We start from the raw sequence: 57,046 nt of genomic DNA, 5'->3' as shown, positions 1-57,046 counted from the left end.
GCGACGATCTGCGCGCGACGCTGATATCGTCGCTTGGGCATGATCTGAAGACCCCGCTCACGTCGGTGCTGGCGGCAGCGGATGTCGTGGTTCGCGAGCAACCCGGCTCGGAAGCGGCGGCAACACTCAGAGCCGAAGCACAGCGACTTGCGCGGCTGTTCGACGATCTGGTCGAAATGACCCGGATCGAAGCCGGCGCTGTTGCCGTGCGTCTGGAACCGGTCGATCTGACGGATGCCGTGACAGCCGCGGTGCATGATCTCAAACCGGCGCTGGCGGCGCACAGGATCAAGCTTGATGTGCCGCCCGCGCTGCCGCTCGTCATCGCCGATCCGCGCATGTTGCATCACATGCTGATCAACCTGCTCGATAATGCCGCGAAGTTTTCACCCGTCGGCAGCGAGATCATACTGGCCGCCCAACGCGCGCCGGGTTCGCTCTCGCTGTCGGTGCTCGATGAGGGTGCCGGGCTGCCGATTGGTCGTCCTGATGATCTTTTCGAGCGATTTGCGCGAGGCGCAGGCAGCGATAGCACGGGGGGGGCGGGGCTGGGGCTCGCCATCGTGAAGGGGTTCGCCGACGCGCTTGGCCTGACGGTCAGGGCGCTGAACCGGGACGACAGGCCAGGATCCCGGTTCGATATCGATTGGCCTGAAAGCCTGATCCGACGGGTCACGGATGTTGAGCCTGCATGACCCCCCCGATCCTCATCGTTGACGACGAACTCGCCATCCGCCGCCTCGTGCGCGGCGCGCTCGAACGCAGCGGTTATACCTGCAGCGAGGCCGCCAACGCGGGGGAAGCACTGACTGCGGCGCGGCATCCGGGCTGCCAGCTCGTTCTGCTCGATCTGGGCCTCCCCGATCGCGACGGAATGGAACTGATAACGCTCATCAAAGCGATGGACCGAGCCGTTCTTATCCTCACCGCGCGCGATGCGACGGCCGAAAAGGTGGCGGCGCTCGATCTGGGCGCCGACGATTACATTACCAAGCCGTTCGATACCGATGAACTCCTTGCCCGCGTTCGGGTGGCAATGCGCCACCGTGCGGGAACGTCTGTCGATGGAAAGCTGACCGTCGGCCGGATCGAAATCGACATTGCTGCACATCGCGTGACCAGGCAGGGCAAGGTCATTCATTTGACTCCGAAGGAATTTGCGCTCCTGCTGGAACTCGCGCGACACGCGGGCAAGGTGCTGACCCATCGACACCTCCTGAGTGCCATCTGGGGCGAGGCGCATCTCGGCGATGTTGAATATCTCCGCGTCACGATGCGCGGTTTGCGGCAGAAGGCTGAAGACAATGCGGCGATGCCGACACTGCTGCTCAACGAACCGGGAATCGGCTACCGCATGTCGATTGATTGAGTGGAATGGTGCATCCGAGAGGATTCGAACCTGTGACCTCTGCCTTCGGAGCCCAAAAAGACGATATACGCCACAGTTTCTATTCGTACGCTAGACCACGCTAACCAACTGTAGGCATTGATCTTTTCTGGCGATCAACTCCGAAGCCAGTATCCTGTGATGACCCCGAATTTCCGCCTGGGTGCTTCCGCGGTGCTTCCGCGGAAGCGGTCCAACGGAAGCGGCGCAGCCGCCGGAGTATGTCACATGGCGAAGCTAAGCAAACGTAGTGTCGATCAGGCCGAAGCCGGCGACAAAGACTATTTCATCTGGGACGACGAGCTGCCCGGCTTCGGGCTGCGCGTCTTCAAATCGGGCAAGCGCAGCTACCTGGTGCAGTATCGCGCCAAGGGTCGCACACGACGCTTCACCATCGGCATGCACGGAGTCTGGACGCCGGACACTGCGCGCGTGCAGGCGCGCATCTTGCTCGGCCGCATCGCGCAAGGCGACAATCCAGCCGAAGAGCGCGAGCTCGACCATAAGGCCGTCACCATCAAGGAGCTGTGCGAGCGCTATCTCGATGACGCGAAGAACGGATTGATCCTCGGCAAGAAGCGCCGCCCGAAAAAGGCGTCCACCATCTACACCGATGAGGGACGCATCCGGCGTCACATTATTCCGCTGCTCGGCACGCGGCGCGTGAAAGACATCACCGCTGCAGACGTGACGCGCTTCATGCGCGACGTCGCATCCGGGAAGACCAAAGCCGATCAGAAGACCAAGAAGCGCGGCCGCTCGATCGTGCGTGGCGGCATCGGCACGGGCACGCGCACTGTCGGCCTGCTCGGCGCCATCCTGACTTACGCCCGCGAGAGTGGGATCATCGACGCTAATCCGGCTCACGGCATCCGTAAGGCTGCCGACCAGAAGCGCACGCGGCGTCTCTCGGAGGACGAGTATCGCTTGCTAGGAAAGCTCCTCAATAAGGCGTCTCAAGACGATCAGCTCGCAACCGCTGCGGAGATGGGGAAGGCCATCGCGCTCACGGGGTGCCGGCGTGGCGAGATCATCAATCTCATCTGGCCCGAAGTGGACAGCGACAATAGCTGCCTGCGGCTCACCGACAGCAAGGAAGGTGCTTCGGTTCGACCGATCGGACTCCCGGTGGTCGACCTTCTCAATGCGCGCCGGCCGGAGCATGCAACCGGCCCGGTCTTTGGCGGCACCATCGAAGGCAAGCCGCTGGTCGGGTTTCCGAAGCACTGGCACAAGATGCTGGAGAACACACCGCTTGCCGGGATTACCCCGCACGTCCTGCGCCACAGCTATGCCAGCATGGCGAACGATCTCGGCTTCACCGAATCGACAGTCGCGGCGTTGCTTGGGCACGCGCAAGGCACCGTCACCAGCCGCTACATCCACACGGTTGATACAGCTTTGATCATGGCCGCAGATGCGGTCGCTGGTTATATCCAGGGCCTGCTCGATGGCGTGCAATTCAAGCGCAGCTCCTACGCACTCGATGTAAGCATCCGCCGAGGACCGCGGGAGTTCAGCTTTCCGGTCTGGGCTGATCGGCGATCAGTTCCTTGAGGGTTTCAATGCCGAAGTGGGTGAAGGCCATGGTCTCACGCTCGTCGATGTCATGGACCCAGAGGACGCCGTCCTCGGGCTCCATTTGATCGGTGAGTTCCCAGAGCCGGTCTTCGCTCTCACTGAGCATCCGGGCTACGAGCGCCAGGGTGAAGACGTGGGAGATGGCAGCCATATCGTCAGGCGGCTTTGCGGCGATCGGTTGCTTCGTCGCGCCAGTTCCACGGCAACAGCTCCGGCAGCCTGGACTGCGGGATGGCGGCGATGCGGGCGAGGACGTCGGCGAGCCAGGCCTGCGGATCAACGTCGTTGAGCTTGGCCGTCTCGATCAGTGTCGCCATGGCGGCAGCGCGGTCGGCACCGCGATCGGAGCCCGCAAAGAGCCAGGCCTTGCGGCCGAGTGCAAAGCCTCGGAGCGCCCGCTCGGCGGCGTTGTTGGTGAGGCAGATCCGGCCATCATCGAGGAGGGCGGCAAATCGGTCCCAGCGCTTCAGCACGTAGTCGATCGGCTTGGCCACCGTCGCCGAGCGGGAGAGCGTTTGACGCTGGGCCTGGAGCCAGATCGCCAGGTCGTCGACGAGCGGCTTCGAGGCCTCCTGGCGGGCTCGAACCCGCTCCTCCGGCGATCGGCCGATGATCTCCCGCTCGAGGGCAAAGAGGGCGTCGATCCGCTTCACCGCCCCGAGTGCGATCGGGGAGACCGCGGCGGCGGAGCCACGGCGCGCCTTGGCCGTAATGTCGGCGAGCTCATAGAAGCCGCGTCGTGCATGGCTCCAGCACAGGGCTGACGTGACCGGCCCTTTCGGTCGTCGCGGATCATAGAGCCCGTTGTAGCCTCCATAGGCATCGGCCTGCAGGATGCCTCGCCATCCCCAGAGGTGGCCATCGGGATGCTCCTGTCGGCGATCCTTTGAGGCGAAGTACAAGGCCGCCGGCGGATCGCTTCCACCAAAGGGCCTGTCGTCGCGCACATAGGTCCAGATCCGGCCCGTGTCGGTCTTGCCCTTGGCGAGGATCGGCACCGTCGTGTCGTCGCCGTGGAGCCGTTCCGCCGCCAGCACATGCGCCGCGATCAGAGCGTGCAGCGGCTGCAAGGCCGATGTCGCCGCTCCCACCTGGTCGGCGAGCGTCGAGACGGAGAGGTCGATCCCCTCGCGGGCATAGCGCTCGCTCTGCCGGTTCAGCGGCTGATGCTGTCCAAACTTCTCGAACAGGATCGTTGCCAGGAGGTTCGGCCCCACAAAGCCGCGCGGCGTCGGATGGAACGGCGCGGGTTCCTGCGTGATCGTCTCGCAGGCCCGGCAGGCGAACTTCTCCCGCACCGTCTGGATCACCTTCCACTGGCGCGGCACGAGCTCCAGCGTCTCGGTGACGTCCTCGCCGAGCTTCGACAGCCGCGCCGAGCCACAGCACGGGCAGGAGGTCGGCGCCGGCAGCACCACCCGCTCGCGCGGCAGATGATCGGGGAAGGGTTTGCGCACCGGCCGCCGCCGCGGCGTCGCCGTGCTGGAACTCAGGATCGCTGCAACCTCGTCCTCGGTCGCGGCCGCCTCGCACTCCTCGAGCTGCAACTGCAGCTGATCGAGCTTCTGCGTGCCGCGCTCGGAGCTCTGGCCATAGAGCTCCCGCTTCAGCTTCTCGATCATCAGCTGGAGGTAGGTGATCATCGCGTCGCGCGACGACGTGCCAGCCCTCGCCTCAGCCGCATCGGCCTCGGCTGCGATCCTTGCGTCACGCTCTGCCAGACGGGCTTCCTGTTCTGCCAACCGCGCCGCGCGCTCCGCCAGGAACATCGCCGCGAGTGCCGCCGGATCAGTCGGCAATTCCAGCGGTTCAGAGGGGTCGGAGGGCGTGGTCACGTGAGGATGGAATCACAGAACCCCGCCTCTCCAAAGCAAATTCCGAGGGGCAGACCCCATCATCCGATCGAGGTTGGACGCCACGTCTCCTGCGGGTTCCGCCAGTCGATTCCGGACAGCAAATATCCCATCTGCGCCGATGTGATCGTCACGATCCCGTCCGCGGGCGACGGCCACAGGAACCGTCCACGCTCCAGCCGCCGCACATAGAGGTTCGCCGCCTGGCCGTCGTGCCAGATCACCTTGATCAGGTCGCCGCGCCGGCCACGGAAGCAGAAGATGTGGCCGCCGAGAGGATCGCGCTTGAGCACCTCCTGCACCTGCAACGCCAACGAGGCAAAGCCCTTCCGCATGTCCGTGTGGCCGGTCGCAAGCCACACCTTCACGCCCATCGGCACCGGGATCATCGCGGCGCCTCGAGGCCTCGCGCCAGGCGAAGGATCACCTCCACGTTGATCGCCCCCTCAACGATCAGCCGACGACCATCAACCAGCACAATCTCGACCCGGGCTCCCCGCCGCTCTCGCGGAAGCGGTGTCGCCATCCCTGCCTCAGGAACAACGATCGCCGGCACGAACCCGCTCGGCACCTCGCTCGCCATCAAGCGGCGCCAGGTCAACAGCAGCGTGCGGGATATGCCATGGCGACGCGCTGTCTCGGATATGAGCCGCGGCCCGCTCATGCTCTCCAGCACGATCCGGCGCTTCTCCTCGTCCGTCCATCGCCGGCGACGCCCGGTCTCGACGATCTCAAGTCGCCCGAAGGCACTGTGCGTATGGCTGTCCATACCGACAGTGCTCAACGATTTGCCTCAGCTCCCGCAAGGCGGCCTTCGGCGGACGCGTACCACTCGATCGCGAGTCGCGCCAAGCAGCGATGAACCGCCTGTTCGCGCAAGCGATGCAGCCAGGAGAAGCTTTGGAGCAGTTGGCGGCGTAAGTTTCAGACAGCGCCCTCAGCCGCAGCGAAAGCTCTCGCGCTCTCAAGCGTCAGCGCGAGGCCATCGCAACTTGCCCCGTCCTACCCTCAGGGTATCCACGACCGCCGTCGCCCCGGGCAACCTTCCCGAGAACAGGCTGGGCTTCGGATCTACCGCCGGCTTTTTGAAGGGGACCACCCGTCGATAGTCCGGTGTCGCCAGCCATGTGCGCCCATCGCCCTCGTCCGTGATGACCCGATAAAGCCCAGCCGGCGGCGCCGAGTGCGCAGGAAGGTCGAGCAACCTCTTGTAGCGTTCGATCGACCACTTCTGGATTCCGCCGCTGAGGGCCTCGGTCCTGAAACGCGCCCAGAGCGCGGCGGTATCAGGCGTTGGCCAGTCGCCGGCGTCGGTAAACGCCGTGATTTCATCGGATTCCAGCCATGCACGCATCTCGGCCGGCGTTACGAAGACGGGGTTGGTGGTCTGGATCGCCGCGATAGCCGCCCGCCTGGACGGAAGGCCCGCCCGTATCAACATCGACATCATGAACTGCGGAACCCCTGTTTCCAGAGATGCGGCTGCGCCACCCGGAATGATGTCCGGCGACCAGCCCAAAGTTAGACGCCGGGTTCTGATAGCTTCCAATGCCCAAACCAGCCGATACGTGAAGGCCTCTTCCACCATGCGCATGTTGTGGGGTCCGATCTGCGAGACCTCCGCGCCCGACACCCATTGCTTCAGGATCGCTTTCCAATTGCCAGGTAGCGCATTCTTCTTGTCGGGAATGAACGGCCGCATCACCAGCAGTCGCTCCCCGAGGCCCGCCAAGGCATCGGCCAGTTCGTCGACGTCTCCTGGCAGGGACGCGGCGTCGGCTCGATCGATGAGGGCGCCCAGCTCTTCCGCCATCGCGTCGATCGTCAGCCCGGCTTCCAAGCCGACGCCCATCGCGAAATGCCCGCGGCGGGCCTGAGGCGTCGTCACCGACCAGATGAGATTGGCACGCGCCTGGAACACCTTGCGGTGTTGCGCCTCCATGCCTTCACCCTCGCGCGCTATTTGACGCGCCCAGAGCGATCCGTTGAGCGCTTCGTCGAGAAGCTTGGGCAAGTCGGCGCGGTCGGCATCGAGCGCCTCCACCAAGCCGAAGACCGTTGCATCAAGGCGCTCGACGAGTTCCGAGAGCGGCTCCTCGTCGATGCTTTCCTCTTCATCTCCTCCCGCCTCGTCATCCTCGTCCTCGTCATCCCGATCAGTTCCGTCTGGAGGCGCCGCAAGCTGAGCGGCGATCGCCGCTTCTTCTGCCGGCGACTTCCAGGCCTCGCGGGCGTTGGCGAGATATTCCCACGCGTCGGCGCGTCCCAGCACGCCCTCTCGAGCCAGGCGATCAAGAATCTCCGCGACGATCTGAATCAGGCCGCTCTTTAGCGTCCGGGCCTTGGAAGAGGCCACTAATCCCCGCCATTCTCCGCTCCGCCAATCGACTCGATCGAACATGACGTGGACGATGAGCCCTTCCACGTCGACGAAAGCGCGGCCGGCGCGGCCGGCGACATTGGCGAACTCCTCGCCGGTGATCGGTTTGCCCGCTCGGTACAGCGCCGGGACGAGCAAGACTGCGGCGTTGAGATTGAGCCCCTGCGACAGCGTCGGCGATGCGACGATGACCTTGAGGACGCCCTCCGATAGCAGGACTTCCAACTCGCGGAGGAACGGGCTCGGCAGGCGGCCGTGGTGAATGGCAACGCCCGCCTTAAGGCTTGCCACCGCGGGATGATCTTCGCCGAGCCATTCTTTGCCGACCTCGATTGCGCGAGCGATCGATGCTTCGTCATCCAGAAGCGAGTCCAGATAGCCGCGTTTGCAGAGGTCGACGATTTGCTTTCCGTACCCCTCAACCCAGTTCGCTTGCGTCGAGAAGATGAGTGTCCGCTTGCCCTGCGCCGCAAACTCCCAGGCCGCGAACAGGGCCAGATGTGACGTCTTTCGGGGATAGGGCTTCTTCTCACGGCCGCGGGGCGGCTTTTGAACCACGAAATGATCCAGGAACGGGCCGTTGTTGGTCAGATCCAGGGTCAGGCGCGCATCACGCGCACGCCACGCCAGCATTCCGAAACGCTGGCGTGTTGGCCGCCAGTCAGACCGCACGGCGTCGCCTGGCTCGTCCGCCCGTATCCACGCAGTCAGATCGTCGAGCTCATCTCCACTCGGAAGAATCGCCGAGAGGCAGACAATACGGCGGTCGGCCGAGTCTGCGCGGCGCAACAAGCGCTGCACCAGCGTCTCGTAGCGGATCTCACGCTCGCTCGGCCCGATCATGTGGCCTTCATCGAGCACGATCAGCCCGACGTCGTCGATCAGGCTCGGATCGCTTCTCAGCGCGAAGTCGAGTTTCTCCGGCGTCGCTATGATGATCTCCCGCGATCGGAGCGCGTCCTCGTCACCAGCCGAGAGGCCGCTGGCGCCGTAGAGCGACGACACGCTGAATCCGAGCGGCGCGAAGGTCTTACGAAACGATCGTTCTGTCTGAGCCGATAGTGCTCGCAGCGGCGTCACGATGAGAACTCGCCGCGCCGAAGACAGCGTCATGAGCGCGGCGATCTCAGCGACGCGCGTTTTCCCGGCGCTGGTGGGTAGGGCGACGACCAGGTCATCCTTGACATCCGTCGAGCGGCGCGCCGCCTCACGCTGCGAGGGCCAAAGCTCAACCTCGGAATTCTTCCGAGCGTAGAGAGACCCAATAAACAATCGTCGCAGATCGGGATACTTCTCGGCGGCGCCCTCAGGTGGCTCTGTCGGCAGGTTCTGGTGCAACGAATGTTGCCATAGGTCGTCGATCAGATGCCGGCACAGATTGGTGATCCACCACAGCGGTACGTTCTCCGCATTGTCGGCCAGGCTGACAGCCGTTGTGAGAAGCGAGCGCGCCGCGTCGAGCGGTTCCTCTTCGCCGGTCTCCAACGCGAAATCGAAGAAGGCCAACGCCCGACAGATCGTGGTGTTGAGAACGATCGCCAGGATCTCGTCGACATCGGCATCCTCACCGGACAGCCCCGCAGCAATCCGGTCGTCACCATGCGCCGCGTCGTTCAGCCAGCCGCGCACGAAGGCTCGAAGCCCATCAAGGTCGCGCAGCACCAACCGCATCACCGCCATTTCACCCGGCGTCAAATTCAGGTCGCCCACTGCCTCGTTGAAGAGCGAATAGGCGACGGCCGAGAACCCGGCCAGATGGTAGGCCGTGGCGGCGATCGTCCTGCGGAAACCGCGATCGGCGGCTTCGGGATCGGCATTGCGCACCAAAGCTTCAAACGCGTTGCCGGCGCGCTCGAACGCCTTGTTCGTCAACTCGGAGGAGCCGGCCTGGGTGCGAAGGGCCATTGCCGCACGGAGCAGCGCAAACCCATGTTCTGCAAGGTCGGTATCGATGGTCGCGCCGAGCGGCGGGGCATTTTCAGGCAGAACACCATCACTTCGCATTAGCGACCATGCCGCCCCTCGGTATAGCAGCCGCCCTTGCACGCCGTCCTGCGTCGCGCGCGTCAAAAATGCTTGCAGTTCGTCAGTCGTCTCCAAGGTCTTCCGCCTTCTGATACATCTCCTTGATGAAGTCCTGGTGGTCTTCGATGTGGACGTTCACGACATACTGGTCCCGGTTCGTCCCGGCGCCTTCGAGATCGCCCTTCAGCGAAGCGTGAGGTCCATTGCCCGATATCGTAAAGAGCATGTGGTCGATGCGATCAGCACGCAGGGTCTTGAGACCGACTTCATCGCGAAGGTCGCGGCCCAGTTGCACATCGCCGTCGTCGTTGCTTTCGAGCAAGCGGTTCGCGACAAATGCCAGCGAGTCCGGCGTGCATCTGCCGTTGTCACGATTGAGCACCTTGCGGGCGCTCGTGACGGTGGCTTTCCCGAGGACTTTGTTGCTCTTGGCTTCGCCTTTCAGCAGCCAAAGCTTGGAGTCGTCGCCTCCATAGCCTGCCCCGATAAAGTCGTCGCCTCGCATCGCCATGTTCCGCCCATCCTTGTAGCGCAGACGACGAACGGGAACGCGCAGACCGATTTCCTCCTCGACCAACTCGGTCGCCAATATCTCGCCGAGATCACCCGAGCGGCCTTTATCTGTCTGGGGGAGCTGCGTGCGCAGAATTTCCGCGGCAACCTTGTAACCGAGCCGCTGGACGTCATCGGCTATACGCTCAAGCCGATCGTAATGGGAGCGCATGGTCTCGGCGAGGTCGTCACGGATCTCATCGCGGCCACCGTCCTTTTCGACATACGTCCAATAGCGCTTCCGCTTGTCCTTTTCCTTGGTGGCGTCGCACCACTTTTTATAAAGCACCACTTGGCGATTCCCTCCCGGCCGACGCCCCTCGCGCCCGCTCGCGATGACGGGCGAGCCTCCGGCGATGCTCGTCCGTCAGGGAAATCGGGGAACTCCAGCGGAGCTCAGCCCGCGCTTGCTCGCTGAGACAGGGCGAGAGCTCGGGCGTTCCTTCGTCATCGAAAGTCACGACCGCGCGGTCGAACGCCGCGTCCCACAGCGCGGAAAGAAGTAGGCCGTTATGCACGTCGAGCCGCTCGGCATCGCTTTCGCATTCCGCCCATGGGATAATGTGCGAGGCGCGTAGTAAGGCCACGTCGGAGATACCTGTGAGGGGACAGCGCCCCTGCCAATAGTCCATCAGGCGGGTGCGAAAAATGTCCTGACCAATCCTCTGGATGACCAACCGCTCGACTTCGGTCGCCCGGGGCAACCCCGCGACCCGCGCCTCGAACTCCCGTAGCGGCGCATCCGGCAAGCTGATCGCAAGTTCATAGACGCGGTGCAGCACCGAATAGAGCGCGCCGAGGCTATCGAAGACATGACGAACGCGTCCGGGGCCTGGCACGTCGGCCGGAAGCAGGTCCAGTTCCGCGATGACACCTGTATGGTCCAGCGCTAAGAACCACGGCCCTTGCACCCCTGCGGCGGCGAGATGAATTGTACCCTGCGCGGTAGTTGAGCCAAAGGCTGCCCAGCCTGCCTCTTCCCCCAGAACCCGGCGAAATCCGTTCTGCGAGGCAGCCTTCTCACATTCCTCACGGACTATGAAGGACTGGGGAGCCTCAACCATCGCATCCCCCCTGTCTCCGCATGGTCAGAGATCCATTCCGAACAGCCGCATTGCCGCTGGTGTCGAGCTCATTCGAAGCCTGACATGCCTGTCGGTCTGTAGCTCGATGGGTGGAGCTGTCGTCGTAGTGACGATGTATTGGAAGCAAGGCGTTTCCGCACTCTCCTCCCATTGATGCAGTAGGCCGAAAAGGCGTTCGTAGAGTTGCCCATCCAAGTCGGCCTCGCGCGGGCTGTCGTGGACGAGGAAAGCGGGCAGGTCCGCCTTCTCTTCGACGGCCATGTGCAAGGCGGCGAGGTCGAAGGCAACAATCTTGAGGGAGTCCAAAGCCGCCGTGGAAACCTCGCCTCGTCCCGCGAATTGGGCGTCGACCTTCAACCCGTTGCCATCGAGCTTGACGGTCCCCTCGACTCCATCCGGGAGCCAAGCGGCCATGATCCCCTGGTACCTCTCCTCCAGAGTCCGAATCGCGGCGCGAGCTCGTGAACGCCCTGCCTCGAGTTGCGCGCGAACCGCGTCCAGCGCGGCAGTAGCTGGAGGCGCGGGCTTTCCGGCTGTTTCCGCGTCGCGAAGCGATCGCACATCGTCGAGTATGCGCCTTGCCCGATAAATTTGATCCTGGACGTCTTTCGCTGCGGCTTGAGCTGCGCGACTTACCGCATCAGCGCTCCTCGCCTCCGCCTCGAGTGCTTGCTGACGAGGACCGAGCTGATTGATCAGCGCTTCGAACCGCTTTGCCTCCTGCGCGGCGCTATCCGATTCTCCGACTAACTGCGTTACTTTGGCGAGCTTGTCGGCAATCGCCACCTTGATCGCAGCCAGATCGCACCGTTCAAGCGAAATGCCGCAACCCTTGGCCAGAGTCTCTTCCACGCTGACCCTGCAGATTGGGCAGACTCTTACCCCTCCTTGCGTGATGTCGATCTCGCCCAGGTTCGCTTCTGAACGATAGCGCTCTGCTTCTCCCCGCTTGACGTCTGCCTCCTTCACAGACCCTTGTTGGCTTGCTTCTAACGCTCGGCGTTCTTCGTTGAGCGCGTTCAATCGAGCGAATATCGAGCCAACATCGGGCGGTTTTGGCAAATCGGCACGCATCGCCTCGGCCAGCGCCGCCTCCGCCAACGAAATCAGTCCTTTCTGATCTATGGTGTCATCGAAGCCCACCTCCTCGCCGGCACTCAATGCTGCCCTTACGACCTTCAGCCCATCAAGATATCGCTGTTGTTGATAAGCTTGGCGGCGCCGGTCATCTTCTGCAGCGGTCACGAGTCCCCGCTCGCGGAGGGCGGCCGTCTGTTCTTCCGCGTCAAGCGCGCGCAAGGCGAGGCGCACCATCGTCAGCTTGGCTGTTTCGCCCAGCACCTGCGCACGGGAACGAGACTGCGTCTGCGGTGACCGCCACGCTAAAATGTCGGCGAGGCGGCACTCCTGATCGCGCGTCAACCAGGCCCGAAGGACATCCCAGACCTGCTCGCGGCTGACTTCCGGGGGCGTTGCTCCCGCAATCAACGGGAAAAAGGCTTCGATCACCAAGGGGTCGATGAATGCTTGATCGCCGTCGCGACGCCCCCGCGCGATGGCATCTTCAATAGACGCGACTTGAACGACGAACTCACCGCCCGGCAGCCCCAGAGGGCGAACAGCGACCCAGCACACGCCATCGATCAGAAGCTCGGCCGCAATCAAGCCGTTCGGAAGCTGCGCAAAGATGCGCGATCGCTGAGCGTCCGTCGCGTAGCCGAGCTCCCCGAGGCAAGCTCGAAGCAGGCGACAGAAGGCTGTCTTACCGCTGCCATGAGCCAAAGCCCGGCTTCCGCTACTCGACATATCCGGTGTCCAGACGATGTTGAGGCCGGGTTTCAACGGCACGTCGCGGACGATAGTGCTCGGATCGCTGAAGATGGCCAGGCGACGGACCCAAAGGCGAGGACCGGCCCGACCTGCCGGTGCGACCGGCAGGCGCATTACCGGAGCGAACAGGTCAGCCGGCATGTCCGAACCTCGCCCAAATGACGTTGTCCTCCTGCGCAACGGCTGCGGTCATGGCGCCGATATCGATGCCCCGGATGGCGCGGATCGCGAACGCCGTGCGCTGCGCGTCGGCGGACTGCGTCTGCAGTCCGGTTGGATTGAAATGCTGACCCCGTGTCCACGACCCGTCGGCACGCTCCTCCAATTGACCAGAGGTAAGCAGCGTCTCGAACAGCGATCGCCACGCAGCATTGATGGACGGCCGTAGTCGGATCGCGCCTTGTGTCGGTTGCGCCTCCGGGCCGACGAGCCTGATCCACTGACTCCGGTCGCTAGTCGCTAACAGGGGCGTGAGCAGCGCCGGTTCCGCAAGACTGGCGATTGCGAAGCGCGCGCGTGTGCCGTCGCTCGCCGGATCCATCTGCGAAAGTACGTACTGAGCTGCATAACGGAGACGGTCTCGAGGTTGAATGCTTGCCGGCCATGCCCATACACCGTCCGACAGGTTTGCGAGAGGCGGCAACGCGACGGGCGCAGGTAGCGTATCGGACGGCTGATCCGCGTCCATTTGCTTCCACGCCTCCAGCACCAGGCGTTCTGTGCGGTATTCGTCGAACTGACGGATTTCCCTTTCCTTCAGCACTCTAAAAGTTTCGGACGGGTAACCCGGGCCCTTGGCCTTGGCCGGGTTCACAACGTATTGCAGATCTTCTTCGGTCAGGCCGTATTTTCTGGCAAAGAAGACATCGAGCTCGGCTCGCAACCGGCCCCGGCGATCCTCGTTCCAGACGAACGGGGCGCCTGAATGTCCCAAATCCTCCGCCCAAAGCTTCAGAGCGTGGCTGGTATAGGTCAGTTCGAGCACGCGAGTGCGGACGAATTCTAGGTCGTTCTCCGAAAAGACGGACGGTGGCAGAACGGGAAGCTGTTGAGCGATAAAGAAATTGAGATGGGTGCCGCCGATCTTGTGACGCGCAGTAAAGTCGAAGGTCATGCTTGTAAGCATTCCAACGAAAGCTGCTGCCTGCTTTGCGTTGACGTAATGCCCCGGATACCAAATGGGCAAATTGTTCCCGATACCAACTTTCGGGAAAACCGTGCCTATCACCGTGCGTTCGACACTCCGGAGCGCAATATCCCGCCAACCCATCAGCCAACGAGGCTGCTTGGCGGCAATCAGTTGCTCGGCAATGGCGAGCGCATCATTCGGCCCTTCGGCGAGAAGGGTGAGATCAGAGCCTGTGAGCGGCGTCTCACGTTGCATCTCGACACCGCCAGCTAGCGTCTTGGGATCGAGCAGGAAGCGTTCGGACGACGCCTTCAACGAGCCACGCCAATCCTGCCCACGACCGAGAACGCGAAACAGATCTTGCTCCCGCGCAGGGCGGCCCTCGACGAATGGGATGGCGCCGGCAATCCAAGTTGCCAGCGCCTTGAGGGCTGCCGAGCGGCTGCCCTCCTCAAGATCAGTGTCCGCTGTGCGCCGCCGCCTCCCGCCTTCGCGCGACTGTCTGACAGCACTTTTTAGCGCCGCCGGTACGCGAGCGGCGCGCAAGGTTACCTCTTCTTCGGGCACCCAATAACGCGGCGCCGGCTCAAAATCCGAGTTTTGCTTTTCAGCGACCGTGCAGTCGCGGGCACTCTCTTCGTCGTCGCTGGTGCCAGCGCCATAGGTTGCCCAGCGGTGATCGAAGTGGTGAATCATCTTGGATTCGTAGAGCGGCACGCGGCGTTCGACGCCCGCAACCGTCTTTCGGGTCCAATCTACTCCCTCGCAGCGCCAGCCCTCAGCCTCCATCTGCGTGGGTGTGCGGAAGAAACCGGAGTCCATGGACATATCGAACATGCGCTGGAAAGTAATGCCCCACGGATTGATGTTTCCGCCCTCTTCTTGGGCTCGTTCCTCAATCATTACGGGCGCGCGGGAATAAATCTTCGCCGTTAGCTCCGCATCGGCGCGGGAGCGGAAGACTGGTGCTGTTCGCGTGTTCGGGCTTATGCGTGCGATTTCGTCTTCCGTGAGCTCGAACACGCGCTCATGGTGGTCAATTTCCGCCATATCTTTTATATCGAAGCAGAACGTTGCGGCTTTCGCCTCGCCGCCTACGCAAATTATGCAGAATGACTTTCTGTCATCCGTCCCCTTGAACCAGCCCCTAATTTCATAAAAGCTAAACAGAGATTGCAGCTTTCGACCTTTAACAAGATGGCCGAAGAATTCGGATGTAGAAGAGTCAGTTGCTATCCCTGTTGGCACAACCACTCCGGCTCGACCAGTGGGTTTCGCGAGGTTCGAAAACAACTCTGCAAAAAGAGCGTAGGTGTTGACGTCGCCCCGGCCTGTAAGCGGATAGCGTCCCGAAGAGCGTGCGAATTCGCTCGCCGCTTCCGCAGTACGTTTGGCAATGACGAAATCCCGCCACAGGCGACCATCCGCGCTATCAAAATCTGCTTTCTCCAGGGCATCGATCAGCTTCTGACGTTCCGCCTTGTTTGGGGCGCTGGCGATCGCTGGCGAGCTAGCGGCGAAGAACTCCTGCTCCTGAAGCTTGATCCGCTCCCATGGCGGGTTGCCGATGACCACATCGAATCCACCATCGCGTTCCATGATCTCGGGGAATTCGATGAACCAATGGAAGGCGCTTACTTTCTCAGAGGTCAGCCTTGCGCCTTGCCGTAGATGCTCGGCAGGCGCGTCGCCACCTGCCGCTTGCCACACATGTTCGGTGAGCGGCATGGCGTCCGTGCCAGCGGCGCTGGCCTTCGGCATGAAGAACGCCGCCATGTAGAAGTTGGCCGAGATATAGAGGTCGCTAGCTGTCTTCAGACTCTGCCAATCGCCCGATGCGCGCATTTCTGCAAAGCCTATTGCCTTTGCCTCGACGCTCGCCAGATCGTCCTGCGCCATCTCCTTCAGCTTGTGATCCCGCTCAGTCAAAATTTCTGGCGGCGACCAGTTCCGGAATAGTTGCGGATGACCTTTCGCCCGATCCCGCTGTTCCTTGTTTAGGCGAGCGTAGCGGCGGGAGAGTTCCCGATCGTCGCCGGTGAGCGGCTTGTAGGCTTCATCAGGCAACCCAGTTCGCAGCATCGATCTACCAAAGACGCCGATCAAACTATCGCCGCAGCGGATCTGCGCGTCGAAGAAGGCGAGCGGCCGGCCCGGCTCCAGAGCTTCGATCCAGAGCGCCACTTTGGTCAGTTCGACCGCCATGGGGTTACGGTCAACGCCATAAAGGCAGCGGCAGGCGACCTCCCGCAACGCATGGCGGAAGTCGGCGGCCGAAGGAACTCCACCGGCGCGATGGCGGGCGACACGAGCGGCAATGCGCCGCGCCGCCGCAAGCAGGAAATGACCCGAACCGCAGGCCGGATCGATGACGGTCAACCTCAGAAGCTGCTCGGCCGGATCGGCCGCTTGGGCTTCGCGTTCATCGAGCACTGGGTTGAGTGTGCTATCGAGGAGAAGTTGCACCAGGCTGTCTGGCGTGTAGTAAGAGCCTGTCGTTTTGCGCTGATTGCCCCGCTGCTCTGCAACTTCAGAGGCGAAAAGGAGAGTCTTGCCGTCGTCGCCCAGTTGCGGTTGGAGTTCGAGCAGAGATTCATAGACAGAGCCCAACTCCTCGGTCTCCATCGCGCGCCAATTCACCGACACCATGCTGGTTCTGTCAGCTAGCCACGAGAGGCGATAGAGCGCTTCCATGAAGGCCCGATTGCGCAAGCGGGCGGTTTCCAGATGCGGCAGCATGTCGGAGCCGAAGAGCCCGCCAAGGGCCGGTAGGCCGAGCACCTCCTGACCGTGGGCAAGAGCTTTGAAGACGACCTTGATGCCTTCGTAGCGATCGTGGTGTTTGTCCCAAGTGGCCGCGCGGACACACTGCGCACGCAGCGCGGTGAGACTATAGCCTTCAACATAAAGCTTGCGCGACTCCGGCTTCGCCGTCTCGGGGTGGAGGAGATTCCGATCCTCAGCCACCATCAGGAAGATCAGGCGGTAGACGAGGCGTAGAAGCTCATTGAACCATTTCGTCAGATTGACCTCGCCGGACTTCAGGCGGGTGGCGAGATCAGGGTTGGCTTCCAGAAAACCGGAGCCGAGCACTTTGAGCGCTGTTTCGACCTGGGCCGCCAGCCGGTCGCGGGCAGCCTCGCCTTCGCGTGAGCCGGCCTCACGCCACCGTTCGAGTGCACAGTCGGTAACGGGTGTGCCGGTCACGCCGAACCGGGTCCGGTGAATCAGCGACCAGAGAACGGCGAAAGAGGCGGCGTCTTCGTTCGTGAAGATTTGGGCAAGGTCCGCTTCGACGTACGCTGGCCGGGTCAACGAGGCATTGTCGCGCATGAGACGGACCACGGCCCCGTTGGTCACCAGACCCCATAGCGCGTGCTCGCTGTCGTTAAGATAATCTTGGAGCACGAACGCCGGGGAGCGCGAACGATCGGTGGAGAGCGTCGGGCTCCGCCTATCGAGCTTTTCGTCGGAAGGCGGCACGACGACGATGGGAACACGGCCGCCGGCAAGGAAAGAGACCGCCCCGTCGACTGGGACCAGATCGTCGAAACCAAAAGTTTCCTCGAGGAAGTCACGCACGAAACGACAGGTCGCTTCAACGGAGGGTTTTTCAAACTTTGCGAACGCGTCGAAATGGGACTGGCCAACGCGGAAGGCGGTCGAGATTTCCTCGCGGATCGTCAGTCCCTTGCGGATCCGGTACTCTTCCTCCGTCTGCTCGGAGGCTTGTCTGCGGTCGATGCTTGCGACCATCGCCGGCGCGATGAGGTTGCCCTCAAGTGTGAGCGAGGGCCAAGCCGATATATCGGTGACGGGCTTACGCGCCATGGCTCAGGCCTCACCCGGCATCAGCACGAACAAGCCGATCATGTCCGGCGGCAGCACGACCTCCACTGTGACGCGCGATGCCGATCCTGACGCGGCGCGGAGCCGCGCATGGTCCCCCATGAGCTCTTGCGCGCGCGATCGGCCGAACTCGGCGATCGGTCCTTCGAGCAGACTGGGAAGATCCTCCTTCGCCTTCGCGATGAACCTGTCGCGTGCGACGGAAGCCAGATCGGCCATCGCCGGTGCGTTCAGCATTTCCCGGGCGGCCTCGCCAACTGCTACGATCCGGCCGCCTTGGATCGCGACGAGGGCTGCCTCCTCGGCTAGCAGCAGCCGTTCCTTGCGGGCATGGACGGTCAGCTTGAAGCGGACACGGAGCAAGGCAACGCGAGTCATCTGCTGCACGGCGGCGGTCGGCCACGCGCCGACCCGGCCTGTGCCGAGACCTGACAGGGTGTCGGGATCAAGCGAAGCCTCGACCAATGCTTCGGCAAGCGTCGCCGTCAGGGGATGAGTCCTGGTCAGTAGCGCGGTGCCCGAGGGCGCTGGCTCAGCCGTCGCCAGACGCACCGATCCGGTCAAATTGTGACCAGCCAAACGCTCGCGCAAGCCGACCTCGAGCGCATCGACATGAGCCAAGAGCACCGTTTTCCGGGCTTCAAGGGGCACGCCGAAGCGCGACATGGCGCGCTCGACGAAAAGCCTCGCATCCGCCGGAGAGCCGAGCAGCGTCCGAACCTTCTCCCATTCGGGGGCGACTTCTTGCGGCTTCATTGCGTTCTGAGCGAAACGCGTTCGGGATTTCTTCTCGTTCTCGGCGGCGTCGCGCCACCGGGCCTCCATGACTCTGGCGCCGTCGTCGAGGCGCAGATCGAGCGTAAGCTGGCGGGGCACGCCTCGGCGCAACATCACCGACGCCATCAGTGCGTCCGTTACCGGCCCTCGTTCATCGGGAAGCGGAACGGTCACGCCCGTCGCCTCGCGGATTTCCTCGGCTTTGCGAAGGATGACATCGAGCACGGCGCCGTCGATCGCACTGTCCGGCGAAAACATCATGATCGATCGGACAAGCTCTGCCGGTTGACCGAAGCGATTGACCCGTCCCTCGCGCTGCTGATGTCGGGTCGGATTCCATGACAGGTCGTAATGGACGACCGTGTCGAAGATCTGCTGTAGATTGATTCCTTCGGAGAGGCAGTCGGTGGCGACGAGGATGCGCTGAATCTGCTTTTCCTCATCCGCCGGAGCCATATCGGCCACGCGGTCTCGGCGTTCGTCGGGCGTAAGAACACCCGTTACGGCTTCGACGATCAGCTTTGGGAAGGCCTTGCGCAGGCCATCGCGGACATGTTCAGCAGTCGCCAGATAGCGACAGAAGACAACGGGATTGGCGCCCTTCTTGATGAGGGGGGTCAAAACATCGACCAAAGCGATCAGCTTCGGATCGGGTTTGCTGACCAGTTCCTCGGCGCGCTTGACCAGAGCGAGAAGCTCCGGATCGACGTCGAAGGCTGTACCCGGTTCGATATCGACCGCGTCCTCGTCGTCGCTGTCCTCATCATAGATTTGCGGCTCGAGGCGGTCGCTCTCGCTCGACATCCGGTTCCGCAGCGCGCTCTTAGCCGCAGCCGGCGAAGAGCCGATACAACGCATCAGGGCCAGCGTGCCCCAGAAGGCCAAGCGTCGCTCCCGCTGTCCGGATCCTACTCGGGAAACGATGCCGAGACAGTAGTCGAGCGCAGTTTCCTGGAATTCGAGGTGGGCCGGAGAAAGACGATAGGGGAATTCGGTTGTCTCATGATTCGGGAAGGCGCGATCTTCGTCCCAATCTCCTGAGACGAGATCGATCCGACGCCGCTGCACGAAGTGCCGCGCCAGACGCTCCCGGTAGCGAGCGTCCTCGAAGTTCATTGAAGTGAACGATGGCTCGACCAGCGAAAGAAGGCGCGCGAAGGCTTCTTCATCCCCGGAATGCGGCGTCGCGGTTAGAAGGATCATCCGGCGATCCGGATTCCGGGCCAGCCCTGACAGAAGCTCAAAGCGCTGCTGCCGACCCTTGTGCGTGCCTACGCAGGCATGCGCCTCATCGACGATAACGAAATCCGGGCAGGCACGTGCGAAATTCTCCCGACGCTTATCTGCCTTGATGTAGTCGAGGCTAACGACCGTGAAGGGATAAGCATCGAATACGGTCTGAACCGCCCCGAGTTTTCTAGACGCCTTCGGCTTGCGCTTTGTGCTGCCGTTCGAACTCGACGGGCGACAGCATCCCGTTCCGCGCGTGCTTGCGGGTCGGGTTGTAGAACATCTCGATGTAGTCGAACACGTCGGCCCGCGCCTCTTCCCTCGTGCGGTAGACCTTGCGACGGATCCGCTCGCGTTTGAGCAGGTTGAAGAAGCTCTCGGCCACCGCATTGTCATGGCAGTTGCCGCGCCGGCTCATCGAAGGCTCCAAATCGTGGTGCTTGAGGAACGAAGCCCATTCCAGGCTCGTGAACTGGCTGCCTTGGTCCGAATGCACCAGCACACGCTCCTTCGGCTTCCGCCGCCAGACGGCCGCCAGCAGCGCCTGAAGAACGACGTTTGTCGTCTGCCGGGCCTGCATCGACCATCCGACGACCCGGCGTGAGAAGAGGTCGAGCACGACCGCCAAATAGGCGAAGCCCTCGTGGGTGCGGATGTAGGTGATGTCGGTCACCCAGGCCTTGTCCGGCGCCTCCACGTCGAACTGTCGATCGAGCGCGTTTTGGACGACCAGAGACGGTTTGCCGCCATACTGCCCGGGCCGACGTTTGTAGCCGATCTGCGCCCGGATGCCGGCGAGCCGTGACAGACGCGCAACCCGGTTCGGGCAGCAGCTCTCGCCCATATCCGCGAGGTCGTCGTGGAGCTTGCGGTAGCCGTAGACCCTTCCGCTGTCCCGCCAGGCCGCGCGGATGAGCTCGGTCTGCCTCCGGTCTTCCCGTGCACGTCGGCTGAGCGGGTCCTTGAGCCAGGCGTAGAAGCCGCTTGGCTGGACCGACAGGCAACGGCACATGGCGCGGATCGAAAACAGCAGGCGATGCTCGGCGATGAACGCGTACCTCACCTTGCATCCTTGGCGAAGTACGCGGCCGCTTTTTTTAGGATGTCGCGCTCCTCGGTGACCCGCTGCAGCTCGCGCTTCAGCCGACGCACCTCGGCGGCGTGATCGTCGTCACGGGCCGCCACCGCAGGCTTCGCGTACCGCTTCTTCCACTCGTAGAGCGAGTACTTGCTGATCCCCAGCCGAGCCGCCACCTCTGCAACAGGATAGCCACGCTCCGTGATCTGAAGGACTGCGTCGCGCTTGAAGTCCTCGGTGAAGTTCGCTTTGCCCATCGGGGCCTCCTCGCCTCAAAAATTAGGGGAGAAGGCGTCCAGGAATCTAGGGGCGGTTCAGTCTGAGCGAGCGGCAGGCTGCGTTCCAGCCTGCTCGCCGTACCCGACGTGACTGCGACAGCTTCGATCCCAAAGCGCACCTTCAGCTCTCCTACCCACTGCTCGACGAGATGCGGAGGGCAGAGCACTGAGAACGTATCCACCTCGCCCCGATCCATCAGCTCACGCAGGATCAGGCCAGCCTCGATCGTCTTGCCGATACCAACATCGTCCGCGATGAGCAGGCGCGGCACCGGCAGGCGAAGGGCCATCAGCAAGGGGACAAGCTGGTATGTCCGAGGTTCGAAGGCGAGTTGCGCCGCGGACCGGAAAGGACCCGCACCACGGCGCAGGGTCAGACGCATCGCATCCGCGAGGAGCGCGGCCTTCGCCTGAACGGTTGTGGGGGCGTCGGCAGGCAGATCGAATCGTGCAGGCTCGACCGGCAGGAGCTCAAGGTCCGGGTCGAGGATGACCGCATCGTTCTCACCGCCCGAGAGTGGGCGGAGAGCCAGAACGCCATCTTGCGGGGACGGCAGCGCGACCCATTCGCGCCCGCGGGCGCGGACCAGATCTCCCGGGGCAAAATTCACGGTCATCAGGTCATCCCCCAAACATCGAAATCAACTCGTGGGGCACACCCGCTGTGACCGTCTCTGGCAGCTCGAACAGCGTCCAGCCCTTGGTTTCCGCCGCCTCGCGCGTTGCCGCGGTGAGGGGTGTGAGGCAAGCGGCCACGAAATGACTGCGCCAGGCGAAGTTCATCTCCTGATTAGAGAAGCTGACAGTGGAGGCGTCGGGGGCCGGAAGCCCCATCTCCTTGAAGGCGCTCGCCCATCCACCACCTTCAGCCGACTGGCCCGGCGAGACCGCGAGCACCACCTCGCCCCGCGCCAGATCGATCAGCATCTGCTTCGCTTCATCGCTCGTTCGGTCGATCAGCTCGTGATCAGGCTGGTTGAAATAGGAGAGCAGGCACCGATAGCACCCGCGAACACAGGCCTCCCCATCGTGACTGGCGAGCAGCTTGGCATCGCCAGCTGCGATCGCTTCATCGACCTTCGCAAAATGCATAAGGATCAGCGCTTCTCGGGCGACTTTGCCGAGGGCCTGCGGATCCTCGATCAGACGGCTCAACACCCCGGCACCGCCCTCTGCCGCTTCGTAGGCCAAGACGGCGCGGCGGTTGTCGCGGGCAGGCAATGGCTCGCCAAGTATCTCGCCCTCTTCCAGTTGGAAGACGACCGCAATCCCCCTCATTAGGGCATGCTGAACCGTCGCGATGGTCTTTGGCGCGTAGGCCGTAGGCTCGTTGAAACGGAAGAGAAGCGCGTTCTTATGGTCGCGGACGATGGGGACGATCCGAACCGGCCTCACGACATCCGGCGGCACATCGACATCTGGGTCTTCGTCTTCGGACTTCGACCAGTAGCCGCTGCGCGGGTCGATATAAAAACCGAACTTGGTCTGTTGTGCCCGGCGTTTCAGCCCTTTGTTAATCCGGCTGATCTCGGCGCTGTTGGCATATTGCAGATTGAGGATCGAGGTATCCTCGCAACGAAAGTCGGCCTCGGTGATCTGGACCCGGCCGTCCCGCTTTGGCCAAGAGAAGACGGTCTGAATCTCAAAGCCCTGGCGGACACGCTCTTCGTCATTTGCCGTGATCCGCTCTGTGGGCGCGGCTTCCACATTGTCGATCCGGAGCGTCCTCTGCACCGGCATCTCGCCCGCCATCGGGGCGTTGCAAGCGTGACAGCGCTCGACCTCGCCGTCATGACAGGCGCCGCAGTTCGAGCAGATGAAGATGTCTCGAGTGGCGAGCTCCGACCCGTCTCCCGTTCGGACTTCCGGCGGCAGCTTCGCCTTCATGACCCTGTAAGCGCGGCCTTCGTGGTAGATCAGGCTGCGCGGTCCGAACTCCGAAATGGCCAGGAAACGGGCGCGCTGGAGGAACGAGCCAGTTTTTCCATCCCCAGGGATGAAGGCATAAAGCGGCAGCCGGGGGAAATTGTATCCCGGTAAAAAGCCCTCTGTCGCGAGGTAGCGGTAGGAATAGAAGTCCGAGCCGTTCGTGGCCTTGCCCTGCTCCAGAATGGTGATCTGGTCGCTTGCCTGCATCTGCGCAGCCTTGATTCGACGACGGTCCGCGCCCGAGAGGCCCGTGATCTCGGAGCGAGCATTGGCCTCCATCAGCTGCGTTCGAGCTGAGTTATACAGTTCCCGCCAGCGACCGAAGGCTCGATCGAATTCCTGCGGCGCGCGCTGGGCGACCGCGGAGACGAAGTCATCTGGCTCAGTCATCCAGACGGGTTTCCGGCCAGCCACCGAGCCGAGAATCTGATCGAGAACGCGCTTCATCGGGAAATGCGCCGCACCCACCAACTCAGGCCGGTCGATGACGTTGTAGATCTCTCGCTTCAGCGGAAAGCCCGGTTGCGCCAGATCAAGAATTTCCGGAATGTCAGGAGACAGGGCGAGCTTCGCTTCGGCAAGCCAGACGGCATGTAGATGCGAGCGCACGAGCTCTTCATTGGTGATGTCGAGCGCAGGGGGACGAACAACACCAGCCACCATCTCATTGCGCCGTTCAAAGAAATACTGGTCGTGCGGCGATTGAGCGGCGCAATAGGTCACAATGACGGCAGCCTGCCCGGAGCGGCCGGCACGGCCGGCGCGCTGGGCATAATTCGCCGGCGTCGGCGGCACGTTTCTCAGATAGACGGCATTAAGCGCCGAGATATCGACGCCGAGCTCCATGGTCGGCGAACAGAATAAGGCCGGCAGAAACTGCTCCGACTCACCTGCCGCTTTGAGGTCGGCGGCACTCTTCGTGAGATTCTCCCGGTCTTCCTTCTCAAATCGGAAGCGCCATTCGCGCCATTCGCGCTGTTTCTGGGAAACTTGGGCTGTATGTTCGCGGCCTTCGAGGCCCCAATAGCTGCTATGGCCTGCTTTCATATGAGCAGCGATTTCATTGTAGAGATCGTGAAAATAGCGGTTGCCCTGCGCCGCTCCTGTCCTGATGGCTTCCCCAGGAACGATCCGAACCGCCGAAGGCGATAGACGCCAGCCTTGCAGATCGGCCTCAATGTCGACGCGCGACACTAACCCCTCACGTGCCAGGAGTTCCATAAGGCCCGTCATGACTGTCAGGTAGTCTGTCTTGCCGAGCTTGGTCCCAATGACGCTTTTTCGATTGATGAGGCGTCCGATACGGGAATTATGCCCGGCGCGGACGATCGTCTGTTCTTCCCGTAGCCCAATCCGGTCCTTGCCCGGAGCTTGCAGAAATAGGGTCGTGCGGCTTCTCGGCGTTTCTTTTGCGTCGATGGCCCAGGGGACGCGCAGGAGATTTCGCGACTTTTGAGCGACGGCGTCGAGGACAGTTAGATCGAGCGCTTCCGTTCCAACGGCCAGGCCGTCGAGCATGGCACCGAGGAGCAGCTTCAGCATCGACTTGCGCGCCGGCGCATCAAGCGTCCCAAAATCCGGCAAGATAGCCGTGAGGCGCTCTGTATCTTCCGCGATGTCATCGAGCCCAATGAACGCAACGTCGATGAGCTTGAGGACAGAGAGGCTCGGGTTGGTGTAGCGCCATCCCCGACGCAGATCTGTCCAGAGCCGATGGGCGAGAACCTTCGCGAGAGAGCGTTGAGCGTCTTCGCGAACTACAGCGCCGGCCTCGGGATCCGACATCCAGTGGATACGCGCATCTTTGTGGGCCGCAGTGAATCCGAGCGCCTTCACGACCCGCAGACCGAATTCGTCCTCGGCCATGCCGTCGTCGCCGGCATCCAGAACCGCTCGCAGGATCGCACCACGCAGGAGGCTGACGAACAAAAAATCATTGAAGTGGCCAGCCTGGAGGGCGGCGTCCTGCCGGTTGTCCGTGAAGCCGAGGAGCTTACGTTTCTCTTTGGGAACTCCGCTGTTGTTCCCGTTCATCCATTCCAGGGCGGTCGAAACGAGAAGTGTCGTGGCCGAGCTGCGGCCCTCACCCGATAGGCCGGCGAGTTTGGTGCGTTCGCGCATGTTGGGATGCGGCTGGTCGAGGCAGCACGGACAGAAACCAAACTTGCCTGGTATGAACCAAAATCTCTTCCCCAATGGATCGTAGCGACCATCCGGGGCTACCGTGATCATCTGGGGCAGTCTGCGTTTCCTGTTCGCCCGGAGTCGCTCGACGCCATTGCGCTCCTCGCGCCAGTCCTCGGGGTACGTTTCGATCTCGCCTGTAAAGGCATACTCTGAATCGCCATCGCCTGTGGGGGTCAGGTAACCGGCGGTCTCTCCCTCTTGATCGTCGAGCGGTGCGTCATCGATTCCCCTGGGTAGAAACAGAATGCCCTCGGCATCCTCGCTCTTCGTAATGACGTGGACCTCAAATCCGCATTCCCGGCAAAAGCGGGTAGGATAGAGGCGATGGCCCGGCGCACTGGGATCTTCGAGTTGGCCCTCGAACAACACGTTCCTGGGCTTGCCTGTCAGCGTGGTGAAAATCTCACCTGCGCCCGAGATGAATTGATGGAGCTTAAACGCCAGGAATGCGCCGTTTCCCGAGCCGCCCCGCTCCGTTTCCGGAAGGCTGACGCGCGTCAGGAATGCCTCGAGCCCGCTTCGGCAGGTTTCGATGTCGACGCCACTATCTTTTGAAAGCAGCGCTACGGCCTTTTCAAAAGGGATCGGCTTCTTGCGCTTGAGTTCCTGTGCGTCATCGAGGCCAATCGCCAGCTCCGTCCAAACCGCCAGCGGGTGTTCCTGCAGAACCACATCTGTCAGCTCCGCTGGAAGTACAGATGTCAGGACAGGCGCGAGCTTCGGCCGCACATCGCCGAGCTTCAGCCGATCATCCGTCGCCCGTCGAAGCGACTCGTCTATGACGGATTCCGGCCCGATGGGGGTCCCGAAAAGGCGCGACGCAACATTCGCCACGGCCTCAGCGCGATTGATATCGGATCCTTCGCTTGCCATGGTCGCCGAGGTTCCGATGCAGATTGGCGCCTTGTCTGGTGTGCATCGGTTGCGAAGGCGACGAACGAGGATGGCGACATCGGCGCCCTGGCGGCCGCGATAGGTGTGCAGTTCGTCAAGAACGATAAAATTCAGTCCGTTCGCATTTTCTATAACCTTGGTATCGAGCTGGTCCTGCCGCGTCAGCAGAAGCTCGGCCATCATGAAGTTAGTCAGCAGAATGTCCGGCGGGGCGTCGGCAATTCGCTGCCGATCCTCCTGGCTTTCCTGGCCGGTGTAGCGGCGGACAACCGGCTTAAGCTCGGTGGGCAGGCCGGACTGCGCGATGAATTTCTCGATCTCGTTGATCTGGCTGTTGGCCAGTGCATTCATCGGATAAACGAAGATAGCACTGGTTCTGCGTGGCCTTCCGGCCTTGCGGGCGCGAACGATCGCATCGACTACCGGTACGAAAAAGCAAAGCGACTTGCCCGAGCCTGTTCCCGTCGTAACCACGTAACTCTGACCCGCCTGCGCCTTGGCGATCGACTGGGCCTGATGGCGATGGAACCGCAGGGGCTCTGACCCGAACCGGAATATTCTGCCCGTCGCTTCATCGAGATCGCCCGAGGCGACCAGATCATCGACGGTTGGCCCCTGAAGAAACTTCGGGTTGAGAGACAGCATGGCATCAGGCCAGAAGCGCCCGGCATCATACTGGTGATCAACTTCAGACTTCAGGTCATCAGATCGAATGGTGCTGAACGACCGCGAGAAACGAGCGTAAGCATCGATAAGACGATGATCAAATTCAAACGCCTTCATTGCCAGCCTCGCCCCCCAATATTGTTATCATGCCACAATTATCATTCCGGTTGACCTTACTGATCTGTTTCCATGAAGACGCGAGGCCCCCCTGGGCAGGGATCGCCGTCCTGAATCGAACTCGGTTGCCAACCGGCTCCTCATTCGCAGTGCATCTTCGGATCGACCCATGGCGCTCACGCCCACAGGCACGACAATGGCGCCGCCACCAGCCGGTCGCCGAACGGCACGAGATCAGTGCTGTCGTAGAGGACGACGCCGAAGGCAAAGCGGTCCCCGCAGGCCTCGGCCAAGGCCCGCAAGCCAGCGAAGTCGCCGGCCTTGACCGTAGCGCTCGCCTTCACCTCGATCCCCACGATCATTCCGTCATCGCGCTCCAGCACGATGTCCACCTCGCGCATATCCCGATCCCGAAAATGATGCGGCGTCAGCCGCAAGTCCGAGGCCGTCATGAGCTTCAGCACCTCGGAGAACACGAAGCTCTCCAGCAGCGCGCCGAATGTCCCGCGATCGGCCTTCACTCTGTCGAAGGTGAGTCCGCGCACGCTGGCCAGCAGACCGGAATCAAGGAAATGCAGCTTCGGTGTCTTGACGATCCGCTTCAGCGCGTTCGTGAACCAGGGCTGCACAGTCGCGATCAGGAACACCTGTTCGAGCAGGGCCACGTAACGCTGCCCCGTCTTGTGGCTGACGTTGATGCCGGCACCGAACTGCGAATAATTGACCAATTGGCCCGAGTGCTCGGCCAGCAGCCGCACGAATTTCGGAAGCTCGGTCAACTTCTCCACATCGGCGATATCCCTGAGATCGCGCGTGAGGATCGAGGTGAGATAGGATCGGGACCAGTCCTGCCGCCGACGCTCGCTGTCGCGGCTGATCGCTTCGGGAAAGCCTCCGAGCAAGACGAGATGGACAAGTTCATCGCCGACGATCGCGTCCCGCTGGCTCTGGAGCTTCCCCTCGAACAGGCGCCCCAGGAAGGTCGGTGTCCGACCTTCGATCTCTGCCCTGGCCAGCGGCAGCATCTGGATGGTTTCCATCCTACCCGCCAAGCTGTCGGCGATCCGCGGCAGGGTCAACACATTCGCCGAACCGGTGAGCAGGAAGCGACCGGGACGATAGTCCTCGTCGACTGTCTTTTTGACCGCCAGCAACAGGTCCGGCGCGCGTTGGATCTCGTCGATGATGGCCCGGTCTAAGCCGCGAATGAAGCCGGCCGGATCAGATTGGGCGGCCGCAAGCACCGTCTGATCGTCGAGCGTAATATAGGTTCGACCGGCTTCCCCCATCTTTCGAACGAGCGTGGTCTTGCCGGCCCGGCGTGGTCCCACGATCAGGACCACCGGGGTATCCGAAAGGGCTTCCTCCGCCCGCCGCTCCACAAACCGCTCGAACATGCAATCCCCGACCTCGGTCGATTGGGACTATCGCTATCGGCTAATTGGAAGTCAATGGTCCGCTAATTGGGAGTTTGCAGGCAGCGATCTGGAAGGGCGGGAGGGGAAAGCCTTCCCCCTGGTCGGCGCCGGTGTCGCCGACACACCCCCTTCTGCGGGGAGGTCCCCGCAACGCCCCCTAGAGTGAGAGTGCGGACCGGCTTCGCCGTGACGGGTTGAGGGCTGGAGGAGAGGCCTCCGGCGCCCGTCGCGGAGACCCGCGATGTCCAGCAAAACCGCTTCGGCACGCCCCGGCCACGACCGGGTGAGCCTCTATTACGAAATCACCGGCAAGATCATCGCCGAGCTGGAGGCCGGCCGCGTGCCCTGGGTCCAGCCCTGGGGGACGGCTGCGGCGAAGGCTCCGCTCGCCATGCCGAAGAACGCCGCCACCGGCCGGCAGTATTCGGGGATCAACGTCCTGATCCTCTGGGGCGCCGTGATCGAGCACTGCTTCCCCGCCCAGAGCTGGCTCACCTTTCGCCAGGCGCTGTCTCTTGGCGGCAATGTGCGCAAGGGCGAGCGGGGCACGACCGTCGTCTATGCCGACCGCTTCGTACCCGACGATGAAAAGCGACGCGCCCGCGAGACCGGCGAGGAAGCCGCTGCGATCCCGTTCTTGAAGCGGTTCACCGTCTTCAACGCTGCCCAGTGCGAGAATCTGCCTGCCGACGTGGCGGCCGTCGCACCGCCGTCGCCAGATCTGGTCGAACCGCGGGTCGAGGCGCTCATTCGGGCGACCGGCGTTGACTTCCGCATCGGCGGCAACCGTGCCTTCTACGCGCCGGGCCCGGACTTCGTAATGGTGCCGCCGCCGCAGGCCTATTTCGAGCCGATCAACTGGCACCGCACGGCGCTGCACGAGCTGGGGCACGCCAGCGGGCATCCGTCCCGTCTCGGCCGCGATCTCGGCGGCGCGTTCGGCAGCAAGAAATATGCGTTCGAGGAGCTGGTGGCCGAGATGAACGCCGCCTTCTGCTGCGCCTCGCTCGGTATCGTCCCGACCGTGCGCCACGCAGACTATATCGGCTCCTGGCTCGAGGTGCTGCGCGAGGACAACCGCGCCGTCGTGCGCGCCGCCTCCCAGGCCAGCAAGGCGGCCGACTGGATACTCGGCTTCCTGCCCGACACCGAGAGCGCCGACGCCACAGCGCAGGAGGCGGCGTGATGCTGGGCCTCCTCACACCAGCAGCTTCCGTTTTTGGGTCTCTCTGAGTCGTCGGCTTTGCGGCGCGGTCCTCCAAGAGTGAGAGGGCTGCGCCGGTTTTCGTGACGGGTTTCAGTCCGAGAGAGAGGCTCCCGGTGCCCGTCGCGGAGACCATCCAGATGGCTACTGCTATTCAGAAGATCACCCTGTCGTCCTCGCGCGACATTCCCTTCAACAAGCTGGTGCTGAGCCAGTCCAACGTCCGGCGCGTGAAGGCCGGCGTCTCGATCGAGGAGCTGGCTGAGGACATCGCCCGGCGCACGCTGCTCCAGAGCCTGAACGTCCGGCCGGTCCTCGACGCCGAGGGCGCCGAGACCGGCATGTTCGAAATCCCGGCTGGTGGGCGCCGCTACCGGGCGCTCGAGCTGTTGGTGAAGCGGAAGCGCCTGGCGAAGACCGCGCTGATTCCGTGCGTGGTCCGCGATCCGGGCACCGACATTCTCGGTGAGGACGACTCGCTGGCTGAGAACATCCAGCGTGCGCCGCTGCATCCGCTCGACCAGTTCCGCGCCTTCCAGGCCTTGCGTGAAAAGGGGCGCTCCGAGGAGGACATCGCCGCGGCGTTCTTCGTCGGCGTGAACGTCGTGAAGCAGCGCCTGCGCCTGGCGTCCGTCTCGCCGACTTTGCTGGACCTCTACGCCGAGGACGGCATGTCGCTCGAGCAGCTCATGGCCTTCACCGTCACCGCCGATCATTCCCGCCAGGAGCAGGTCTGGCAGGCGATCTCCGGCTCTTGGTCGAGCGAGCCCTATCAGATCCGCCGCATGCTGACGGAGAAGACGGTGCGCGCCTCCGACCGGCGGGCGGTGTTCGTCGGGCTCGACGCCTACGAGGCAGCGGGCGGCGTGGTGCTGCGCGACCTGTTCCAGTCCGACGATGGCGGCTGGCTCGAGGACGCCGCGCTGCTCGACGGCCTAGTCGCCGAGAAGCTGAAGGCCGAGGCGGAAACGATCGCCGCCGAGGGCTGGAAGTGGATCGAGGTCGCCTTCGACTTCCCCTATGGCCACACCCACGGGCTGCGCGCGCTGGAGGGCGTCGCCACCGATCTCACCAGCGAGGAGCGGGCGACGATCGACGCGCTCAACGCCGAATACGCCAATCTCGAAGCCAAGTATGAAGGCGTCGACGAGCTGCCCGATGAGGTGGACGAGCGCCTCGGCGAGATCGAAGCGGCGCTCGCCGCCTTCGACCATCGGCCTGTCACCTATGACCCCGCCGACATCGCCCGGGCAGGCGTCTTCGCCAGCATCGATGCCGAAGGCGCGTTGTCGGTCGACCGCGGCTACGTCCGCCCGCAGGACGAGCCGCCCGTGGGCGAACCGGAGCAGGACGGCGACACCGATCCCGCAACGACCGGAGCGCGCGGCGCCGATCCCGAAGCGCCCGTGGTTCAGCGCGCCGTCATCACCATCGGCGGCCAGATCGCCGGGCCTGACGACGAGGAAGACGAAGACCTGAAGCCCCTGCCGGACCGCCTCGTCACCGAACTGACGGCCGAGCGGACGCTGGCGCTCCGCAACAAGCTCGCGGATACGCCCGCCGTAGCGTTCCAGGCCGTGCTGCACAAGTTCTGCCTCGACGTCTTCTCCCGCTATTTCTCGTACGGGACGGCGATGGAGGTGTCGGTGCGCAGCGCGAGCTTCCCGGTGCAGGCGCAAGGGCTGAAGGACACGGTCGCGGCGAAGGCGATCGAGGCGCGCCGCAAGACCTGGGAGGAGCGCCTGCCCAAGGACAAGGCCGATCTCTGGGACTGGCTCACGACCCTCACCGGCGACGAGCAGGCGACGCTCTTCGCTCATTGCGCTTCCTTCGGCGTCAATGCGCTCTACGAGAAGGGCGACCGCTACGGCGCGGGCGTCTCGTCCCACACCGTCGAGCAGCGCATCGCCGAGGCCGATCGCCTGGCCGAGGCCGTCGATCTCGACATGGTGCAGGCCGGCTGGCGACCGACCGTCGAGAATTATCTCGGCCGGGTGCCCAAGCGCCGCATCCTCGAGGCGGTGCAGGAAGGCGCCGGCGAACGGGCGGCGCAGCTCATCGACCATCTGAAGAAGGGCGACATGGCCAAGGAGGCCGAACGGCTCCTGGCCGATACCGGATGGCTGCCGGAGCCGCTGCGGATCTCCGCCGCGGACGATGCGCCTATCGAGACCGCCGAAGCGGAGGACGACGGCGAGGCGCTGCCCGAATTCCTCGCCGGCGACGATGAGGAAGCGGACGCCGAGGCGCCGCAGGTGATCGCGGCCGAGTAGCTCGCGCGCGGGGCGGCTTCGGCCGTCCCGCGTCTCTTTCCCTTCAACCGACCCGACAGCCCGGCCTCCGCGTCGGGCCTTCTCGTTTCAGGAGACCGTCATGACCGATACATCCGACACCACGCCGCAACCCGCCGCGCCGCTTTCCGATTGGGAGATGAAGGCGGTTGCACGCGCCAAGCTCGAGGCCGAGCTTTTCACCCTCAACAAGGCCACGGTGCTCAACGCACTGACGCTCGCCGGCGTCACCCGCGTCGTCGTCAGCTTCGACGGCTACGGCGACTCCGGCCAGATCGAGAATGTCGAAGCTCAGGCCGGCGACGATCCTGTCACCATGCCTGCCGCGGCCATCGAAATCGCCGAGGCCGTCTGGGACCACGCCGAACCGGCGCGCTCGTCCGTCAGCCTCGCCGAAGCGGTCGAGCGCTTGGCCTATGACGTTCTCGAAAAGACCCATTGCGGCTGGGAAAACAACGACGGCGCATACGGCGACATCGTCTTCGACGTCGCGGAGGAGACGATCACGCTCGATTACAACGAGCGCTACACCGCCTCCGAAAACTATACCCACACGTTCTGAGGAGGCGGCCATGGGACATTGCTATCACCACGCCCTCTCCTCGGTGAGGAAATGGGGCGGCGTCGCGGAAGACTATCTGCCGCTGCACCAATGGTTCGACGAGTCGAAGGCGATCACCGCCGACTTCCGCCACCGGGCGCTGAGGCATCACGCCGAAGGCATCTTCATGCTGGAGCGCTTCTTCGGTCCGACGATCACGATCTCGACTGGCCGCGTCGTTCCGGTGCGCCTGGTCGGCGAACAGCACGTGGTCGAGGATCTCGGATTCATTCCGAGCTTCGCCGACTGGGTGCGCTGCATTCGCCCCCAGCCCTGGATGGGTCGCGCGCAGCCGATCCACAAGCTGGTCGATCCCTTCGCCGTGACGTCCGGCGCGAGCACCGACGACGCGTGCGCCGCACCGCCTCCTTTGGACGCCAGCGCCGCCTAGCTGCCCCAGCGCTCCGAACGGCAACCACCCTCAAACCCCACCCGAGCCCGGCCTTGCCGGGCTCTCGTATTTCTGGAGACCATCATGTCCACGTTCACCATCGAAACCACCTACCGCATTCCGATCTACCGTCAGCGCAGCTACCAGGCCGACACGCTGGTTGAAGCCTGCCGCCTCGCCATCGAGGACGATGACTGGGAGGGGCAGAGGGAGGACTACGAATCCGCCGGCGAGACCTATGTGACCGGCGCCTGGCCGGGCGACGTCCCGCCCTACAGCGTCCCGGCGCTTCCGATCCCGTCGCATTTCGGCGAGGCCCTTCAGCGCAAGGCCGAGCACTTCGAGATTCTGCTCGGCCTGCTCAAAGTCTTCGCGCTCCCGCCCGATGGCGGCCTGGCCGACGAACCGTTCTGGTGCCAGCGGGTTCACGCCGCGATCGCGAAGGCCGAGGCGATCCTCGCAGGCGCCCGCGATCCCGACGACGAAGGAAGCGTGTCATGACCGAATACATCGTCAAGATCGCTTTCTGGCTGCGCGCTTTCGACAGCGTCAATGTCGAAGCACGCACCGACGCCGAGGCCATCGAGAAGGCGAAGGTGGCCGCTCGAACAGCGATGGAATCCACCACCTATCCCGAGCACATCGACACGGACGAACGGCGCGAAGGCGTTATCGCCTACATCGACCGGCTGACTCCAGACGGTCGGGATGAGGTCATCGAGGACGTCGAATTCGACGACGACCGAATCCACGATGCGCCCGCCGCCTGACAACCGCTCCCACAATCCACCCCTCGAAGCCCGGCCACCGCGCCGGGCTTTCGCATTCTAAGGAGACTGACATGGCCGACTATTTCACCCATTTCTCGTGCCTTCTCGATGTCGGCACACCCGAGAACGCAGCCCGCGCTCTCGAACTCTACAACCACGCGCCAGCGGACGATGACGGGTTCTCCTTGTCCGACGGCTTCCTTCTCTCGTTGGACAGCGAGGGCAGATCGCAGCTCTGGATTCGCGACGACGCCACCGGCGATCCCGAACGGGTGATCGAGTTCGTCCTGCTGTGCGCGGAGCAATTCGACCTCAAAGGCCTTTGGGGCTTCGAATATGCCAACACTTGCTCGAAGCCGCGCCTCGACGCCTTCGGCGGCGGCGCACACGTCATTGATCTCGGCGCCCGCAAAAGCATCGGCTGGATCAGCACCAACGAATGGCTCGTCATCGCTCTCGATGGAGGCGACCCCGATGCCTGAGATCATCGAAACCACCGTCTATCGTCTCGATGAACTCGACAACGCGGCGAAGGATAGGGCACGCGCCTGGTATCGGCAGGCCGACTTCGACCATGACTGGTTCGAGTTCGTCTATGACGACTTCGAGCGCGTCTGCGCGATCATCGGCGTCGAGCTCAAGACCAGCCCCGTTCGCCTCTACGGTGGCGGCACACGACAGAAGCCCTGCATCTGGTTTTCCGGCTTCTGGAGTCAGGGCGACGGCGCTTGTTTCGAGGGGCGCTACGGCCACGCGACGGGCGCACCGGGGACGATTCGCGGTCATGCGCCGAAGGACGATGAGCTTCATCGGATCGCCGATGTCCTGCAGGCGATCCAGAAGCGAAACTTCTACCAACTCCACGCCACCGTGGCGCATCGCGACCGCTACCACCACGAATACAGCATGGCGATCTCGGTCGAGCGCGACAGCCCGACCTGGCAGGATATGACCGCCGACGCCGAGGAAACCATCATCGAGGCGCTGCGCGATCTCGCCCGCTGGCTTTATCGCGAGCTCGATCGCGAATACGACTACCTCACTTCGGACGAAGCCGTCGATGAGGCCATCACCGACAACGCTTACACCTTCACCGATACCGGCCGCCGTTTCGGCTGACGGTTAGCGCCTCGCTCTCCGAACCTTGTAGCGCCGCCCACGATCCTCGGGCGTGCCTTGCCTGGACGCCGCGCGGCGCCGGTCAACGGGCAAGCCGTTTCCGCGCAAGGCGCGCGTGACCGTCGCCGCTTCACGCCGTCCTTCGCGGAGACCGCCTAACAGATCGGAGGCGGAGCAGATGTGCAAGGTTCTCAACAAGCGAGTGACTGGCGTTCCAGCCGAAGCCGTCTATATCGGCCGCGGCAGCAAATGGGGCAATCCGTTCCGGATCGGCCCCGAAGGCGATCGAGCCGCCGTCATCGCAAAGCACGAACGCTGGCTCGCAGATCAGCACCATCTGCTGCGCGCGCTCGACGAGCTGCGCGGCCGCGACCTCGTCTGCTTCTGCGCGCCGCTCCCCTGCCACGGCGACCTCCTGCGTCGACTGGCCAACGCCAGCCGCGACGAGCGGATTGCGTGGTGGCGCGCTGTGAAGGCGGCGGCGCGATGAGAGGAAGAGGGCGGCCGGGACGGGTTTGAGCCGGTGCGGTCCGAGAGAGAGCGCCGGCCGGCTCATCCGTTCCCGCTCTCCCGAGGCTCCCTTCATGAACGATCTTTCTCAGATCGCGGCCGACCAGGCCGCGCCGCTGTCGCCTGTCCCTCATCCCGACGCCCTCGGCGCCATCATCGCCGCCGCCCAGCAACTCCTCCCTCATCTCGAGCACGGCCAGCGGGTCGACGCCGCGATCCTGCGCGCCGCCATGGAAGCGGCGTTCGGCGCCTCCGACTCTTCCGGCGCCTGGGACTGGAAGACGGCTTATGACGCTTGCGAGGCCGCAACGGTCCTTTTCCTCCGCAAATACGGAAAGGCGCTGTTCCGCAAAGCCGACTCTCCGGCTTCACGACTTTCCGCCCTGGCCAAGATCGCGGGGCTTCTCCCGACTCACACGCGCCGCTCCGCCGAGAGCGAGGCCTTCCAGCAATTCTCCACGCCGACCCCGCTCGCCCTGGCGGCATTAACCGCTGCCGCCATTACCCCGGCGGACCGGGTGCTGGAGCCATCGGCCGGCACCGGGCTCCTCGCCATCCTGGCCGAGATTGCCGGCGGCGCACTTGTCCTGAACGAGTTGGCCGAGGCCCGGGCGACGCTGCTTTCCTCCCTATTTCCGGCCGTCACCGTCACGCGCTTTGACGCCGCCCAGATCGACGATCACCTCGATACCGCCGTCGTCCCGAGCGTCATCCTGATGAACCCGCCCTTCTCGGCGATGGCGAACGTCGCCGGCCGCATGGCCGACACCGCCTATCGCCACATCGCCTCCGCCCTGGCGCGTCTCGCCGATGGCGGGCGGCTGGTGGCGATCACCGGCGCAAACTTCGGGCCCGACGCCCCGGCCTGGAGCGACGCCTTCGTCCATCTGCAGGAACGCGGCCGCATCGTCTTCACCGCCGCGATCGACGGAGCGGTGTATGCCAAGCACGGCACGACCATCGACACGCGGCTGATCGTCATCGACAAGATGCCCGCCGAGGACCCGGCTGTGCTGCCGGAATCGCGGGGCATCGCGCCCGACATCGCCACCCTGCTCGGCTGGATCGCGGAGCATGTTCCGGCGCGTCTGGCGCTTGCGCCGAGTCACGCGATCCCCGTGTCGGCCGCCGCCGCGCCGCGAACGGTGCGGGGCTATCTCGCCCGCGCCGCTGCGGCAGGGCCGGCCAAGCCGTCCGTCGCCGATCCGGAGGCGGTCGATCTCGACTACGAGACGATCGACTGGACGCCGCCCGAGGGCGCGCGTCTCAGCGATGCGATCTATGAGGAGTACCGGCTCCAATCGATCCGGATTCCCGGAGCCCAGGCGCACCCGACCAAGCTGGTGCAGTCCGCCGCCATGGCATCGGTCGCGTCGCCGAAGCCGAGCTATCGGCCGCGGTTGCCGGTCGACCTCGTCAGCGACAACCTCCTGTCCGACGCCCAGCTCGAGACGGTGATCTACGCCGGCGAGGCGCATGGCGACTATCTCGCCGGCGCCTGGACGGTGGACGAGACCTTCGATCTCGTCACCGCCGCCCGCGACGATGCTCCGAGCGCCGTCCGCTTTCGCCGCGGCTTCATGCTGGGCGACGGCACCGGCGCCGGCAAGGGCCGCCAGTCTGCCGGCATCATCCTCGACAACTGGCTGAAGGGCCGGCGCAAGGCGGTCTGGATCTCCAAGTCCGACAAGCTGCTCGAGGACGCCCAGCGCGACTGGTCCGCCCTCGGCATGGAGCGCCTGCTCATCACGCCGCTCTCGCGCTTCGCGCAGGGCAAACCGATCCCGCTGGCCGAAGGCGTCCTATTTTTAACCTACGCTACGCTGCGGTCCGACGACCGCGGCGAGAAGCTTTCGCGCGTCCGGCAGATCGTCGAATGGTTGGGCTCCGACTTCGACGGAGTGATCATTTTCGACGAGAGCCACGCCATGCAGAACGCCGGTGGCGGCAAGGGAGAGCGGGGCGATGTCGCGCCCTCGCAGCAGGGCCGCGCCGGCTTGCGCTTGCAGCACGCTCTGCCGAACGCGCGTGTGGTCTATGTCTCGGCCACCGGCGCGACGACCGTCCACAATCTCGCCTATGCCCAGCGGCTCGGCCTCTGGGGCGGCGAGGACTTCCCCTTCGCCACGCGCGCGGAGTTCGTCGAGGCGATCGAGGATGGCGGTGTCGCCGCCATGGAGGTGCTGGCGCGCGACCTGCGCTCGCTCGGGCTCTACGCTGCCCGTTCGCTCTCCTATGACGGCGTCGAATATGAGCTGATCGAGCACCAGCTCACTGCCGAGCAGCGGCGCATCTACGACGCCTATGCCGGCGCCTTCGCCATCATCCACAACCATCTCGACGCCGCGATGCAGGCGGCGAACATCACCGGCGAGACCGGCACGTTGAACCGGCAGGCGAAGTCGGCGGCCCGCTCGGCTTTCGAGAGCGCCAAGCAGCGTTTCTTCGGCCACCTGCTCACCAGCATGAAGACACCGACGCTGATCCGTTCGATCGACCAGGACCTGGCCGACGGCCATGCCGCCGTCATCCAGATCGTTTCGACCGGCGAGGCGCTGATGGAGCGCCGGCTCGCCGAGATCCCCACTGAGGAATGGAACGATGTCCGCGTCGACATCACGCCGCGCGAGTATGTTCTCGACTATCTCGCCCATTCCTTCCCGGTGCAGCTCTACGAGCCGTTCACCGATAGCGAGGGCAACCTCTCGTCCCGGCCCGTCTTCCGAGAAGGCCAGCCCGTCGAGAGCCGCGACGCTATCGCCCGCCGCAACGCGCTGATCGAGCGCCTCGCTTCGCTCCCGCCAGTGCCCGGCGCGCTCGACCAGATCGTCCAGCGCTTCGGCACGGACCTCGTGGCCGAAGTGACCGGACGTTCGCGCCGTGTGGTGCGCAAGGGCGACCGCCTCGTCGTGGAGAACCGAGCGGCCTCCGCCAATCTCGCCGAAACGGCCGTCTTCATGGACGACCTGAAGCGCATCTTGGTGTTCTCGGAGGCGGGCGGGACTGGGCGTAGCTATCACGCCGAACTGTCGGCGCGGAACCGCCGGCTGCGCGTCCACTATCTGCTCGAACCCGGCTGGAAGGCCGACGCCGCGATCCAAGGTCTCGGGCGGACCAACCGCACCAACCAGGCGCAGCCGCCACTCTTCCGGCCAATTGCGACGGATGTGAAGGCCGAGAAGCGCTTCCTCTCGACCATCGCCCGCCGCCTCGACACGCTGGGCGCCATCACCCGCGGTCAGCGCCAGACCGGCGGCCAGGGCCTCTTCAGACCAGAAGACAATCTTGAATCGCACTACGCCCGCGGCGCCCTGCGCCAGCTCTACATGCTGCTCGTGCGCGGCAAGATCGAAGGCTGCTCGCTCCAGATGTTCGAGGACGCCACGGGCCTGAAGCTCATGGACGCCAACGGCATCAAGGACGAGCTGCCGCCGATCACGACCTTCCTCAACCGCCTGCTGGCGCTCACGATCGACCTTCAGGGCGTGCTGTTCACGGCATTCGAGCAGTTGCTGAACGCCAAGGTGGAGGGCGCCATCGCCGGTGGCGTCTACGATGTTGGCCTGGAGACGCTGCGGGCCGAGAGCTTCGTCGTCACCGATCGCCGCGCGATCTACACCCATCCCGCGACGGGCGCGGAGACCGGGCTGCTCACCATCACCGAACGCCGGCGCAATCGCCCGGTGACGCTCGATGAGGCGCTCGATCATCTCGCCGATCCTCGCGCTATGCTGCTGGTCAACGAGCGTTCCGCCCGCGCGGCCGTGCAGATTCCGGCGCCGAGCCTGATGCTCGACGATGGCGAGATCGAACGCCGGGTTCGGCTGATCCGGCCGATGGAGCACCATCACGCCTCGCTGAAGATGATGGACGAGAGCCACTGGCACGCGGCGGAGCGCGATGCCTTCGCCACCGCATGGGCTCGCGAAGTGGCCGAGGTGCCGGAGTTCGCCGACAGCGTGATCCATATCGTCGCCGGCTTGCTGCTGCCGATCTGGAAGCGCCTGCCGAACGAGTCGACGCGAGTCTATCGGCTCCAGACCGACGCGGGCGAGCGCATCATCGGCCGCAGGGTCTCTCCGGACTGGGCCGCGAACGCCTCCGTGACCGGGGCCACCACCCTGACACCGGATGCGGCCTTCGCAGCGCTGATGGAGGGGCGTACCGTTCTCGACCTTGCCGAGGGCGTGCAGCTCCATCGGGCGCGCGTCATGGGCGCCCACCGCATCGAGCTGTCGGGCTTCACCGACACGATGCGCGACCGCCTGCGCGCCTACGGCCTCTTCAGCGAGATCATCTCCTGGAAGCTGCGCATGTTCGTGCCGACCGACGTTACCGGCGCCGGCGTGCTGGCAAAAGTGCTCGACCACTATCCCGTCGAGCGTATTGGCGAGCGGGAGGCCGCGTGATGGCCCGCCACGACGCGTCCGAACTGACTCACCGTCTCGCGCGCGACGCCGAGTCGGTGTGCCGCCACTACCTCTCGGCCGGACGGCGGGAGGGCCGCTACTGGCTGGTGGGCGACGTCCGCAACACGCCGGGTCGCTCGATGTTCGTCCGGCTCAAGGAGTCGCCGAGGGGGCCCGCCGGCAAATGGACCGATTATGTTGCGCCGCGAGTTATGTTGCGGCCCTGCACCGGGCGGCGGTGTTGCGAGGGATCGGCAGCTTCTCCGCAACATAACGTCAGCGCTTCGGGGAGGGTCGCGTGATGCCCCGCGACGCTTCCGAGCTGGCGCGTCGGCTCGCCCGTGACGCCGAGGCGGTCTGCCGCCATTACCTGTCGAAGGGTCGACGCCAGGGTCGCTACTGGACGGTGGGCGACGTGCGCAACACGCCCGGCCGGTCGATGTACGTGCGGCTGAGCGGGCCGGACTCCGGCCCCGGCGCCGCCGGGCGCTGGACCGATGCCGCCTCGGCCGAGCACGGCGACCTGCTCGACGTGATCCGCGAGAGCTGCGGGCTGGGCGAGTTCCGCGCGGTCGCCGAGGAGGCGCGACGCTTCCTGTCGCTGCCGCGCGCCGAACCGACGCCCACGCCAAGACCGTCAGCACCGCAGGGCTCGCCCGAAGCAGCACGACGGCTGTGGGCCATGGCGAAGCCGCTCGCTGGCACCTTGGCCGAGGCTTATCTGCGCACTCGCGGGATAGAGCAAGCCCACCATGCGGGCGCACTGCGGTTTCACCCGCGGTGCTACTATCGCCCGGACGAGCATGCGCCGACCGAGACCTGGCCGGCGATGATCGCTTCCGTCACCGATCTCTCCGGCCATCTGACCGGCGCGCATCGCACCTGGCTCGATCCTGGCGGCTTCACGGAGGCGACGCTCGGCAAGGCGCCGATCGACACGCCGAGACGGGCGATGGGCGACCTTCTCGGCCATGCCGTTCGGTTCGGTGCGGCCAGCGACGTCCTCGCGGCCGGCGAAGGGATAGAGACGATGCTGTCGCTCAGATGCGTCCTTCCGACCCTGCCGATGGTCGCGGCGCTCTCGGCGGCGCATCTCTCCGGCATCCTGTTCCCGGACACGCTGCGGCGACTCTACATCGCCCGCGACGACGATCCCGCCGGTGACGGCGCGATGGCGACGTTGATCGAGCGAGCGCAGGAGGCCGGGATCGAGCCGATCGTAATCTCGCCACGGCTCGGAGACTTCAACGAGGATCTCCGCCTACTGGGAGTCGACGCGCTCCGGGCCATCGGCCGGGTGCAGATCGCCGCACAGGACGTCGCCCGCTTCATGGAGCTGGCGGCATAGCCGGAACGGGGATGGGGCGCAGCAGCGTCGTCGCCACTGGGTCGGCGGCCATGCTTTCCGTCAGCGCCGGAGAGGACCACACCCACGGCCTTCTTCAGAGGGCGATCGGGCTCACAGTCGCGCCGGCCGGGCAATGGCGGCAGCCGGCTATTTTCCGGCGGCGGGCCGAGGCCCGCCTTTCCATCGCGAAGCAAAATAGCCGGCCTTAGCCATCAAGGCCCTCGCTGCGCTCGGGCTGCCAGTCCGTCCCGCCGGTGAGCCTTCGTCGCCATGAAGGCCGCGATGGGCGCGGTCGATCCGACGAGGAAAGCCGCGATGACCACCGACCACGACGACGAATTCGAGCCGCACCACAGCTCATCCCCGACCGACCAGGTCCTCCACGAACTCCAGCTCTATGGCTACCGTCCCTTCCACGACGAGCCCGATCCTAGGCCGCTTCCCGAAGCGCAGATCCTCGCCGCCAGTATCTCCGACATCTTCGACGCCCTCGTGGTGGCGCTGGCCGACACTCGCCTCGAACCCGACCTCGACGACCTGCTCTGGTCGACGGTGAACGTCTTCCACCGCGCCATCGAACGGACCGAACGCGAACTCGACGACAACGAGCTGGCGCAGCAGCGCTCGCAACGGGAACAGGATGGCAGCGAGGTCAAATCCGTCGAGCTGGAACGACTGACGGCGGAAGGTCAGACGCTGATCGAGCGGCGCAACGCCTTCGAGCTGATGCGCGACCAAGCCGCCGACCAATTCGAGCGCCACACCCACTCAGCCTGGCGGCCGCGCAACGGCTCGAAGGTCAACCATCGCAACCTGACCTCGGCGATGATCGACAGCCGCGACTTCCTGGCGGCGAAGAAGCGCGCCGACAACCAGGTGCTCTTACCCGCAGGACCGAAAGTGGCTCTGACCGGCGGTCTCGACTTCAACGATCACCGGCTGATCTGGGCCAAGCTCGACCAGGTCCACGCCAAGCACCCGGACATGGTGTTGCTGCACGGCGGATCGCCGAAGGGCGCCGAGCTGATTGCCGCCAAATGGGCCGACAACCGCAAGGTTCCGCAGATCGCCTTCAAGCCGAACTGGACCAAGCACGCCAAGGCCGCGCCGTTCAAGCGCAACGACGCAATACTCGAAGTGCTGCCGATTGGAGTGCTGCACTTTCCCGGCACCGGCATCCAGGACAACCTCGCTGACAAGGCGAAGAAGCTCGGCATCCCGGTCTGGAAATTCGGCGGCGCGTGAGCGCCGCTTTACCCTTCCTGTGTAATGACGTGAAACCGCAAAGGCCGATCAATGGCTTTCCGCGAAACCGCCTTTCAGTCCGGTTCGCCCGTCACAGCGATTCGCGCCGCGCGAGCATAATGCGCCAACTCCGTATCGTTCTCGATCAGGTCATCGAGCAGCGCCTTCATATCGCTTTGATCGGACGCCGATTGAAACGGCCCTGGCCGCCGCTCGATCGCCAGCAACGCAATGGAGAGCGCCTTCTTCACCAGATGCAGGTCGCGACCCGTGAACTCCGCCATGCCGCATGCCTCAACCATCATATCGACTCGTAAACACACCTTAGCCGATCGGTCAGCGCACCGTGAGGGTAACGAGGTTTCACACATTGTCGGCGACCGCCTTTGAGTGGCGGCTCTGTCGGCGGGTGCCACCCCGCGTCTATCGGCGCTGATCCTTGGTCCGCCCGAGAGGCCTGACGCCATCAACCCACAAGGGGTCGGCTTACGCTGAAGCGTGCCGCCGCTCTGTCTTCGCCTTCGCGGTGATTGCGGCCCTCGGCCGGACACATCGGGCGCCTGTCGCGCGGGGATGGCCCCGCCTCAGCACAGGAGCCGGATCAATGTCTCAAGCCCTCGCATTCGCCAACGGCTGGAACCTCGCCACCACCCTCATGGTCTGCGTCGTCGTCTTTCATGCTGACGGTGGCAACTACGGCGTCATGCTCGCCGCCGAATATGACGGCGATCCCGGCGCCGTGATCCACGAATTCGACCCCTTCCAACCATGAAGGGGCGAACTGCCACGTAAGCTGCACCGCAGAAGGCCAGCGGGATTTCCGCTCCCGCTGGCGCTTGTTTGCGGCTATATTCATGGTCGCGCCGTGGTGGTGGTGGAAGGCGCGACCGTCAGACCTTTATCTCACGGAGCACACCGCCATGATCTTCATCGGTATCATCGCCAGCATCGCCGCGATCGGCGTTCTCTGCTGTCTGCTCTTCTATCTTGCGGTCTATGCGCTGCCCTTGTTCGCTGGCGTCACAGTCGGCGCATGGGCTTACGGCACAGGCGCAGGATGGCTCGGAGCTATTACCCTTGGATTTGTCGCGAGCTTGGTCACTCTCGGCGTCGGCCAGCTCTTGCTCGGGTTCGTGAAGCCGCTCTGGCTAAGGCTCGCGATCGCCATCGCCTTCGTCGCGCCGGCCGCAATCGCCGGCTACCACGCCACCCACGGCATAGTGAAACACACCATGCCGTCCGAGACGTGGCAGGTCATCTTCTCTGTGGTCGGCACCATTGCAGTCGGCGTCACGGCATTCGTTCGCGTGACGACGTTGGCCGGGCCCACGCCCTCGGGGCAAGGCGGAATCGCGCGCGCCTAAGCACGCTGCATCGAAGGGGCGGCCCAACGCGGCTTCCACTCGCCGTCCTTGTCGTCTGTTGGCAGGACGATGCCACGGAGCGCGCCTCGACTAGACCCGAGCGGCCCACATCGAAGCCCTTCGGGAAACGCAAGCCAGTCTGCGAAGAGGTTCGCTCAGCACCACGATGGCGAATCCCTGAGGCGTCTTTCGTCTGCGCTGCCGGGTGACGATCCCGCTTTCGTCCGCCGGACACCGATACGGAATGTTGCGCTTAACGTGCCGGTCCCGCGGGGAAGGCGACGGGTCGAGCCATGTTCTCCTCGATACACCTCTGTCTAATCGAGCACTCCAAGCGGCCTCTTCGATGGGCTGATCTGGCCGAAGGCCGGCTACGCCTCGACCGCCTATGCCGCAATGGCGCCGATCGACTTTCTTCCCCTGCCGGCTCTCGCCGGCATTCCTCGCGAAACAACAAAGTCGCTTGGCTGCCATCCTCCGCTGCGCTTCGGCCTGCAAGCAGGTGCGCCGTCGATCGCCTCCGGCCAACCGATCGCCATCGAGGCCGCATGGTGCGGGCTCGAAACAGAGATCAAGGAGAATTACCATGGCGACCATCGGCACCTTCAAGAAGACCGGCAACGAGTTCAGCGGCCAAATCGTCACCCTCAGCGTCCAGGCGAAGAACGTCCGCATTGTTCCCGAGGCCAACCGCTCCGGCGAGAACGCCCCCAGCCACCGCGTCTTCGTGGGCCGCGTCGAGATCGGCGCCGCCTGGGCCAAGCGCTCCAACGAGGGCCGCGATTACCTGGGCCTCAAGCTCGACGATCCGAGCTTCACCGCTCCGATCTACGCCAACCTCTTCGACGACGAGGGCGGCGAGGGATACAGCCTGATCTGGTCCCGCCCCAACGGCCGCCGCGCCGACTAACCGCCTGCGACGCCCCGCCCGATCCTCGGGCGGGGCAAGGCCTTCGAGGCCGGTGATCCGGCTTTCCGTCTTGTCGGTTTTCCACGTTGGCGGCTTTGCACGTTTCCGCCGCTGCGGCGGCGCGGATCACGTGCCCGAGTCGGATCGCAATCCCGATTCGCCGAGACTCATGTCTCAGCTTCCTCCACCGTCTCATCCAGAAGATCGGCGGGCCTCACGCCCAGCGCTTCCGACAAATGCCACATGGTCAACAGCGTGACGTTCTGCTGGCCCCGCTCCATGCCGCTCACATAGGCGCGGTCCACGCCCATTTTCACGGCGACCGCCTCCTGACTCAGACCGGCCGCGACGCGATACCTCCTGACGTTGGCTCCAAAGATTCTGCGAATGTCCATCCGCAGGATAGGAGACAATCGAGTATTATATCGCTACGTGTTATAATACACGGCCACGAGGGCGTGCGCGCGATGCCGCCAGTGGGCCGGCGCGATGCGCGAAAAGCATCGGGAAATTTCGGATGTCGGTCTGGTTTGCATTGGCGATGCGGATACGATCGATTAACCAAACCAGATGGGCGTGTCGATGACCGTCATTACCTTCCAGGATCGTCCGCCTGAGAGCGACCGTCTCACGGCTTACGATGAAAGCCATCTTGCGCTCTATATTCGGCTCCTCGACGCCGCCGCCGAAGGCGCTGACTGGCGTGAGGCGGTGCAGATTCTTTTCGCGCTCGATCCCGACCGCGATCCGGACCGCGCCCGAATAGTTCACGAGAGCCATCTCGCCCGCGCCCGCTGGATGACCACGACGGGCTATCGCGAGCTCCTTCGTCCCCGCGTGTCATAAAGCGAGACACTCCTCCCAGTTGTACGGGGCATCGCGCCCCGCAGTTTTGGGGACTTCCGCCGCGTCTGGGCGGCGGCAAGCTTAGCGTGCAGGGGGCCCCTCAAAGCGCGGACGAGGAGACGCGTATGGCCGAGCCGCCGGACTGGCGATTGCAGACAACCGAACGCGCACTGAACCGGCTGGAGCGGCAAGGGTTCGCGTGGGAGTTTCTGCGCCGGAATCCCGACTATCGCAGCGACTATGACCGTCTGCGCAGCGCCCCGGCCAGCCGGCCAGGCGCTTCATTGCCCCATAGGAGCGCAGCCCTGCAATGGGGGTTGCGCTTTCCCGCTCGACCCCGACTGGCCCGCTAGCGAAACCGCGATCTTCTGGCAGCCCGAGCTGCTCGCCAGCGTTCTGACACTTGAAGCGGCGCCCTCAGTCTTTCGGATGGCCCGGAGGCTCGAACAACTCGACCTAACCCACGCCACATTGCATGCGCAGCCCGGAGACGGGAGTGCGATCATATTAGCCGATCCCGACGGTGATCACTATCTGGTCGTCGGCGCCATCGATCCGGCTCAGCCCCTCGCCGTCCTGCTACCGCTCGACGACAACTTCCGCATCCGCGCCGAAGCGGCATTGCGATTCCAACACCGCCTATTCGGGCGCGCCGCCGGTCCGTTGCCGCGCGCGCTCACGCTTACACCGCGCCACCGCTTGCGGCTGGTACGCATGGTGCGAGCGCTAGACGGCCGATCGTCCGGCGCCACGTATCGCGAAATCGCCGCGGTGCTGTTCGAGTCGCACCAGCAGTCCGCGATTGAATGGAAGACGTCGTCCATCCGCGCCCAGACGATCCGCCTGGTCAAGGACGCGCAGACAATGGTGCGCGGCGGCTATCTCCGCCTGCTCGCCGGCCGCTGACCTGCACCCCGGCTCTCATCGAAAACCAGTCGAAGGGGTACGCGCTCGCAGGGGTCTCACTCCGTCATCCACCCTGACGCCGGTGGTTCGCCATCGTGGTCGCCGCTTCGCCACCGCACGCCGGCGGGGCAGCCGATGCCCCGGAGGCCCCAATGTCAGCAGCGCGACTCGATCCCCCGCCACGCTATCTCCGCACACCCGAGGCGGCCCGCTTCCTCGGTCTATCCGGTCGCACACTGGAGAAGCACCGCACCTACGGCACGGGACCGGTCTATCGCAAGCTCGGTGGCCGCATTGTCTATGCCCTCGACGATCTACAGGCTTGGGCCGATCGCGGCACACGGCAGTCGACGTCGGATCCGGGCCACGGTGTTGTCCACCCTGCGAAGCGACAGGCGACGCCCGCCGGGGGAATGCCCGTGCGACGCGGCGGCGCGTCATGATCGTCGCGATCCTCAATCAGAAGGGTGGCGTCGGCAAGACGACGCTCGCGCTGCACCTCGCCGGTGAATGGGCTCGGCAAGGAAAGCGCGTCGTTCTCATCGACGCCGATCCCCAAGGCTCGGCGCTCGACTGGTCTCAGCAGCGAGCGCGCGAAGGCCTCGAACGCCTATTTGGTGTCGTCGGTCTGGCGCGAGATACGCTTCATAGCGAAGCGCCGGAACTGGCACGAAGCGCCGATCACGTGGTGATCGACGGGCCACCGCGTGTCGCCAGCCTCATGCGGTCCGCGCTGCTTGCCGCCGACCTGGTGATGATCCCCGTGCAGCCCTCGCCTTTCGATGGCTGGGCGTCCGCGGAGATGCTCTCGCTGCTCGGCGAGGCGCGGATCTATCGCCCCCAACTCGCCGCCCGCTTCGTGCTGAATCGGTGTGGAGCGCGCACTGTCATCGCGCGCGAGACGGCCGAGACACTCGCCGATCACGACCCGCCGGTATTCACCAGCACCATCGGCCAGCGCGTCGCCTTCGCCGACGCGGCGCGGTCCGGACGCCTCGTCTCGGAAATCAACGAACACAGCCCGGCAGCGCGCGAGATCATCGCGCTCTGTGCCGAGATCGGGAGGATCGCGCCATGACCGGGCGATCCCAGAAACGCGGGTTCACTGCGCGTCCTGTCGATCCTGAGAGCTGGGTCAAAGCCTCCGATCCGCGTCCCGCTCGGAACGGCGACGCGGCGTTCACGGCGAGGCTTACGATCGACGTCACGCCCGACATGCGCGGCCAGATCAAGATCGCCGCGTTCCAGCGCGGCCTCACCGTCGCCGACATGCTGCGCGAGCTGTTCGCCCGCGAGTTTCCTCCGACCGAAGGAGGCACGCCATGAACGGCGCTCCTGACTTGCGTCGCGTGGCGACGCCGACTGTCGTCGGTCTGACCCATGTCGAGCTGACTTGGCTTGAGAAGAGGATCGAATACTGGATCAGGTTCGGCCAGGACGTCCACGAACAGATTCTCGACCGCCGTCGGCGCGTCGTCAGCTTCCCGCCTCATAGCGTTTTCGCCTTCGTCCGTTGGGCGTCCAACGACTTCGGGACGATCATCTCACGCATCGACATCGTGCGCGCGATCTCGCCGGGCGAACCCTATCAGACGCTCCCCTTCGTGCGCCCAGGCGGCGACATTCTGCTGAAGGCGGAGAGCTGGCCAAAGGTCGAACGCGTCCTTCAGATCGTCGACGCGATCGAGGCGATCGGCATCAATCCCACCGAGGTCACGCCGCATCATTGGCGGCACGTTCACAATCGTCTCGCCGCCGGCCAAGAGCCGCGCAGCTACACGATCGAACAGCACCGGGCCATCCTTCTGCGCCGGAAAGTCGAGCCATGACCCGCTTCGGCTACGTCATGACGACGTACTTCACCGTGATGCTGATCGGCGGCCTGTCGTTCATCCACATCACGCCGAGGCTGATCTGGAACGCCTCCGCCAGCACACCGATCGGACTCTATTCGCTCGATCGGCCGCCACGCCTTGAAATGACTGACCTGGTCGCCGTGGACGCTCCCGAGCCGCTCGCGTCGTTCCTCGCCGAACACGCTTACCTGCCGCGCGGCGTTCCCCTCATGAAGCGTGTCGCGGGCCTTCCGGGGCAGCAGGTCTGCCGCACCGGCGCACACGTCGCCGTCGACGGCATCGCGATGGGCGAAGCGCTAGCGCGCGACCGTCTCGGCCGCGATCTGCCCGTCTGGCAGGGCTGCCGGCGCATCGCCGACGGCGAAATCTTCCTCATGAACTGGTCCGTCGAGGACAGCCTCGACGGCCGCTACTTCGGTCCGATTTCCACCCGCTCGATCATCGGCCGCGCAATGCCGCTGTGGACCGATGAAGACGGCAGCGGCCGCTTCGAATGGCGCGCCGCGACGCGGTGAACGACGCGCCTATCCGACCTCACCGCATAACAAAGGAGTCGTCCCATGCCACAGATCGGCGAATTCACGCGCACCAAGAACGGCTACACCGGCCACATCCGCACGCTCTCACTGGACGTCGAGATCGTGCTCATCCCCGCCGAACACACCGACGCCGAGAATGCACCGGACTATCGTGTTCATCACGGCAATGACGACGGACCCGAGATCGGCGCCGGATGGAAACGCACCGGCGAAAAGGCTGGCGATTACGTCTCCCTGCAGATCGACGACCCCACCTTGGCCCAGCCGATACGCGCTAACCTGTTCCAATCGACCGAGGACAAATCCATCTGGAGTCTGCTCTGGAACCGTCCGCCCAAACGCGGCGAGCGGGACTGAACGATGTCTGTCCCGCGCTATCAAACTGTCGTCGGGCGGCTAAGCGCCGTCCGACTGACAGCCTTCCTTCTCCTTTCCGGCATGATCCTCGCCGTGCCGCTCAGCGCCACAGCGAACGCTCAGGATGTGCCGGCCACGCGAACGGCGCCGACGCATCCGTTCGCCGTTCACATCGAAGAGGCCGCGCGGCGCTTCGGCATCCCGGCTGCGTGGATTCGCGCTGTCATGCGCGCGGAAAGCGCCGGTGATGTGCGCGCGATCTCCTCTGCCGGCGCGATGGGCCTGATGCAGATCATGCCGGATACCTGGGCGGAGCTGCGCGTCCGCCATAGGCTCGGCCGCGATCCTTACGATCCGCGCGACAACATCCTGGCCGGCGCCGCGTACTTGCGCGAGATGTATGATCGCTACGGTTCGCCGGGCTTTCTTGCGGCCTATAACGCGGGACCAGGGCGCTACGAGGAATATCTCGCGGGCCGCCCGTTGCCGGCCGAAACCCGCGCGTATGTTGCCGCATTGGTCCCTTCCTTCGGCGGCGATGATCCGCCCGGTGCAATCACCGTCGCCGCGGCCGATCCTCGCGCATGGACTCGCGCGCCGTTGTTCATCACGCGCGCTGACGGCATGACCAGTGTCGATCCAGCGCAGACGGAAAGCCATCCGGACGACGCTCCGGCAGCAGCTCCGGCGCGCAAGACTTCCGCGATCGTCCCGCAATCCTCGGGCCTGTTCGTCGCGCGCTCGGATGGTCGAGGGCCGCAATGACCGCGTTCTGCCCGGATCGTAGGCTGGCGTGCTCCGGCGCATCATGGAGTGCGTTGAGGGGGGAGCGAGGCAACACGACCGTACGATGGCAGGATAAAGGGGCGCGATGTGCGCCTCGGTTCGGTTGTGCTTTTTCAAGGGCTTACGCTTCGAATTCGCGAGGTGCGCCTGACCGGCGCAGCCTGCGGCTTCCGCGATTCTCCAAGATTATCCGCGCCATGGCGCGATGTGCGGGCTCGCGGCGATGAGCAGCGAGGACGATTTCCGCATCCGGCCAGGCCGCATCCGCTCGACCAGCGCGCAGCGCGCCAGGCCCTTCATCGCGCAGGCACTGGCGGCGGCCCAGCGCGCCGGCGGAACGGTCTCCCGCAAGGGGACGATCGGGCCGAACCACCGTTCCCGGTTCGGCCGGGGCCAGCGCGCGTCGGTGCAAGCCAATCGGCTCATCACGTCACGCTCGCGCGGCGCAGTCGTCAAGGCGCGTGTCGTACGTCACGCAGGACGGGGCGCGCCACTTGCGACCCACCTCAGCTATCTGCGCCGCGAGGGCGTCACCCGGGACGGAGAGAACGCCCGGCTGTTCGGCCCCGGCACGGACGATGCCGATCGACAAGCGTTCGCGGAGCGGTGCGAGGATGACCGGCATCATTTCCGCTTCATCGTCTCGCCCGACGACGCCGTGGAGATGTCCGACCTCAAGACCTTCGCGCGCGACCTGGTCGGGCAGATGGAGAATGACCTCGGCACGAAGCTCGATTGGGTCGGCGCCGATCACTGGAACACCGAGCATCCCCATGTCCACCTGATCGTGCGCGGCGTGCGCGAGGACGGCGAGAACCTCGTCATCTCCCGCGACTACATCAAGGAAGGCATGCGCGATCGGGCGCGCGACCTGATCACCCAGGAGCTCGGCCCCCGCACCGATCAGGAGATCCGCCGCACGCTCGAACGCCAGATAGCCGCCGAGCGCTGGACCAACCTCGACCGGCAGCTCGCGCGCGACAGCACCCGCACGGGCGTCATCGATCTCGCGCCGCATCCCGACCGCCAACCCGACGAGTTCCATGCGCTCAAGGTCGGACGCCTTCGCAAGCTGGAATCGCTCGGGCTCGCCAGCCAGATCGGTCCCGGCCAATGGGCCATGTCGGAGAGCGCTGAGACAACGCTGCGCGAGCTGGGCGAACGCGGCGACATCATCAAGCGCATTCATCGCGGCCTGGCCGAGCGGGGCATCGAGCGTGGCGCAGCCAATTATGTGCTGGCTGGCGAGAGCCTGGACGATCCCGTCGTCGGCCGGTTGGTCGCCCGTGGCCTCGACGACGAGCTGAAGGGCACGGCCTATGCCGTGGTCGACGGTGCGGACGGGCGCACTCACCACATCAAGCTACCCGATCTCGATGCCGCCGGCGACGGCGCGCCGGGCTCGATCGTCGAGCTGCGCAAGTTCGATGATTCGCAAGGCCGGCGGCGCGTGGCGCTGGCGGTTCGCTCGGACATCTCGATCGAGCGGCAGATCACGGCGACCGGCGCCACCTGGCTCGACCGTCAGGCCATTGCCCGCGAGCCGGTCGCCCTCGGTGGTGGCGGCTTCGGCGCGGAGGTGCGCGAAGCCCTGGACCGGCGCGCCGAACATCTGATCGGCCAAGGCCTCGCCGAACGTCAGAGTCGCGGCGTCAGCTTCAGCCGTAACCTGATCGAGACGCTACGCCGGCGCGACCTGGACGCCGTGGGCGCTAAGCTCGCGGCAGAGAGCGGCCGCCCGTTCAATAAGGCCACGGCGGGGGAATACGTCGCTGGCGCCTACCGGCAGCGCTTCGAGCTCGCCTCCGGCCGGTTCGCGATGATTGATGACGGGCTCGGCTTCCAGCTCGTACCCTGGTCTCCCTCGCTCGAGAACCAGCTCGGCCGCCATGTCTCTGGCCTCGCGCGCGGCGATGGCGGCATCGACTGGAGCTTCGGCCGCAAGCGGGGCCTCGGCCTGTAATATAAGTGGTACGACGACAATCGCCTTGCGACGAGCGCGCATTGAAAACGCAAAAGCACGCTAGCCGGCGCAACACGAGAGCTTGGTTACATCCTTGCCAAAACCCTGAGCCGCGAGCTTGAGCCCTTCAACGGTAGTGAGATAGGGAAAGATCGTCTCGCCGAGCGCCTTCGTCGTCATCCCGAATTTGAGTGCCAACACCAGGGTCTGAATGCTGTCAGCACCTTCCGGTGCAAGTATCTGACCACCAAGAAGCCGGTCGGTCTTCGCATCCGCTACGAGCTTAATCGCTCCGCGCGTGTCGCGGGCGGCCAGCGCGCGGGGCACCTGATCGAGCGGCACGACCGAGGTCTTGACGCTGTAACCGGCTGCCCCGGCTGCCGCCTCGCTCAAGCCGACACCCGCCACCTGCGGATCGGTGAAGACGACCCAGGGCATGGCGCTGTTGTCATAGGCGAGGCTATCGCCATTCAACGCGTTCTGCGCGGCAAGCTTGGCGCCATAGGCCGCCATGTAGACGAACTGGTCGCGATCAGTGACATCGCCTGCCGCATAGACCCCGGCCTTGGAGGTGCGCATGCGGTCGTCAACGACGATTGCGCCGCGCGCATCAATAGCGACGCCAGCTTCCGCAAGACCCAAATCTTCGGTGTTGGGGCTGCGCCCGGTGGCGACCAGCAGTCTTTCGGCTTTGAGTTCGACCAGTTCGCTCCCTTCTTTGATGCAAACGGTCACGCCGGTCTCGTCCTCGCGGCAGGCGTCGTATGCGATGCCGCAATAGAGCGTGATGCCCTCGGCACGGAACGTGGACGCCAGCGCGTCCGAGATTTCCGGCTCCACCTGCGGCAGCAGACGCGACCGGCAGATGACGGTCACCGCCACGCCCATGCGCGCCATCATCTGCGCGAGTTCAGCCCCGATGTAGCCGCCGCCGACGACGATCAGGCTCCTGGGCAGCGCCTCCAGTTCCAGCAGCGTTGTACTGTTAAGGGACTTCACCTTCTCGATTCCAGGGATCGGCGGCAGAGCGGGCCGCCCGCCCGAGGCGACGATGATCTTGTCGACTGCAATGTGGTTGTCGCCGACCAGCACGCCAGCACCGTTGAGTCGCGCGGCACCCTCAAGATAACCGATGCCGTTATACTCGGGCAGCAGATCGACATACTTCTTCTGCCGCAGCTTCGAGACAAGATCATTCTTAGCTGCGATCAAGCGCCGCCAATCTGCGACGCGGGCCTCTCCCACGAGGCCAGGAAAACGCCCCGCCGACCTTGCGCCATGCAGGGCTTCGGCCGCACGGATCATGGTCTTCGACGGCACGCAGCCGACATTGACACAGGTGCCGCCGATGGTGCCGTGGCCGATGAGTGCCACGTTCGCGCCCTGCTCGGCCGCCGTGATGGCGGCCGAGAAGCCGGCCGAGCCAGCACCGATGACCGCGAGGTCGTAGCTGGTTTTCCGTGGTCCGGTAGTGGTGCAGCAGTCCGCCATCTCAAGCTCTTTCTTTGTCTCTTTGTGCATCTCTGGCACAGCAGTTCGCCGCCTGGTTTCGTCGCCAAAGGCCGAAGGCCGCCATGGCGAGGAACACCGCGAGTGCGGGCAGCAGCACATAGTCGAGCCAGCCTAGCCAGGTCGTCAGTCCAAGCGCACCGACCGCGAGGACGAGAATTGGCGTGGCGCAACAGATCGCGGCAATTATCGAGCCGATAATGCCGGTCCTGATAATGGTCGTGTCCTTCATTGATTCAGGTCTAGGCTTTGACCGCCGCTGGGTATCCGGCGTTCGTCGAGGCCGCAGCGATCGCTGCGGCGTTCGTGACCGACGGATCGAAAACGACGGTCGCCGTCTTCGCGTCGAAATCGACCGTGACTGACCTTACTCCGGCCACGCCTTCCATCGCCTTCCTGACCGTCACCGGACAAAGGGCGCACGTCATGTTCTGAATGGCAAAGGTGGTGGTTTGAGCCGCGGCGACCTGCATGGCCGCAGGTTGCGCGGCCACCGGTAGGAGACCTGTCGAGACAAAGGCCCCGAGCGTGCCAACGGCAAGTACGGCAACGGTGATTATGAGGGGGCGTTTCATGTCTAGTGCTCCTTAGTAGAAAAGTGGTGCCCACCAACCGATGGTGAGGGCTGCAAGGGTAATTACCGTGCCGATCCAGAGAGCCGATTTGGTGATGAGCGACGATTGCGGGCGGGCGCAGTAAGACCCGGGTTCGCATACCGGCCTGGCCCGAAAATACACCTGCCAGAAACCAAAGCCGATCAACCCGAGCGTCGCCGTCGCAACATATGGCTTATAGGGTTCCAGTGCAGTGAGGTTGCCGATCCAGGCACCTGAAACACCAAGCGTGACGAGCAGCAGGGGAACAACACAACACGCCGAAGCCAAGATCGCGCCGACAATGCCCCCTGCTGCAAGCCAACCGTTCTTGGGTGCCGAACGCGGTTCGCTCACTTCCAACGGTGCGGTTTCAATTTGTGCTTCACTCATGCGACTCGGTCCTCGAATTTCGATTGATTGCAGGCTACAGTCTGTAGCAACTACAGGCTCAAGGGGTTTTTTGAATGGTGGGCGATCACGTGTCCGGGAGGGGGTTGCAGCGAGCCAAACTGGCCCAGCGCACGGGCTGCAACCTCGAGACCATCCGCTATTACGAGAAAATCGGCATGCTGCCGGACCCACCGCGAACGGCGTCAGGCTATCGTGTTTACGACGAGGGTCATGTTTCTCGCCTTCGATTCATCCTGCGTGCCCGGGAACTCGGCTTCGCCATCGAGGAGATTCGCGGTCTTCTTGGTCTAGTCGATGGCGGCACCCAAACCTGCGCCGAAGTGAAGGAGCGGACCGAGCGGCATCTGGCCGATGTGCGCGCCAAGATCGCCGACCTGCGCCGCATCGAGAAAGTGTTGGCTGCGACCGCCGCGCAATGCTCCGGCGAAGACGTGCCGGAGTGCCCGGTCCTAGACGCGCTGGCATCATGATGGCGACATTTGCGATTTACGTTGGAGCGGCCTTGACGGAGATCGCCGGTTGCTTTGCCTTCTGGGCCTGGTTGCGCCTGGACCGATCCCCGCTGTGGCTCGCCCCTAGCATAGCCAGCCTTATGCTCTTCGCTTATCTCCTTACCCGCATCGACAGCGAATTCGCGGGACGAGCCTATGCGGCCTATGGCGGCATCTACATCGCCGCGTCGCTCTTGTGGCTTTGGATAGTTGAAGCACAACGGCCCGACCGCTGGGATGTCATGGGCGCCGCCGTCTGCGTCTTAGGTGCAGCGATTATTCTGTGGGGACCGCGGGGTGCCTGATGGTCAGGGCGCTGGCTATATTCGCGATGCCGAGGGCTCCTACGCTATCACCTGTATTTGCGCTCCACGGCACGATATGTTCACAAGGTTCTCCCATCGATCTTGAAACCGGCCGCGATCGTAGCCGACCTCTTCTCCCAAAGGAGAAGAACCTGTGTCCGCGACCAAAATCCTCTGGGGCCAAATTCTCCTCGTCTCCCTGATCGTCCTCGCGACGACCTGGACCGCGACGCAGTGGACGGCATGGCAGCTAGGCTTCCAGCCGCAGCTCGGCCGGCCTTGGTTCGAACTCTTCGGCTGGCCGATCTACTATCCCCCAGCCTTCTTCTGGTGGTGGTATTTCTACGATGCCTATGCACCGCACGTTTTCATCGAGGGCGCCTATATCGCGGCATCGGGTGGCTTCATCGCCATCGCATTCGCCATCGGCATGTCGGTCTGGCGTGCGCGCGAAGCCAAGAATGTCGAGACCTATGGGTCGGCCCGCTGGGCGCGCGCCGACGAAGTGCGGGCCGCCGGATTGCTCGGACCCGATGGCGTTGTGATCGGAAAGTTCGACCATGCCTATCTGCGTCATGATGGTCCGGAGCATGTGCTCTGTTTTGCGCCGACCCGCTCCGGCAAGGGCGTCGGCCTGGTCGTGCCCTCGCTGCTGACATGGCCGGGCTCCGCCATTGTTCACGACATCAAGGGCGAGAACTGGCAGATCACCGCCGGCTTCCGCGCCCGGCATGGCCGGGTGCTGCTCTTCGACCCGACCAACGCGAAGTCGGCCGCCTACAATCCGCTGCTCGAGGTCCGCCGCGGAGAATGGGAAGTTCGCGACGTTCAGAACATCGCCGACATCCTGGTCGATCCCGAGGGGTCGCTGGAAAAGCGGAACCACTGGGAGAAGACCAGCCACGCGCTCCTCGTCGGGGCCATCCTCCACGTCCTCTATGCCGAGGCGGACAAGACGCTGGCGGGCGTCGCCGCCTTCCTGTCCGATCCCAAACGGCCGATCGAGTCGACGCTCGCGGCCATGATGAAGACCGCGCATCTTGGCAAAGCGGGCCCACATCCCGTCATCGCCTCGGCCGCGCGCGAGCTGCTGAACAAATCCGACAACGAGCGCTCGGGCGTCCTTTCGACCGCGATGTCCTTTCTCGGCCTCTACCGCGACCCGGTCGTGGCGGCCGTCACGCGCCGCTGCGACTGGCGCATCACCGACATCGTCGGCGGCGGGCGTCCGTCGACGCTCTACCTTGTGGTCCCGCCCTCCGACATCGCGCGCACCAAGCCGCTGATCCGGCTGATCCTCAATCAGGTCGGCCGGCGATTGACCGAGGATCTGCAGGCCAAGGGCGGGCGGCACCGGCTGCTCCTCATGCTCGACGAGTTCCCGGCACTCGGCCGTCTCGACTTCTTCGAGTCCGCGCTGGCGTTCATGGCCGGCTACGGCCTGAAGAGCTTCCTGATCGCGCAGTCGCTGAACCAGATCGAGAAGGCCTATGGGCCGAACAACTCGATCCTCGACAACTGCCATGTGCGCGTCAGCTTCGCGACCAATGACGAGCGGACGGCCAAGCGCGTCTCCGATGCGCTCGGCACCGCGACCGAGATGCGAGCGATGCGGAACTATGCCGGGCACAGGCTCAGTCCCTGGCTCGGCCATCTGATGGTCTCGCGCTCTGAGACCGCACGGCCATTGCTGACGCCCGGCGAGGTCATGCAACTCCCACCTGCGGACGAGATCATCATGGTGGCGGGCACACCGCCGATCCGGGCGAAGAAGGCGCGCTACTTCGAGGATCGGCGCTTTCAGGAGCGCGTGCTCCCGCCGCCGGCACTTGCGAGGCCAGCTGCGGGAAAGCCGGACGACTGGAGCGTCCTGCCATTGCCGTCGCGGCCGCAACTCGATGCAGCCGCGCAGCAGGACGGTACAGGCGACGACGACTCCACCGGCTCGGAACGGCGTCAGCAACCGGAGCTGACCACGGTGAAGCCTGTCGAGAAGAAGGCGCCGATCGACAACGAGTTCGACCTCGATGGTTCCGACGACGCCGATGACGACACCGCGCGCGCAGGCCGGCTG

General features: G+C 64.3%; 51 protein-coding genes and 1 pseudogene (2 of these 52 running past the window's edge). 33 read left to right on the top strand and 19 right to left on the bottom strand.

Going from position 1 to position 57,046, the window contains the following annotated elements; translation table 11 throughout:
• From GGQ98_RS01915 to GGQ98_RS01905, 3 genes are all read left to right on the top strand, one after another.
• Positions 1-695 carry the 3' portion of a sensor histidine kinase gene (locus GGQ98_RS01915; protein WP_184064254.1) on the top strand. It extends 1,969 nt beyond the left edge of the window, so 695 of the gene's 2,664 nt are visible here — the last part of the coding sequence; its start codon lies off the left edge, out of view; the stop codon is at positions 693-695.
• Entirely contained in the window at positions 692-1,369 is a 678-nt protein-coding gene (locus GGQ98_RS01910) for a response regulator transcription factor (protein ID WP_184064251.1), read from the top strand. The genes GGQ98_RS01915 and GGQ98_RS01910 overlap by 4 nt, the downstream gene beginning before the upstream one ends.
• A gap of 246 nt (positions 1,370-1,615) precedes the next feature.
• Positions 1,616-2,944 (top strand): tyrosine-type recombinase/integrase, encoded by a 1,329-nt coding sequence (locus GGQ98_RS01905; protein WP_184064249.1) that lies wholly within the window; start codon positions 1,616-1,618, stop codon positions 2,942-2,944.
• Here GGQ98_RS01905 and GGQ98_RS01900 read toward each other — a convergent pair.
• The 13 genes from GGQ98_RS01900 to GGQ98_RS01840 form a co-directional block, all read right to left on the bottom strand.
• Positions 2,904-3,119 (bottom strand): hypothetical protein, encoded by a 216-nt coding sequence (locus GGQ98_RS01900; RefSeq protein ID WP_184064247.1) that lies wholly within the window; start codon positions 3,117-3,119, stop codon positions 2,904-2,906. The two genes, GGQ98_RS01905 and GGQ98_RS01900, sit on opposite strands and share 41 nt — an antisense overlap.
• Positions 3,120-3,123: 4 nt before the next feature.
• Positions 3,124-4,737 carry an IS66 family transposase gene (tnpC, locus tag GGQ98_RS01895; RefSeq protein ID WP_184064385.1) on the bottom strand — a complete coding sequence of 538 codons (1,614 nt, stop codon included), beginning with the start codon at positions 4,735-4,737 and terminating at the stop codon, positions 3,124-3,126.
• 125 nt (positions 4,738-4,862) lie between these two features.
• Positions 4,863-5,210 (bottom strand): IS66 family insertion sequence element accessory protein TnpB, encoded by a 348-nt coding sequence (tnpB, locus tag GGQ98_RS01890; protein WP_184064244.1) that lies wholly within the window; start codon positions 5,208-5,210, stop codon positions 4,863-4,865.
• The gene (gene tnpA / locus GGQ98_RS01885; protein ID WP_184064241.1) at positions 5,207-5,590 is read right to left on the bottom strand and encodes an IS66-like element accessory protein TnpA; all 384 of its coding nucleotides are present in this window, start codon (positions 5,588-5,590) and stop codon (positions 5,207-5,209) included. The genes tnpB and tnpA overlap by 4 nt, the downstream gene beginning before the upstream one ends.
• A 195-nt stretch (positions 5,591-5,785) precedes the next feature.
• A complete protein-coding gene (locus GGQ98_RS01880; RefSeq protein ID WP_184064238.1) occupies positions 5,786-9,301 on the bottom strand; it encodes a DEAD/DEAH box helicase in 3,516 nt (1,171 codons plus the stop codon).
• Positions 9,288-10,070 carry a Hachiman antiphage defense system protein HamA gene (locus GGQ98_RS01875; protein WP_184064235.1) on the bottom strand — a complete coding sequence of 261 codons (783 nt, stop codon included), beginning with the start codon at positions 10,068-10,070 and terminating at the stop codon, positions 9,288-9,290. Before GGQ98_RS01875 ends, GGQ98_RS01880 begins: the two co-directional genes overlap by 14 nt.
• Positions 10,057-10,842, bottom strand: a complete 786-nt coding sequence (locus GGQ98_RS01870; protein ID WP_184064232.1) for an HNH endonuclease — start codon at positions 10,840-10,842, stop codon at positions 10,057-10,059. The genes GGQ98_RS01875 and GGQ98_RS01870 overlap by 14 nt, the downstream gene beginning before the upstream one ends.
• A 24-nt stretch (positions 10,843-10,866) precedes the next feature.
• Entirely contained in the window at positions 10,867-12,834 is a 1,968-nt protein-coding gene (locus GGQ98_RS01865) for a hypothetical protein (protein WP_184064229.1), read from the bottom strand.
• Positions 12,824-17,653 carry an Eco57I restriction-modification methylase domain-containing protein gene (locus GGQ98_RS01860; RefSeq protein ID WP_184064226.1) on the bottom strand — a complete coding sequence of 1,610 codons (4,830 nt, stop codon included), beginning with the start codon at positions 17,651-17,653 and terminating at the stop codon, positions 12,824-12,826. Before GGQ98_RS01860 ends, GGQ98_RS01865 begins: the two co-directional genes overlap by 11 nt.
• Before the next feature lie 3 nt (positions 17,654-17,656).
• The gene (locus tag GGQ98_RS01855; RefSeq protein WP_207791194.1) at positions 17,657-19,651 is read right to left on the bottom strand and encodes a helicase-related protein; all 1,995 of its coding nucleotides are present in this window, start codon (positions 19,649-19,651) and stop codon (positions 17,657-17,659) included.
• A 214-nt stretch (positions 19,652-19,865) separates the two neighbouring features.
• Positions 19,866-21,013 (bottom strand): IS3 family transposase gene (locus tag GGQ98_RS01850; RefSeq protein WP_184064223.1). Its coding sequence is split into 2 segments (ribosomal slippage): positions 19,866-20,779 and positions 20,779-21,013, totalling 1,149 coding nucleotides; the frame shifts between segments, so codons are not numbered across the junction.
• Between the two features lie 642 nt (positions 21,014-21,655).
• Complete coding sequence (locus GGQ98_RS01845) at positions 21,656-26,827, bottom strand: DEAD/DEAH box helicase (protein ID WP_184064220.1); 5,172 nt, start codon at positions 26,825-26,827, stop codon at positions 21,656-21,658.
• Between the two features lie 176 nt (positions 26,828-27,003).
• Positions 27,004-28,224 (bottom strand): ATP-binding protein, encoded by a 1,221-nt coding sequence (locus tag GGQ98_RS01840; RefSeq protein ID WP_184064217.1) that lies wholly within the window; start codon positions 28,222-28,224, stop codon positions 27,004-27,006.
• A gap of 262 nt (positions 28,225-28,486) precedes the next feature.
• Here GGQ98_RS01840 and GGQ98_RS01835 point away from each other — a divergent pair, with 262 nt between their 5' ends.
• The 13 genes and pseudogenes from GGQ98_RS01835 to GGQ98_RS01780 all read left to right on the top strand — a co-directional run bounded on the left by GGQ98_RS01835 (position 28,487) and on the right by GGQ98_RS01780 (position 42,133).
• Positions 28,487-29,431: an ArdC family protein gene (locus GGQ98_RS01835; RefSeq protein ID WP_184064214.1), complete on the top strand. Its 945-nt coding sequence runs from the start codon at positions 28,487-28,489 to the stop codon at positions 29,429-29,431.
• 158 nt (positions 29,432-29,589) lie between these two features.
• Positions 29,590-31,722: a ParB/RepB/Spo0J family partition protein gene (locus GGQ98_RS01830; protein WP_184064211.1), complete on the top strand. Its 2,133-nt coding sequence runs from the start codon at positions 29,590-29,592 to the stop codon at positions 31,720-31,722.
• Positions 31,723-31,822: 100 nt separating this feature from the next.
• Complete coding sequence (locus GGQ98_RS01825; RefSeq protein ID WP_184064208.1) at positions 31,823-32,302, top strand: DUF6878 family protein; 480 nt, start codon at positions 31,823-31,825, stop codon at positions 32,300-32,302.
• A 10-nt stretch (positions 32,303-32,312) separates the two neighbouring features.
• Positions 32,313-32,732 (top strand): DUF6915 family protein, encoded by a 420-nt coding sequence (locus tag GGQ98_RS01820; protein ID WP_184064205.1) that lies wholly within the window; start codon positions 32,313-32,315, stop codon positions 32,730-32,732.
• Between the two features lie 84 nt (positions 32,733-32,816).
• Complete coding sequence (locus GGQ98_RS01815; RefSeq protein ID WP_184064203.1) at positions 32,817-33,233, top strand: hypothetical protein; 417 nt, start codon at positions 32,817-32,819, stop codon at positions 33,231-33,233.
• Positions 33,230-33,502: a hypothetical protein gene (locus GGQ98_RS01810; RefSeq protein WP_184064200.1), complete on the top strand. Its 273-nt coding sequence runs from the start codon at positions 33,230-33,232 to the stop codon at positions 33,500-33,502. The genes GGQ98_RS01815 and GGQ98_RS01810 overlap by 4 nt, the downstream gene beginning before the upstream one ends.
• 71 nt (positions 33,503-33,573) lie before the next feature.
• On the top strand, positions 33,574-33,984 hold the full coding sequence (locus GGQ98_RS01805; RefSeq protein ID WP_184064197.1) for a hypothetical protein: 411 nt from the start codon (positions 33,574-33,576) through the stop codon (positions 33,982-33,984).
• Complete coding sequence (locus GGQ98_RS01800) at positions 33,977-34,621, top strand: antitoxin of toxin-antitoxin stability system (RefSeq protein WP_184064194.1); 645 nt, start codon at positions 33,977-33,979, stop codon at positions 34,619-34,621. The genes GGQ98_RS01805 and GGQ98_RS01800 overlap by 8 nt, the downstream gene beginning before the upstream one ends.
• A 178-nt stretch (positions 34,622-34,799) precedes the next feature.
• The gene (locus GGQ98_RS01795) at positions 34,800-35,111 is read left to right on the top strand and encodes a DUF4326 domain-containing protein (protein WP_184064191.1); all 312 of its coding nucleotides are present in this window, start codon (positions 34,800-34,802) and stop codon (positions 35,109-35,111) included.
• Positions 35,112-35,205: 94 nt separating this feature from the next.
• Entirely contained in the window at positions 35,206-39,540 is a 4,335-nt protein-coding gene (locus GGQ98_RS01790; RefSeq protein WP_184064188.1) for a strawberry notch family protein, read from the top strand.
• A pseudogene (locus GGQ98_RS18215) lies at positions 39,540-39,734 on the top strand (DNA primase); the annotation flags it as partial. The gene GGQ98_RS01790 and the pseudogene GGQ98_RS18215, both read left to right, overlap by 1 nt.
• 107 nt (positions 39,735-39,841) lie before the next feature.
• Complete coding sequence (locus GGQ98_RS01785; protein ID WP_184064382.1) at positions 39,842-40,888, top strand: DUF7146 domain-containing protein; 1,047 nt, start codon at positions 39,842-39,844, stop codon at positions 40,886-40,888.
• Between the two features lie 315 nt (positions 40,889-41,203).
• Entirely contained in the window at positions 41,204-42,133 is a 930-nt protein-coding gene (locus tag GGQ98_RS01780; protein ID WP_184064379.1) for a DUF2493 domain-containing protein, read from the top strand.
• Between the two features lie 74 nt (positions 42,134-42,207).
• On the opposite strand, the gene GGQ98_RS01775 is transcribed toward GGQ98_RS01780, so the two are convergent.
• The gene (locus GGQ98_RS01775) at positions 42,208-42,417 is read right to left on the bottom strand and encodes a hypothetical protein (RefSeq protein ID WP_184064185.1); all 210 of its coding nucleotides are present in this window, start codon (positions 42,415-42,417) and stop codon (positions 42,208-42,210) included.
• 320 nt (positions 42,418-42,737) lie between these two features.
• Between GGQ98_RS01775 and GGQ98_RS01770 the strand changes: the two genes are divergently transcribed.
• The 3 genes from GGQ98_RS01770 to GGQ98_RS01760 all read left to right on the top strand — a co-directional run bounded on the left by GGQ98_RS01770 (position 42,738) and on the right by GGQ98_RS01760 (position 44,407).
• Positions 42,738-42,905 carry a hypothetical protein gene (locus GGQ98_RS01770; protein ID WP_184064182.1) on the top strand — a complete coding sequence of 56 codons (168 nt, stop codon included), beginning with the start codon at positions 42,738-42,740 and terminating at the stop codon, positions 42,903-42,905.
• A gap of 148 nt (positions 42,906-43,053) precedes the next feature.
• Positions 43,054-43,497 (top strand): hypothetical protein, encoded by a 444-nt coding sequence (locus GGQ98_RS01765; protein ID WP_184064179.1) that lies wholly within the window; start codon positions 43,054-43,056, stop codon positions 43,495-43,497.
• Positions 43,498-44,083: 586 nt separating this feature from the next.
• Positions 44,084-44,407, top strand: a complete 324-nt coding sequence (locus GGQ98_RS01760; protein ID WP_184064176.1) for a DUF736 domain-containing protein — start codon at positions 44,084-44,086, stop codon at positions 44,405-44,407.
• Positions 44,408-44,574: 167 nt separating this feature from the next.
• Here the strand turns inward: GGQ98_RS01760 and GGQ98_RS01755 are convergent, their stop codons facing one another.
• Positions 44,575-44,802 carry a helix-turn-helix domain-containing protein gene (locus GGQ98_RS01755; RefSeq protein WP_184064376.1) on the bottom strand — a complete coding sequence of 76 codons (228 nt, stop codon included), beginning with the start codon at positions 44,800-44,802 and terminating at the stop codon, positions 44,575-44,577.
• Positions 44,803-44,989: 187 nt separating this feature from the next.
• Here GGQ98_RS01755 and GGQ98_RS01750 point away from each other — a divergent pair, with 187 nt between their 5' ends.
• From GGQ98_RS01750 to GGQ98_RS01700, 11 genes are all read left to right on the top strand, one after another.
• A complete protein-coding gene (locus tag GGQ98_RS01750; protein WP_207791193.1) occupies positions 44,990-45,253 on the top strand; it encodes a DNA -binding domain-containing protein in 264 nt (87 codons plus the stop codon).
• Between the two features lie 125 nt (positions 45,254-45,378).
• Entirely contained in the window at positions 45,379-45,606 is a 228-nt protein-coding gene (locus tag GGQ98_RS01745; protein WP_184064407.1) for a transcriptional regulator domain-containing protein, read from the top strand.
• Positions 45,607-45,682: 76 nt separating this feature from the next.
• On the top strand, positions 45,683-46,159 hold the full coding sequence (locus GGQ98_RS01740) for a DUF2285 domain-containing protein (RefSeq protein WP_207791192.1): 477 nt from the start codon (positions 45,683-45,685) through the stop codon (positions 46,157-46,159).
• Positions 46,160-46,311: 152 nt separating this feature from the next.
• Positions 46,312-46,602, top strand: a complete 291-nt coding sequence (locus GGQ98_RS01735) for a helix-turn-helix transcriptional regulator (RefSeq protein ID WP_184064166.1) — start codon at positions 46,312-46,314, stop codon at positions 46,600-46,602.
• On the top strand, positions 46,599-47,237 hold the full coding sequence (parA, locus tag GGQ98_RS01730; protein WP_184064163.1) for a ParA family partition ATPase: 639 nt from the start codon (positions 46,599-46,601) through the stop codon (positions 47,235-47,237). Before GGQ98_RS01735 ends, parA begins: the two co-directional genes overlap by 4 nt.
• Positions 47,234-47,485 (top strand): hypothetical protein, encoded by a 252-nt coding sequence (locus GGQ98_RS01725; protein ID WP_184064160.1) that lies wholly within the window; start codon positions 47,234-47,236, stop codon positions 47,483-47,485. The genes parA and GGQ98_RS01725 overlap by 4 nt, the downstream gene beginning before the upstream one ends.
• Entirely contained in the window at positions 47,482-47,988 is a 507-nt protein-coding gene (locus tag GGQ98_RS01720) for a DUF2840 domain-containing protein (RefSeq protein WP_184064157.1), read from the top strand. The genes GGQ98_RS01725 and GGQ98_RS01720 overlap by 4 nt, the downstream gene beginning before the upstream one ends.
• Entirely contained in the window at positions 47,985-48,530 is a 546-nt protein-coding gene (locus GGQ98_RS01715) for a S26 family signal peptidase (protein ID WP_184064154.1), read from the top strand. The genes GGQ98_RS01720 and GGQ98_RS01715 overlap by 4 nt, the downstream gene beginning before the upstream one ends.
• A 45-nt stretch (positions 48,531-48,575) precedes the next feature.
• Positions 48,576-48,911, top strand: a complete 336-nt coding sequence (locus GGQ98_RS01710; protein WP_184064151.1) for a DUF736 domain-containing protein — start codon at positions 48,576-48,578, stop codon at positions 48,909-48,911.
• Between the two features lie 3 nt (positions 48,912-48,914).
• A complete protein-coding gene (locus tag GGQ98_RS01705; protein ID WP_184064148.1) occupies positions 48,915-49,676 on the top strand; it encodes a lytic transglycosylase domain-containing protein in 762 nt (253 codons plus the stop codon).
• A 244-nt stretch (positions 49,677-49,920) separates the two neighbouring features.
• Positions 49,921-51,660 (top strand): relaxase/mobilization nuclease domain-containing protein, encoded by a 1,740-nt coding sequence (locus GGQ98_RS01700; protein WP_184064145.1) that lies wholly within the window; start codon positions 49,921-49,923, stop codon positions 51,658-51,660.
• Positions 51,661-51,720: 60 nt separating this feature from the next.
• On the opposite strand, the gene merA is transcribed toward GGQ98_RS01700, so the two are convergent.
• Genes merA through GGQ98_RS01680 form a run of 4 tightly spaced genes read right to left on the bottom strand, consistent with a single transcriptional unit; the run spans position 51,721 to position 54,155 of the window.
• Complete coding sequence (gene merA, locus GGQ98_RS01695) at positions 51,721-53,151, bottom strand: mercury(II) reductase (protein ID WP_184064142.1); 1,431 nt, start codon at positions 53,149-53,151, stop codon at positions 51,721-51,723.
• Position 53,152: 1 nt separating this feature from the next.
• Positions 53,153-53,401, bottom strand: a complete 249-nt coding sequence (gene merF, locus GGQ98_RS01690) for a mercury resistance system transport protein MerF (protein WP_184064139.1) — start codon at positions 53,399-53,401, stop codon at positions 53,153-53,155.
• 10 nt (positions 53,402-53,411) lie between these two features.
• Positions 53,412-53,744, bottom strand: a complete 333-nt coding sequence (locus GGQ98_RS01685) for a heavy-metal-associated domain-containing protein (protein WP_184064136.1) — start codon at positions 53,742-53,744, stop codon at positions 53,412-53,414.
• A gap of 12 nt (positions 53,745-53,756) precedes the next feature.
• Positions 53,757-54,155: a mercuric transporter MerT family protein gene (locus GGQ98_RS01680; RefSeq protein ID WP_184064134.1), complete on the bottom strand. Its 399-nt coding sequence runs from the start codon at positions 54,153-54,155 to the stop codon at positions 53,757-53,759.
• Positions 54,156-54,229: 74 nt separating this feature from the next.
• Between GGQ98_RS01680 and GGQ98_RS01675 the strand changes: the two genes are divergently transcribed.
• The 3 genes from GGQ98_RS01675 to GGQ98_RS01665 form a co-directional block, all read left to right on the top strand.
• Positions 54,230-54,646 (top strand): MerR family transcriptional regulator, encoded by a 417-nt coding sequence (locus GGQ98_RS01675; protein WP_207791191.1) that lies wholly within the window; start codon positions 54,230-54,232, stop codon positions 54,644-54,646.
• Positions 54,646-54,972: a YnfA family protein gene (locus tag GGQ98_RS01670; RefSeq protein ID WP_184064370.1), complete on the top strand. Its 327-nt coding sequence runs from the start codon at positions 54,646-54,648 to the stop codon at positions 54,970-54,972. The genes GGQ98_RS01675 and GGQ98_RS01670 overlap by 1 nt, the downstream gene beginning before the upstream one ends.
• A 154-nt stretch (positions 54,973-55,126) precedes the next feature.
• Positions 55,127-57,046, top strand: the 5' portion of a protein-coding gene (locus GGQ98_RS01665) for an IncP-type conjugal transfer protein TraG (RefSeq protein ID WP_184064131.1). It continues 66 nt past the right edge of the window; 1,920 of the gene's 1,986 nt are visible here — the first part of the coding sequence; the start codon lies at positions 55,127-55,129; its stop codon lies off the right edge, out of view.

The organism is Sphingosinicella soli, assembly GCF_014199685.1.
Lineage (GTDB): Bacteria > Pseudomonadota > Alphaproteobacteria > Sphingomonadales > Sphingomonadaceae > Sphingosinicella > Sphingosinicella soli.
The sequence above is the reverse complement of the archived record's forward strand: the minus strand, read 5'-3'. Positions and strand labels throughout refer to the sequence as shown.

Excerpts from the sequence above, each read along its gene's own strand:
- GGQ98_RS01855 (WP_207791194.1), bottom strand. The coding sequence starts at position 19,651 with ATGATCCTTCTAACCGCGACGCCGCATTCCGGGGATGAAGAAGCCTTC.
- GGQ98_RS01765 (WP_184064179.1), top strand. The coding sequence starts at position 43,054 with ATGATCTTCATCGGTATCATCGCCAGCATCGCCGCGATCGGCGTTCTC.
- GGQ98_RS01800 (WP_184064194.1), top strand. The coding sequence starts at position 33,977 with ATGCCTGAGATCATCGAAACCACCGTCTATCGTCTCGATGAACTCGAC.
- GGQ98_RS01810 (WP_184064200.1), top strand. The coding sequence starts at position 33,230 with ATGACCGAATACATCGTCAAGATCGCTTTCTGGCTGCGCGCTTTCGAC.
- GGQ98_RS01725 (WP_184064160.1), top strand. The coding sequence starts at position 47,234 with ATGACCGGGCGATCCCAGAAACGCGGGTTCACTGCGCGTCCTGTCGAT.
- GGQ98_RS01760 (WP_184064176.1), top strand. The coding sequence starts at position 44,084 with ATGGCGACCATCGGCACCTTCAAGAAGACCGGCAACGAGTTCAGCGGC.
- tnpA (WP_184064241.1), bottom strand. The coding sequence starts at position 5,590 with ATGGACAGCCATACGCACAGTGCCTTCGGGCGACTTGAGATCGTCGAG.
- GGQ98_RS01735 (WP_184064166.1), top strand. The coding sequence starts at position 46,312 with ATGTCAGCAGCGCGACTCGATCCCCCGCCACGCTATCTCCGCACACCC.
- tnpC (WP_184064385.1), bottom strand. The coding sequence starts at position 4,737 with ATGTTCCTGGCGGAGCGCGCGGCGCGGTTGGCAGAACAGGAAGCCCGT.
- merA (WP_184064142.1), bottom strand. The coding sequence starts at position 53,151 with ATGGCGGACTGCTGCACCACTACCGGACCACGGAAAACCAGCTACGAC.
- GGQ98_RS01835 (WP_184064214.1), top strand. The coding sequence starts at position 28,487 with ATGTCCAGCAAAACCGCTTCGGCACGCCCCGGCCACGACCGGGTGAGC.
- GGQ98_RS01755 (WP_184064376.1), bottom strand. The coding sequence starts at position 44,802 with ATGGACATTCGCAGAATCTTTGGAGCCAACGTCAGGAGGTATCGCGTC.
- GGQ98_RS01900 (WP_184064247.1), bottom strand. The coding sequence starts at position 3,119 with ATGGCTGCCATCTCCCACGTCTTCACCCTGGCGCTCGTAGCCCGGATG.
- GGQ98_RS01750 (WP_207791193.1), top strand. The coding sequence starts at position 44,990 with ATGACCGTCATTACCTTCCAGGATCGTCCGCCTGAGAGCGACCGTCTC.
- GGQ98_RS01715 (WP_184064154.1), top strand. The coding sequence starts at position 47,985 with ATGACCCGCTTCGGCTACGTCATGACGACGTACTTCACCGTGATGCTG.
- GGQ98_RS01740 (WP_207791192.1), top strand. The coding sequence starts at position 45,683 with ATGGCCCGGAGGCTCGAACAACTCGACCTAACCCACGCCACATTGCAT.
- GGQ98_RS01680 (WP_184064134.1), bottom strand. The coding sequence starts at position 54,155 with ATGAGTGAAGCACAAATTGAAACCGCACCGTTGGAAGTGAGCGAACCG.
- GGQ98_RS01775 (WP_184064185.1), bottom strand. The coding sequence starts at position 42,417 with ATGGCGGAGTTCACGGGTCGCGACCTGCATCTGGTGAAGAAGGCGCTC.
- GGQ98_RS01770 (WP_184064182.1), top strand. The coding sequence starts at position 42,738 with ATGTCTCAAGCCCTCGCATTCGCCAACGGCTGGAACCTCGCCACCACC.
- GGQ98_RS01720 (WP_184064157.1), top strand. The coding sequence starts at position 47,482 with ATGAACGGCGCTCCTGACTTGCGTCGCGTGGCGACGCCGACTGTCGTC.
- GGQ98_RS01815 (WP_184064203.1), top strand. The coding sequence starts at position 32,817 with ATGTCCACGTTCACCATCGAAACCACCTACCGCATTCCGATCTACCGT.
- GGQ98_RS01685 (WP_184064136.1), bottom strand. The coding sequence starts at position 53,744 with ATGAAACGCCCCCTCATAATCACCGTTGCCGTACTTGCCGTTGGCACG.
- GGQ98_RS01700 (WP_184064145.1), top strand. The coding sequence starts at position 49,921 with ATGAGCAGCGAGGACGATTTCCGCATCCGGCCAGGCCGCATCCGCTCG.
- GGQ98_RS01820 (WP_184064205.1), top strand. The coding sequence starts at position 32,313 with ATGGGACATTGCTATCACCACGCCCTCTCCTCGGTGAGGAAATGGGGC.
- GGQ98_RS01825 (WP_184064208.1), top strand. The coding sequence starts at position 31,823 with ATGACCGATACATCCGACACCACGCCGCAACCCGCCGCGCCGCTTTCC.
- GGQ98_RS01710 (WP_184064151.1), top strand. The coding sequence starts at position 48,576 with ATGCCACAGATCGGCGAATTCACGCGCACCAAGAACGGCTACACCGGC.
- GGQ98_RS01840 (WP_184064217.1), bottom strand. The coding sequence starts at position 28,224 with ATGTTCGAGCGGTTTGTGGAGCGGCGGGCGGAGGAAGCCCTTTCGGAT.
- GGQ98_RS01745 (WP_184064407.1), top strand. The coding sequence starts at position 45,379 with ATGGCCGAGCCGCCGGACTGGCGATTGCAGACAACCGAACGCGCACTG.
- GGQ98_RS01845 (WP_184064220.1), bottom strand. The coding sequence starts at position 26,827 with ATGAAGGCGTTTGAATTTGATCATCGTCTTATCGATGCTTACGCTCGT.
- tnpB (WP_184064244.1), bottom strand. The coding sequence starts at position 5,210 with ATGATCCCGGTGCCGATGGGCGTGAAGGTGTGGCTTGCGACCGGCCAC.
- merF (WP_184064139.1), bottom strand. The coding sequence starts at position 53,401 with ATGAAGGACACGACCATTATCAGGACCGGCATTATCGGCTCGATAATT.
- GGQ98_RS01870 (WP_184064232.1), bottom strand. The coding sequence starts at position 10,842 with ATGGTTGAGGCTCCCCAGTCCTTCATAGTCCGTGAGGAATGTGAGAAG.
- GGQ98_RS01780 (WP_184064379.1), top strand. The coding sequence starts at position 41,204 with ATGACCACCGACCACGACGACGAATTCGAGCCGCACCACAGCTCATCC.
- GGQ98_RS01905 (WP_184064249.1), top strand. The coding sequence starts at position 1,616 with ATGGCGAAGCTAAGCAAACGTAGTGTCGATCAGGCCGAAGCCGGCGAC.
- GGQ98_RS01805 (WP_184064197.1), top strand. The coding sequence starts at position 33,574 with ATGGCCGACTATTTCACCCATTTCTCGTGCCTTCTCGATGTCGGCACA.
- GGQ98_RS01675 (WP_207791191.1), top strand. The coding sequence starts at position 54,230 with ATGGTGGGCGATCACGTGTCCGGGAGGGGGTTGCAGCGAGCCAAACTG.
- GGQ98_RS01790 (WP_184064188.1), top strand. The coding sequence starts at position 35,206 with ATGAACGATCTTTCTCAGATCGCGGCCGACCAGGCCGCGCCGCTGTCG.
- GGQ98_RS01705 (WP_184064148.1), top strand. The coding sequence starts at position 48,915 with ATGTCTGTCCCGCGCTATCAAACTGTCGTCGGGCGGCTAAGCGCCGTC.
- GGQ98_RS01785 (WP_184064382.1), top strand. The coding sequence starts at position 39,842 with ATGCCCCGCGACGCTTCCGAGCTGGCGCGTCGGCTCGCCCGTGACGCC.
- GGQ98_RS01910 (WP_184064251.1), top strand. The coding sequence starts at position 692 with ATGACCCCCCCGATCCTCATCGTTGACGACGAACTCGCCATCCGCCGC.
- GGQ98_RS01670 (WP_184064370.1), top strand. The coding sequence starts at position 54,646 with ATGGCGACATTTGCGATTTACGTTGGAGCGGCCTTGACGGAGATCGCC.
- parA (WP_184064163.1), top strand. The coding sequence starts at position 46,599 with ATGATCGTCGCGATCCTCAATCAGAAGGGTGGCGTCGGCAAGACGACG.
- GGQ98_RS01830 (WP_184064211.1), top strand. The coding sequence starts at position 29,590 with ATGGCTACTGCTATTCAGAAGATCACCCTGTCGTCCTCGCGCGACATT.
- GGQ98_RS01795 (WP_184064191.1), top strand. The coding sequence starts at position 34,800 with ATGTGCAAGGTTCTCAACAAGCGAGTGACTGGCGTTCCAGCCGAAGCC.
- GGQ98_RS01860 (WP_184064226.1), bottom strand. The coding sequence starts at position 17,653 with ATGGCGCGTAAGCCCGTCACCGATATATCGGCTTGGCCCTCGCTCACA.
- GGQ98_RS01865 (WP_184064229.1), bottom strand. The coding sequence starts at position 12,834 with ATGCCGGCTGACCTGTTCGCTCCGGTAATGCGCCTGCCGGTCGCACCG.